Annotated in this window: 48 protein-coding genes and 1 tRNA gene; 25 read left to right on the top strand and 24 right to left on the bottom strand. The window is 74.4% G+C overall.

Features of this window, described 5'->3' with window-relative positions; genetic code table 11:
• The first annotated feature begins 153 nt into the window (after positions 1-153).
• The 3 genes from ACIPYS_RS22805 to ACIPYS_RS22795 are packed head-to-tail and all read left to right on the top strand — an operon-like array spanning position 154 to position 3,865.
• Positions 154-1,641, top strand: coding sequence for a class I adenylate-forming enzyme family protein (locus ACIPYS_RS22805; RefSeq protein WP_400748789.1), 1,488 nt, complete (start codon positions 154-156; stop codon positions 1,639-1,641).
• Positions 1,638-2,945, top strand: a complete 1,308-nt coding sequence (locus ACIPYS_RS22800) for a cytochrome P450 (protein WP_400748787.1) — start codon at positions 1,638-1,640, stop codon at positions 2,943-2,945. The genes ACIPYS_RS22805 and ACIPYS_RS22800 overlap by 4 nt, the downstream gene beginning before the upstream one ends.
• Positions 2,936-3,865 (top strand): NAD-dependent epimerase/dehydratase family protein, encoded by a 930-nt coding sequence (locus tag ACIPYS_RS22795; protein ID WP_400748784.1) that lies wholly within the window; start codon positions 2,936-2,938, stop codon positions 3,863-3,865. The genes ACIPYS_RS22800 and ACIPYS_RS22795 overlap by 10 nt, the downstream gene beginning before the upstream one ends.
• A 58-nt stretch (positions 3,866-3,923) precedes the next feature.
• Here the strand turns inward: ACIPYS_RS22795 and ACIPYS_RS22790 are convergent, their stop codons facing one another.
• The 3 genes from ACIPYS_RS22790 to ACIPYS_RS22780 form a co-directional block, all read right to left on the bottom strand.
• Positions 3,924-4,124, bottom strand: coding sequence for a DUF5326 family protein (locus tag ACIPYS_RS22790; RefSeq protein ID WP_030305494.1), 201 nt, complete (start codon positions 4,122-4,124; stop codon positions 3,924-3,926).
• 307 nt (positions 4,125-4,431) lie between these two features.
• Complete coding sequence (tenA, locus tag ACIPYS_RS22785) at positions 4,432-5,100, bottom strand: thiaminase II (RefSeq protein WP_093861252.1); 669 nt, start codon at positions 5,098-5,100, stop codon at positions 4,432-4,434.
• A 37-nt stretch (positions 5,101-5,137) separates the two neighbouring features.
• Complete coding sequence (locus tag ACIPYS_RS22780; RefSeq protein WP_093861251.1) at positions 5,138-5,455, bottom strand: cupin domain-containing protein; 318 nt, start codon at positions 5,453-5,455, stop codon at positions 5,138-5,140.
• A 102-nt stretch (positions 5,456-5,557) separates the two neighbouring features.
• Between ACIPYS_RS22780 and ACIPYS_RS22775 the strand changes: the two genes are divergently transcribed.
• A complete protein-coding gene (locus tag ACIPYS_RS22775) occupies positions 5,558-5,932 on the top strand; it encodes a phage holin family protein (RefSeq protein WP_093861250.1) in 375 nt (124 codons plus the stop codon).
• A gap of 156 nt (positions 5,933-6,088) precedes the next feature.
• Positions 6,089-6,616: an NUDIX domain-containing protein gene (locus ACIPYS_RS22770; RefSeq protein WP_400748779.1), complete on the top strand. Its 528-nt coding sequence runs from the start codon at positions 6,089-6,091 to the stop codon at positions 6,614-6,616.
• A 68-nt stretch (positions 6,617-6,684) separates the two neighbouring features.
• Here ACIPYS_RS22770 and ACIPYS_RS22765 read toward each other — a convergent pair whose 3' ends face one another.
• The 4 genes from ACIPYS_RS22765 to pdhA all read right to left on the bottom strand — a co-directional run bounded on the left by ACIPYS_RS22765 (position 6,685) and on the right by pdhA (position 12,354).
• Positions 6,685-8,586 carry a globin domain-containing protein gene (locus tag ACIPYS_RS22765; protein ID WP_400748776.1) on the bottom strand — a complete coding sequence of 634 codons (1,902 nt, stop codon included), beginning with the start codon at positions 8,584-8,586 and terminating at the stop codon, positions 6,685-6,687.
• A gap of 230 nt (positions 8,587-8,816) precedes the next feature.
• Positions 8,817-10,193: a dihydrolipoamide acetyltransferase family protein gene (locus ACIPYS_RS22760; RefSeq protein WP_400749069.1), complete on the bottom strand. Its 1,377-nt coding sequence runs from the start codon at positions 10,191-10,193 to the stop codon at positions 8,817-8,819.
• Positions 10,194-10,198: 5 nt separating this feature from the next.
• The gene (locus ACIPYS_RS22755) at positions 10,199-11,218 is read right to left on the bottom strand and encodes an alpha-ketoacid dehydrogenase subunit beta (protein WP_400749066.1); all 1,020 of its coding nucleotides are present in this window, start codon (positions 11,216-11,218) and stop codon (positions 10,199-10,201) included.
• On the bottom strand, positions 11,215-12,354 hold the full coding sequence (pdhA, locus tag ACIPYS_RS22750; protein WP_400748773.1) for a pyruvate dehydrogenase (acetyl-transferring) E1 component subunit alpha: 1,140 nt from the start codon (positions 12,352-12,354) through the stop codon (positions 11,215-11,217). Before pdhA ends, ACIPYS_RS22755 begins: the two co-directional genes overlap by 4 nt.
• A 164-nt stretch (positions 12,355-12,518) precedes the next feature.
• Between pdhA and ACIPYS_RS22745 the strand changes: the two genes are divergently transcribed.
• Complete coding sequence (locus tag ACIPYS_RS22745) at positions 12,519-12,965, top strand: Lrp/AsnC family transcriptional regulator (protein ID WP_078879731.1); 447 nt, start codon at positions 12,519-12,521, stop codon at positions 12,963-12,965.
• 135 nt (positions 12,966-13,100) lie between these two features.
• On the opposite strand, the gene ACIPYS_RS22740 is transcribed toward ACIPYS_RS22745, so the two are convergent.
• On the bottom strand, positions 13,101-13,685 hold the full coding sequence (locus ACIPYS_RS22740) for a TetR/AcrR family transcriptional regulator (RefSeq protein WP_093861246.1): 585 nt from the start codon (positions 13,683-13,685) through the stop codon (positions 13,101-13,103).
• A gap of 125 nt (positions 13,686-13,810) precedes the next feature.
• Here ACIPYS_RS22740 and ACIPYS_RS22735 point away from each other — a divergent pair, with 125 nt between their 5' ends.
• The 3 genes from ACIPYS_RS22735 (at position 13,811) to ACIPYS_RS22725 (ending at position 18,611) form a co-directional block, all read left to right on the top strand.
• On the top strand, positions 13,811-15,079 hold the full coding sequence (locus ACIPYS_RS22735) for a glycosyltransferase family 39 protein (RefSeq protein WP_093861245.1): 1,269 nt from the start codon (positions 13,811-13,813) through the stop codon (positions 15,077-15,079).
• Positions 15,080-15,248: 169 nt separating this feature from the next.
• Entirely contained in the window at positions 15,249-16,949 is a 1,701-nt protein-coding gene (paaN, locus tag ACIPYS_RS22730) for a phenylacetic acid degradation protein PaaN (protein ID WP_400748768.1), read from the top strand.
• A gap of 168 nt (positions 16,950-17,117) precedes the next feature.
• Positions 17,118-18,611: an FAD-dependent monooxygenase gene (locus ACIPYS_RS22725; protein WP_400748765.1), complete on the top strand. Its 1,494-nt coding sequence runs from the start codon at positions 17,118-17,120 to the stop codon at positions 18,609-18,611.
• Between the two features lie 134 nt (positions 18,612-18,745).
• Here the strand turns inward: ACIPYS_RS22725 and ACIPYS_RS22720 are convergent, their stop codons facing one another.
• A complete protein-coding gene (locus tag ACIPYS_RS22720; RefSeq protein WP_093861242.1) occupies positions 18,746-19,312 on the bottom strand; it encodes a CGNR zinc finger domain-containing protein in 567 nt (188 codons plus the stop codon).
• A gap of 325 nt (positions 19,313-19,637) precedes the next feature.
• Between ACIPYS_RS22720 and ACIPYS_RS22715 the strand changes: the two genes are divergently transcribed.
• The 4 genes from ACIPYS_RS22715 (at position 19,638) to ACIPYS_RS22700 (ending at position 24,005) form a co-directional block, all read left to right on the top strand.
• Positions 19,638-20,666: a hypothetical protein gene (locus ACIPYS_RS22715; RefSeq protein WP_093861241.1), complete on the top strand. Its 1,029-nt coding sequence runs from the start codon at positions 19,638-19,640 to the stop codon at positions 20,664-20,666.
• Between the two features lie 200 nt (positions 20,667-20,866).
• Entirely contained in the window at positions 20,867-21,346 is a 480-nt protein-coding gene (locus ACIPYS_RS22710; RefSeq protein ID WP_093861240.1) for a VOC family protein, read from the top strand.
• A gap of 118 nt (positions 21,347-21,464) precedes the next feature.
• A complete protein-coding gene (locus ACIPYS_RS22705; protein ID WP_400748760.1) occupies positions 21,465-22,403 on the top strand; it encodes a pyridoxamine 5'-phosphate oxidase family protein in 939 nt (312 codons plus the stop codon).
• Between the two features lie 273 nt (positions 22,404-22,676).
• The gene (locus tag ACIPYS_RS22700; protein WP_400748757.1) at positions 22,677-24,005 is read left to right on the top strand and encodes a peptidoglycan-binding protein; all 1,329 of its coding nucleotides are present in this window, start codon (positions 22,677-22,679) and stop codon (positions 24,003-24,005) included.
• Positions 24,006-24,041: 36 nt separating this feature from the next.
• Here ACIPYS_RS22700 and ACIPYS_RS22695 read toward each other — a convergent pair whose 3' ends face one another.
• The gene (locus tag ACIPYS_RS22695) at positions 24,042-24,809 is read right to left on the bottom strand and encodes a TrmH family RNA methyltransferase (RefSeq protein WP_400748754.1); all 768 of its coding nucleotides are present in this window, start codon (positions 24,807-24,809) and stop codon (positions 24,042-24,044) included.
• Positions 24,806-25,456: a TetR/AcrR family transcriptional regulator gene (locus ACIPYS_RS22690; RefSeq protein WP_400748751.1), complete on the bottom strand. Its 651-nt coding sequence runs from the start codon at positions 25,454-25,456 to the stop codon at positions 24,806-24,808. The genes ACIPYS_RS22695 and ACIPYS_RS22690 overlap by 4 nt, the downstream gene beginning before the upstream one ends.
• A 102-nt stretch (positions 25,457-25,558) precedes the next feature.
• Between ACIPYS_RS22690 and ACIPYS_RS22685 the strand changes: the two genes are divergently transcribed.
• Positions 25,559-26,215, top strand: a complete 657-nt coding sequence (locus ACIPYS_RS22685; protein WP_400748748.1) for a hypothetical protein — start codon at positions 25,559-25,561, stop codon at positions 26,213-26,215.
• A 36-nt stretch (positions 26,216-26,251) separates the two neighbouring features.
• On the opposite strand, the gene ACIPYS_RS22680 is transcribed toward ACIPYS_RS22685, so the two are convergent.
• From ACIPYS_RS22680 to ACIPYS_RS22665, 4 genes are all read right to left on the bottom strand, one after another.
• Complete coding sequence (locus ACIPYS_RS22680; RefSeq protein WP_093861235.1) at positions 26,252-28,399, bottom strand: FUSC family protein; 2,148 nt, start codon at positions 28,397-28,399, stop codon at positions 26,252-26,254.
• Between the two features lie 5 nt (positions 28,400-28,404).
• Positions 28,405-29,784: an HTTM domain-containing protein gene (locus ACIPYS_RS22675; RefSeq protein WP_400748745.1), complete on the bottom strand. Its 1,380-nt coding sequence runs from the start codon at positions 29,782-29,784 to the stop codon at positions 28,405-28,407.
• The gene (locus tag ACIPYS_RS22670) at positions 29,781-30,440 is read right to left on the bottom strand and encodes a DUF5819 family protein (protein ID WP_093861233.1); all 660 of its coding nucleotides are present in this window, start codon (positions 30,438-30,440) and stop codon (positions 29,781-29,783) included. The genes ACIPYS_RS22675 and ACIPYS_RS22670 overlap by 4 nt, the downstream gene beginning before the upstream one ends.
• Before the next feature lie 224 nt (positions 30,441-30,664).
• Positions 30,665-31,825, bottom strand: coding sequence for a rhodanese-like domain-containing protein (locus tag ACIPYS_RS22665; protein ID WP_400748742.1), 1,161 nt, complete (start codon positions 31,823-31,825; stop codon positions 30,665-30,667).
• A gap of 266 nt (positions 31,826-32,091) precedes the next feature.
• On the opposite strand from ACIPYS_RS22665, the gene ACIPYS_RS22660 reads away from it, so the two are divergent.
• On the top strand, positions 32,092-34,887 hold the full coding sequence (locus ACIPYS_RS22660) for a SpoIIE family protein phosphatase (protein ID WP_400748739.1): 2,796 nt from the start codon (positions 32,092-32,094) through the stop codon (positions 34,885-34,887).
• A 62-nt stretch (positions 34,888-34,949) separates the two neighbouring features.
• On the opposite strand, the gene ACIPYS_RS22655 is transcribed toward ACIPYS_RS22660, so the two are convergent.
• A complete protein-coding gene (locus tag ACIPYS_RS22655) occupies positions 34,950-35,717 on the bottom strand; it encodes a hypothetical protein (protein WP_159424951.1) in 768 nt (255 codons plus the stop codon).
• A gap of 218 nt (positions 35,718-35,935) precedes the next feature.
• Entirely contained in the window at positions 35,936-37,705 is a 1,770-nt protein-coding gene (locus tag ACIPYS_RS22650) for a phosphatidylglycerol lysyltransferase domain-containing protein (RefSeq protein ID WP_400748736.1), read from the bottom strand.
• A gap of 290 nt (positions 37,706-37,995) precedes the next feature.
• Here ACIPYS_RS22650 and ACIPYS_RS22645 point away from each other — a divergent pair, with 290 nt between their 5' ends.
• Positions 37,996-38,709, top strand: coding sequence for a response regulator (locus tag ACIPYS_RS22645; RefSeq protein WP_400748734.1), 714 nt, complete (start codon positions 37,996-37,998; stop codon positions 38,707-38,709).
• Complete coding sequence (locus tag ACIPYS_RS22640; RefSeq protein ID WP_400748731.1) at positions 38,706-39,845, top strand: sensor histidine kinase; 1,140 nt, start codon at positions 38,706-38,708, stop codon at positions 39,843-39,845. Before ACIPYS_RS22645 ends, ACIPYS_RS22640 begins: the two co-directional genes overlap by 4 nt.
• A gap of 112 nt (positions 39,846-39,957) precedes the next feature.
• Here the strand turns inward: ACIPYS_RS22640 and ACIPYS_RS22635 are convergent.
• Positions 39,958-40,041, bottom strand: a tRNA-Leu gene (locus ACIPYS_RS22635).
• Between the two features lie 419 nt (positions 40,042-40,460).
• Between ACIPYS_RS22635 and ACIPYS_RS22630 the strand changes: the two genes are divergently transcribed.
• The 6 genes from ACIPYS_RS22630 to pknB all read left to right on the top strand — a co-directional run bounded on the left by ACIPYS_RS22630 (position 40,461) and on the right by pknB (position 49,107).
• Positions 40,461-41,336: a DUF3662 and FHA domain-containing protein gene (locus ACIPYS_RS22630; protein WP_093861230.1), complete on the top strand. Its 876-nt coding sequence runs from the start codon at positions 40,461-40,463 to the stop codon at positions 41,334-41,336.
• A gap of 13 nt (positions 41,337-41,349) precedes the next feature.
• Entirely contained in the window at positions 41,350-41,880 is a 531-nt protein-coding gene (locus ACIPYS_RS22625) for an FHA domain-containing protein (protein ID WP_093861229.1), read from the top strand.
• Between the two features lie 53 nt (positions 41,881-41,933).
• Positions 41,934-43,604 (top strand): PP2C family protein-serine/threonine phosphatase, encoded by a 1,671-nt coding sequence (locus ACIPYS_RS22620; RefSeq protein ID WP_400748726.1) that lies wholly within the window; start codon positions 41,934-41,936, stop codon positions 43,602-43,604.
• 141 nt (positions 43,605-43,745) lie between these two features.
• Positions 43,746-45,215, top strand: coding sequence for an FtsW/RodA/SpoVE family cell cycle protein (locus tag ACIPYS_RS22615; RefSeq protein ID WP_093861227.1), 1,470 nt, complete (start codon positions 43,746-43,748; stop codon positions 45,213-45,215).
• Entirely contained in the window at positions 45,212-46,669 is a 1,458-nt protein-coding gene (locus tag ACIPYS_RS22610; protein ID WP_093861226.1) for a penicillin-binding protein 2, read from the top strand. Before ACIPYS_RS22615 ends, ACIPYS_RS22610 begins: the two co-directional genes overlap by 4 nt.
• 275 nt (positions 46,670-46,944) lie before the next feature.
• The gene (gene pknB / locus ACIPYS_RS22605) at positions 46,945-49,107 is read left to right on the top strand and encodes a Stk1 family PASTA domain-containing Ser/Thr kinase (protein ID WP_093861225.1); all 2,163 of its coding nucleotides are present in this window, start codon (positions 46,945-46,947) and stop codon (positions 49,105-49,107) included.
• Between the two features lie 380 nt (positions 49,108-49,487).
• Here pknB and ACIPYS_RS22600 read toward each other — a convergent pair whose 3' ends face one another.
• From ACIPYS_RS22600 to ACIPYS_RS22580, 5 genes are all read right to left on the bottom strand, one after another.
• Positions 49,488-50,309, bottom strand: a complete 822-nt coding sequence (locus ACIPYS_RS22600) for a class E sortase (RefSeq protein ID WP_093861224.1) — start codon at positions 50,307-50,309, stop codon at positions 49,488-49,490.
• A gap of 30 nt (positions 50,310-50,339) precedes the next feature.
• Positions 50,340-51,707 carry a class E sortase gene (locus tag ACIPYS_RS22595; protein WP_400748720.1) on the bottom strand — a complete coding sequence of 456 codons (1,368 nt, stop codon included), beginning with the start codon at positions 51,705-51,707 and terminating at the stop codon, positions 50,340-50,342.
• 5 nt (positions 51,708-51,712) lie between these two features.
• The gene (locus ACIPYS_RS22590) at positions 51,713-52,375 is read right to left on the bottom strand and encodes an aminodeoxychorismate/anthranilate synthase component II (RefSeq protein WP_093861223.1); all 663 of its coding nucleotides are present in this window, start codon (positions 52,373-52,375) and stop codon (positions 51,713-51,715) included.
• Positions 52,376-52,432: 57 nt separating this feature from the next.
• Complete coding sequence (locus ACIPYS_RS22585; RefSeq protein ID WP_093861222.1) at positions 52,433-52,612, bottom strand: hypothetical protein; 180 nt, start codon at positions 52,610-52,612, stop codon at positions 52,433-52,435.
• 74 nt (positions 52,613-52,686) lie between these two features.
• Positions 52,687-53,442, bottom strand: a complete 756-nt coding sequence (locus ACIPYS_RS22580) for a DUF881 domain-containing protein (protein WP_093864990.1) — start codon at positions 53,440-53,442, stop codon at positions 52,687-52,689.
• A 120-nt stretch (positions 53,443-53,562) separates the two neighbouring features.
• Here ACIPYS_RS22580 and crgA point away from each other — a divergent pair, with 120 nt between their 5' ends.
• On the top strand, positions 53,563-53,811 hold the full coding sequence (gene crgA / locus ACIPYS_RS22575) for a cell division protein CrgA (RefSeq protein WP_030392407.1): 249 nt from the start codon (positions 53,563-53,565) through the stop codon (positions 53,809-53,811).
• Between the two features lie 362 nt (positions 53,812-54,173).
• Here the strand turns inward: crgA and ACIPYS_RS22570 are convergent, their stop codons facing one another.
• Positions 54,174-55,082 (bottom strand): rhomboid family intramembrane serine protease, encoded by a 909-nt coding sequence (locus ACIPYS_RS22570; RefSeq protein ID WP_093861221.1) that lies wholly within the window; start codon positions 55,080-55,082, stop codon positions 54,174-54,176.
• A 275-nt stretch (positions 55,083-55,357) separates the two neighbouring features.
• On the opposite strand from ACIPYS_RS22570, the gene ACIPYS_RS22565 reads away from it, so the two are divergent.
• Positions 55,358-56,095 (top strand): DUF5324 family protein, encoded by a 738-nt coding sequence (locus ACIPYS_RS22565; protein WP_400748714.1) that lies wholly within the window; start codon positions 55,358-55,360, stop codon positions 56,093-56,095.
• The last annotated feature ends 66 nt before the right edge of the window (positions 56,096-56,161 follow it).

Below are 56,161 nucleotides of genomic sequence, written 5' to 3'. Positions count from 1 at the left end.
GGACTTTGCAAAGTGCTCGGAACCCCCTTGTTCCCGCCCCTGAGCGGACTTTGCAAAGTCTCACCAGACTTTGCAAAGTCCACCGAACCACCCGCCCCACCGAACCACCCGCCCCGCCGAACCACCGGACCCACCGCACCCCGAGGACACCCCGTGCTCGACCGGCTCGCCCACGACCTGCGCACCCGGCACCCGGACCGCCCCGCCGTCCTGGCCCACACCCGGTTCGGCGGCACCCGCGTCCGGATCCGCCGAGGTGAACTCGCCGCCCTCGCCGACACCTACGCCGTCGCCCTGAACGCTCGCGGCCTGGGCGAGGACACCACCCTCGGCCTCGCCCTGCGCCCCGGCCCGCGCGCACTCGCCGTCATGCTCGCCGCGCACCGCCTCGGCCTGCGGATCGCCGTCCTCGACCCGACCGCGGGTCCCGACGTCCTGGCCGCCCGGCTCGCACTGGCCCGCCCGGACCTCGTCCTCGCCGACGCCGCCGCCCAGGCGGTGGCCGGCTGGGCCCGGCCGCTGGCCCGCCGCGCCGACCTCGCCCTGCCACCGCTGGAGGTGCTCGGCCCGGTCGCCACCCTCGGCCGACGCCTGCCCGGCTGCGCGCCCCGGCTGCGGGTCGGACGCTTCGGCGCCTCGGTACCGCGCGTCCCCGGGTCGGACGCACCCGCGCGCGACACGGACGCCGTCATCGTCTTCACCTCCGGCACCACCGCCCGTCCGCGCGCCGTGGTGCACTCCCGGGGCGGTCTGGCCGCCGGCCTGCGCTCCGTCGGCGAACTGGTCGACCCGCGTCCCGGTTCCGTCGTCCTGGGCGGCACCTTCTTCGTGCTCGTCCCCGCGCTGAGCGCCGGGGCCGCGGTCGCGCTGCCCGCCCGCGAACCGGCCGCGCTGGCCCGCCAGCTCTCCCGGCTCACCCCCGCCCACACCTACCTCACCCCGCCGCAGCTGCGCGCCGCGCTCGGCGCCGGGGCCCGGTTCACCGGCCGGGTCTGGACCGGCTCGGCACCCGCCGACGCCACCCTGCTCCGCCGGGTGAAGCAGGCCGGGGCGGAACAGGCCTGGGGCGTCTACGCGCTCACCGAGCTGTTCCCGGCGGCGGCCGTCGAGGAGGCCGAGAAGAGCGCCTTCACCGGGCCCGGCGACCTGGTCGGCGCACCGCTGCCGGGCGTGCGCACCGCACTGGCACCGGACGGCGAACTGCTGCTCGGCGGCCCGGGCGCCCGGCACCGCTACCTCGGCGAGGAGCCCGACCCCTGGGTGCGCACCGGCGATCTCGCCACGCTCGACCCGGACGGCCGGATCGTGCTGGGCGGGCGGCTCAAGGACATGGTGCTGCGCCGCGCCGAGAACATCTATCCCGGTCTCTACGAACCGTCCCTGCACCTGCCGGGCGTCGAACTCGCGGTGCTGGTCGGTGTCCCGGACGGGGACGGCGACGAACGGCTGGTCGCCCTGGTGCAGCCCTCGCCCGGCACCGACCCGCGACGGCTGCGCGCCGCGCTGGCCGGACCGCTGGCGCGGATGGGCTCGGCCCGCCCGGACGCGGTGCTGTTCGGCCGGGTGCCGCTGGCCGGGCGCTCCCGCAAGCCGGACCGCGCGGCGGCGTCCGCCCGGTGCGCCCGGGAGCTCGCCGGATGAGCGGGGACACGTACGTGGGGGAGCGGGCCGGGAGGACGGCGGAGCGCGCGGCGCCGACGCCGGTACCGGCCGCGCACCGGGCCGCCCGCCGCCGGGACCGCCGGGTCTATCTGCGCAGCCACCCCCTGCTGTTCGCGCTGCTCGCCGTCACCCGCCGTCGTCCGGTCGTCCGGCTCGGCCGCACCGTGCTGGTGCACGACGCCGGGGCCTTCCGGACCGCGCTCACCCGGATCCCGCTGGACCGCACCGCGCCCGGCACCACCGGCGGGGCGGCCGCCGAACTCACCTCCGGCGGACTGCTGTTCGACCAGGACGGCGCCGAACACCGGGCCGCCCGGCGCGCTCTGGCGGTCGAGCTGGACGCCTCGGCGGTGGACCGGCTCCGCCCGTCCTGGCAGGCGGTGCTCACCGCGCGGATCCCCGGACTCGCCGACGGTGACCTCGAACTGGTCTCCGTCGCCAAGGAGTTGGCGGGCGTCACGGCCGCCGCGCTGACCGGGGCGGCGGCCTGTCCGGCGAGGCTCGCCGGTGCCGCCGCCGAGGCCGCCGCGGCCGCCGCCCGCGACCACCTGCCCGGCCCCCGCCCGCCCGGCACGGCCCGGACGGCCGCCGCCCGGGCCGCCGGGCTCGCCGCGCTGCTGCCCGACCCCCGGGACGCCATGGTCGCGGTCGCCACCGTCAACACCAGCGTCGCCGCGCTCCCCCGGGCCGCCGCGTGGTGCGCGGACGCCGGACTCTGGGCCTCGGCCGACGCGGCCGGCGCGCCCGCGCTGGCCGCCGAGCTGCTCCGGCTCACCGCGCCCTCGCCGTTGCTCCCCCGGGTGGCCGCCGCCGATGCCGTGCTGGCCGGGCGGCGGGTCCGGGCCGGTGACCGGCTGGTCCTGGTCGCCCGGCACGCCGCCGGGGCGCACCGGCCCGCGCCCTCCCCCGGGCCCGCCGCCGACCAGGCGGTGTTCGGCGCCGGCCCGCACGCCTGCCCCGGTGCCGGGGTGGCCCGCGCCCTGCTCACGGAACTGCTGCTCGCGCTCGCGCCGTACCGGCCGGTGGTCGTCCGGGCCCGGGCCGACCGGCGGGCCGCGCTGCCCGGCTGGGCCGAACTCACCCTGCGCGCCACCCGAATCCCCACCCCGGCCGGACCGCGTCCCACCGCGCCGCACCCGGCCGAGACACACCCGGCCGGACCGCACCCCGCCGAAGCGCACCCGGCCGAGGCACACCCGCCCCGACCGCACCCCGCCGAAGCGCACCCGCCCCGACCGCACCCCGCCGGACCGAGCTGCCCCGAGGAGACCCGATGCGGATAGCCGTCACCGGCGCGAGCGGCTTCTGCGGCTCCCACGTCGTCCGGGCCGCCCTCGCCGCCGGCCACGAGGTGCTCTGCCACGGCCGCCGCCCCGGACCGGCCGGGCGCCACGTGCCCTGGGACGCCACCGCCGGGGAGCCCGACTTCACCGGCGCCGACGTGATCGTGCACTGCGCCGCCGCCGTCGCCGATCTGCCCCGGGGCGCCGGGGCCGAGGCCGAGGCCGCCCAGCACGCCGTCAACGTCGCCGGCACCGAGCGGCTGCTGCGGGCCGCCGGGGACCGCCCGTTGGTCTGGGTCTCCAGCGCCAGCGTCTACGACCCGAGGGCCGACCGCGGCTGCGTCGGGGAGGACCACCCCACCGGGGCCGGCCAGCTCAACGCGTACGGGCGGACCAAGGCCGCCGGGGAGCGGCTCGCCCTCGCCGCGGGCGCCGTGGTGCTGCGCCCGCGCGCGGTGTACGGGCCCGGTGACCCGCATCTGGTGCCCCGGCTGCTGGCGCGGGTCCGGCGGGGACGGCTGCTGCTGCCCGGCGGTGACGTGCGGCTCAGCCTCACCGCGGTGCAGAACCTCGCCGACGCCTGTCTGTCCGCGGTCGGTGCCGGCCGCACCGGCGAGCGCCCGTGGACGCCGGTCGCCTACAACATCGCCGACGCCCGCCCGTACCGCCGCGACGAGGTGGTCCGCGCAGTGCTGGCCGCGCACGGCGTGAGCGCCCGGATCCACCATGTGCCGGCCCCGCTGGCCAGGCTGGCGGCCCGCTCCGGGCGGCTCCCCGGTCTGACCCCGTACGCGGTGGACCAGCTCTCCCGCGACGTCGTGCTGGACCTCACCCGCGCCCGCACCCAGGGCTGGCGGCCGCACCGGGACCTCGACGCCTTCCTCCGCGAGACCGCCACCGGCCCCTCGCCGCGCCCGTGAACGCCCGGCGCCCGCGCCCCCGGGGCGGGGACGCGGGCGCCGGGGCAGGTCCGGGGCGCTAGTTCCTTGCGGCCTTCTTGACCAGGATCACCACGGCAGCGGCTATACCGACCACCACCAGCGCCTTGACGGCGAAGGCCAGCAGCGCGCCGACCACGCCGAAGACGAACATCAGCAGGTTCCACGCCAGGATCAGCACCAGTACCGGAACAACGATGTTCCGCACCCACGAGGGCAGCGACTTCCAGAGCTCAGCCATGTCCGTTCCTTCTCTCCCCTTGGGGTCGGCTGCCGTCCGGTGCCGCATCCCGCTCGCTTTCGTACTTCGATCGTACGGCGGCCCGGGGGACGGATCGAGGGCCAACGGCCCCGAGAGAACCCGGAGATCACCCCGAGCCCGGCCCCCGGGTGAACCCGGCCCCGACCTCGGGGAACGGCCCCGGGGACGACCCCGGCCACGCCCCCGCCACGCCCCCGCCACGCCCCCGCCGTGCCCTTGCCGGCACCGCCGGTCGCGCCCCCGCCGCACCCCCGGTGGCACCCCTGGGAACGCCCCCGCCCCAGCCTCAGACCGGCCAGGACTCCCGGCGCCAGGCGGCGTCCCAGAACATCCACTCGTAGCGGGAGGTCGTGACGAAGTGCTCGACCACCCGGCGCCGCTCCGTGGGGGAGATCTCCTCGCCGAGCCGGTCGGTCAGCGCCAGCACCCGCCGCACCACCGACTGGAACGCCTCGTCGCCGTAGGTGGCGATCCACTTCGCGTAGAGCGGGTCGGGGGAGCCCTCGGCGAGCAGTCGCTCGCCGACCCGGGCGTAGATCCAGTAGCAGGGCAGCACGGCGCCGACCGCCTCGGCGAAGGAGCCGCCGTAGACCGTGGCGAGCAGGTAGCTGGTGTACGCGCGGGTGGTCGGCAGCACCGGCTCGGCGGCCGCGGCCTCGGCGGTGTCGCCGAAGGCGTCCAGGAACTCGGCGTGCATGCCCTGCTCGGCGGCCAGCGCGCCGATCGCGTCGTCGGCGAAGGCGCGCACCTCCTCCTCGCCCGGGGCCCTGGCCGCGCAGACGGCCAGCGCGCGGGCGTAGTCGCGCAGGTAGTGCGAGTCCTGCACGACGAAGTGGCGGAACGCCTCCCGCGGCAGGGTGCCGTCGGTGAGGCCGGCGATGAAGGGGTGGTCGAGGATCTCGGCGTAGACCGGCTCGATCGCCGCCCAGAGTTCTTCGGTCAGGCTCAGGCTCATGACCCGACCCTAACCGGCCGTCCGCCGCGCCCGCGGTTCAGTCCTCGGGCGGGGAGAACACCACCAGCACCCGCAGTTCCTCGGTGATGTGGTGGAACCGGTGCGGGGTGCCGGCCGGCACGTAGACGACGGTGCCCCGGCCGACGGTGGCGGTCTCGTTCCCGACCGTCAGCTCGGCCCGGCCGCTGATCACCTGGTAGATCTCGTCCTGGGCGTGCGCGGTCTGGGTGTCGGTGTCGCCGGGGGCGAGCGCGTAGAGACCGGCCGACATCCGCGGCTCCCGCAGGAAGCGCAGGTACGCGCCGTCGTTGGCGGCGCGCTCGGCGTCCAGTCGGTCCAGTCGGAACAGCTTCATCGGGGAGCACCCTCCTCGTACGGACCTCGAACCACCGGCATTCAACACCACCGCGGCGCCCGGAGCCGCGTCACCCCTTGACCGACCTGGGACGCTGGCCCCATGAAGGGTTTCGTCATCAAGACACTGATCAACGCGGCGGCCATCTGGGTCGCCGCCTGGATCGTCTCCGGGATCACGCTCACCGGGGACGACTGGAAGCACAAGACGCTCACGGTGGTCGCCGTGGCGCTGGTCTTCGGCGTGGTCAACTGGCTGATCAAGCCGGTGGTGCAGCTGTTCTCGCTCCCCCTGTTCATCCTCACGCTGGGCCTGTTCACCTTCGTGGTGAACGCGTTGATGCTCTGGCTCACCTCGTGGGCCTCGGACAAGCTCGACCTCGACTTCCACGTCGACGGCTTCTGGTCCGCGCTGTTCGGCGCGCTGATCATCAGCCTGGTCTCCTGGGGCCTGAGCCTCGCCCTCGACGAGGACTGACCGCGAACGCCGACACCGACGCCCCGCACGTCCCGCCCGCACGTCCCGCCCCGGACGCGCCGTCCCGCCCCGGACGGACGCAACCGGGGCGGGGCGCGTTTCGGCCGGTCCGGGCTGCGGGAGACTCCCGCACAACGCTCCAGCCCCGGAGGTCGCATGCGCACCCCGCCCCGCCCCGTCGTCAAGCGCACCGCCCGGGCGATCGTGCTGGAGACGGATCCGAACGACCCGTACGGACCGGCCTCGCTGGTCCTGATCAGGCGCACCCGCCCCGGTGCACCGCACCCGTACTGGATCACGCCCGGCGGGGGTGTCGAGCGGAGCGACCGCACCGTGCTCGAAGCCCTGCACCGCGAGCTGGACGAGGAACTCGGCGGCAAGGTGGTCGACGTGGTCCACGCCTTCGTGGACACCATCAGCCACACCCACCACGACGACGGCAGCCTGCTCCACCCGCACGGGGTCAAGGTGCAGCACTTCTTCGTCTGCCGGCTCGCCTCGATGGACCTCGACCGTCGGCACGGCCCCGAGGTGGACGAGCCCAACGGCGACTACGAGGTGGTGCGGGTGCCGTTCACCCGCGAGGGCGTGACCTCGGTCAATGTGGTGCCGCCGGCCCTGCGGGCCTATCTGGCCGCCAACATCGAGGGTGTCCGCGCCCTGCTCGCCCCCGACCTCGCCTGACGGCTCACGGCTCACGGCCCACGGCGCGAAGGTCCACGGCGCGAAGGTCCACGGCGCGACCCGACGGCTCACGGCGCGGCCAGGTCACCGACCAGGTCGTGCCGGATCCGCTCGGCCGGCAGCCCGGCCCGCAGCAGTACCCCGCTCGTCCGGCGGACCATCGCGGGCGGGCCGGACAGATAGGCCGTCCGCCCGGTCCAGGGCCCGAACCGGGCCACCGCCTCCGGGAGTTCGCCCGCGAGCAGGCCCGCGGCGGCGGACTCCGCCGTCCCGGCGCCGGGGCCGGACAGCACCGCACGCACGGTCAGCCAGCGGTGCCGTTCCGCCAACTCCCGCAGCGCCGCCAGCTCGTACAGCTCGGCGGAGGTCCGCGCCCCGTGGAACACCTCCACCGAGCGGCCCCCGGAGCCGCGCCCGGCGACCTCCTCGACCAGTGCCCGCAGCGGCGCGATCCCGGTGCCCCCGCCGACCAGCAGCAGGTCGCCGTCGTCGGTGTCGTCCAGGGTCATCCCGCCGACCGCCGGGCCGAGCCGCAGCAGGTCCCCGGGCGCGGCCCGGTGCACCAGGGCGTTGCTCACCCAGCCCGCCTGCACCGCCTTGACGTGGAAGGTCAGCAGCCCGTCGGGGCGGGGCGCGGAGGCGAACGAGAAGTGCCGCCAGACCCGGGGCCACCAGGGCGTCTCCAGACTGGTGTACTGCCCGGCGCGGTACGGGTAGGCCTGGTCCGGGCGGACGGTGAGCACCGCGACGTCCGGGGTCCGGCGCTCGTGCGCCACCACTTCGCCCTGCCACCAGGGCGGTGAGGTGCGGGCGGCTTCCTCGGCGGCCTCGATCATGATCGAGGAGACCAGCCGGTACACCCGGCGCCAGGCCAGTTCGGTCTCGGCGTTCCACCGGCTGCCCGCGTACTTGGCCAGCGCCGCCACCAGGCACTCGCCGACCGGGCCGTAGTGGCCGGTCAGTGTGCCGTAGCGGCGGTGCCCCCGGCCCAGCGCGCCCAGGTGGGCCCGCAGCCCCTCCGGGTCCCCGGCGCTGCGGGCGGCCGTCAGCAGGGCGCGGAACAGCCGGTCGCGCTGGACGTCCATGGCGGCCGGGAAGAGCGCCCTGATCTCGGGGTGGCTGAGGAAGATCAGCGCGTAGAAGTGCGCGGTGGCCCGGTCCGCGACCGGCTCGACCACCGCCAGGCTGGTCCGGATGAGCTCGATGTCCCTGGCGGTGGGCGGCAGTTCGGCGGCGTCGCGGGCCTCCGGCGCGGCGGGCAGCGGGGCCGCCGGCGCGGCCGCGACCGGTGGAGCGGTCGCCGGAGCGGCCGGTGACGCGGCCCCACCGAGGTCGCGCGGCACCCACGCGCGGGACCACTGGTCGCCGGGTCCGGCCCAGTTGAGCCCGGGCGCGCTGGGGAACAGTGGCTCGATCACGGCGCCACCGGGCGCCAGCGCCGCTGCGGGCGGGGCCGGGACGGCGGGCGGGGTCTGAACGGCGGGCGGGGCCGGGACGGCGGGCGGTTCGACGGGCCTGGGCGGGACGACCATCGACGCCGGGAGGGCGGGTGGCGCGGACGGCGGCACCGGGACCACCGGCCGGACGGACTGCACCGGCACCACGGACAGCACGGACTCCAGCGGCAGGACCGGCCCGGTCCTGATCGGCCCGGACGCGATCGGCCCGGGTGCCACGGGCGCAGGCCCGACCGCACCGGACTCCGGCGGCAGGTCGGGCGGAACCGGCGGAACCGGAGGCTCCGCGGCATCGGCCGCCGCACCCGCCGCCGCGTCCACCACGACGCCCACCGCGGCACCGGCACCGACATCCGCACCGGCGTCCGGCGCGACGCCCTGCCCGCCGCCCTGCCCGCCGTCCGGCGCGGCGTCCGGTACGCCGCCCGGCGCGGCCTCCGGCAGCCCGGGAACGGCCGAGGCCGCCGCCGAGCCGTGCCCGGTACGGACCAGGAGTGTCCTGCGGGACTTCACCGCAACGTTTCGAGTACCCAAGAGAATCGTTTCGCCTCCGGCCGGCCTACGCCACCACCTGGCTTGTCTCTGTTGACGCCCAGGAAGCGTGGCATGCCCGAAGTGCTCATCCGACAAATAGCGTGAAGCCCGGACACCCGCCCCCCGGACGCGCTACTCTCCCCGCCGCGCTCGCCCTGGGTGTCGGTTCCACCACCCAGGGCGAACACTTCGCCGAACGGAACCCGGACTCAGAGCCGCCGCAGCAGCACGCCCGGCTGCTCGACACAGTCCGCGACGAACCGCAGGAACCCGCCCGCGGTACCGCCGTCGCAGACCCGGTGGTCGAAGGTGAACGACAGCTGGGTCACCTCGCGAACCGCCAACTCGCCCTGGTGGACCCAGGGTTTGGCGACGATCCGCCCCACCCCGAGCATCGCCGCCTCCGGGTGGTTGAGGATCGGGGTGGAACCGTCCACCCCGAACACCCCGTAGTTGTTCAGGGTGAACGTGCCACCGGTCAGCTCGGCCGGGGCGATCGCCCCGGTCCGCGCTGCCTCGGTCAACCGGGCCAGCTCCGAGCCGAGTTGCTCGGTGGTGAGGCGCTGCGCGTCCCGCACCACCGGGACCACGAGGCCGCGCTCGCCCTGCGCCGCGAAGCCCAGGTGCACCGCCGAGTGCCGCAGGATTCCGGAACCGTCCGCGGTCACACTGGAGTTGAGATCAGGGAAGCGCTCCAGTCCGACCGCGCAGATCCGGGCGAGCAGCGCCAGCACGCTCACCTTCGGCCCCGGCACGGCGTTCAACTGCCTTCGCAGCGACATCAGTTCGGTGGCGTCGGCGTCCACCCAGCAGGTCGCGGCGGGGATCTCCCGGTGACTGCGGCCGAGCTTCTCGGCCACCGCCTTGCGCAGCCCGCGCAGCGGGACGACGGACCCGGCCGCGGCGGGCACCGGCCCGGCCGTCCCCACCGGCTCGACGGCCGGGACGGCGGCGGGGGCGACGGGCGCCACGGCGACCTTGGCCGCGACCGCCCGTTCGACGTCCGCCCGCATGATCAGACCGTCCGGCCCGCTGCCGGCGACCGCCGCCAGCTCCACGCCCTGCTCCCGCGCCAGCCGCCGCACCAGCGGCGAGATGACCGCGGGCACGCCCGGCACCACGGTCGGCGCCGCGGCCACCGGCGCCGGGACCGGTGCGGCCACCACCGGGGCGGCCACCGGAACCGAAGGAGCCACCGGGGCCGACGCCCCGCCGCCCCCGACCCGGCGCCGCCGTCCGCTCCGGGCCGGCTCGGCGACCCCGTACCCGACCAGCGGCCGTTCCACCGCCGCCGCCCGCTCCACCGCCGCCACCGCCGCGAGCGGCCGCTCGCCCTCGCCCGGCGACACCGCGACCGTCACCAGCGGGGCGCCGACCAGGACCTCCTCGCCGACCGCGCCGAACAGCGCGGTCACCACCCCGCCGTAGGGGCAGGGCACCTCGACCACCGCCTTGGCGGTCTCCACCTCCACCACCGGCTGGTCGATCGCGATCACCTCGCCGACCTCGACCAGCCAGCGCACGACCTCCGCCTCGGTGAGTCCCTCACCGAGGTCGGGCAGGGTGAACTCGCGCACGACGGGCATCATCCTCAGTCCTCCCACTGCAGCCGGGCGACCGCGTCCAGGATCCGGTCCACCCCGGGCAGGTGGTGGTGCTCGAGCATCGGCGGCGGGTACGGGATGTCGAAGCCGGTGACCCGCAGCACGGGCGCCGCCAGGTGGTGGAAGCAGCGCTCGGTGACCCGGGCGGCGATCTCCGCGCCGGTGCCGCCGAAGCCGGCCGCCTCGTGCACCACCACGGCCCGGCCGAGCGAGCGCACCACCCGGCAGACCGTCTCGTCGTCGAACGGCACCAGGGTGCGCAGGTCCAGCACCGCGAGGTCCCAGCCCTCGGCCTTCGCCACCTCGGCCGCCTCCAGGCAGACCGGCAGCGAGGGGCCGTAGGTGATCAGCACCGCGGAGGTGCCGGTCCGGCGCAGCGCCGCCCGGCCGATCGGCTCGACCGGGGCGGCCGGGTCGAAGCCGTCCTTGCCCCAGTACATCCGCTTGGGTTCGAGGAAGACCACCGGGTCGTCCGAGGCGATCGAGGCCCGGAGCAGCCCGTACGCGTCGGCCACGGTGGCGGGCGTGACCACGTGCAGACCGGGGGTGGAGGCGTAGTACGCCTCGGAGGCGTCGCTGTGGTGCTCGACGCCGCCGATGCCGCCGCCGTAGGGGATCCGGACGGTGATCGGCATCGGCAGCCGGCCGGAGGTGCGGTTGCGCATCTTGGCGACGTGCGAGAACAGCTGCTCCAGCGCCGGGTAGGCGAAGGCGTCGAACTGCATCTCGACCACCGGCCGCAGTCCGTACATGGCCATGCCGACGGCGGTGCCGAGGATGCCCGCCTCGGCGAGCGGGGTGTCCAGGCAGCGGTCGGGGCCGAACTCGGCGGTCAGGCCGTCGGTGATCCGGAAGACGCCGCCGAGCGCGCCGACGTCCTCGCCGAGCACGTGCACCGCCGGGTCCTCGCGCATGGCGTCGCGCAGCGCCGTGTTGAGCGCCTGCGCCATGCTCGTGGTGCGGGCCCCGGCGGCGGGGGCGGCGGGGGAGACAGCGGTCGTCATCAGGACTGCACCTCGGCCTCGGCGGCCAGTTCCTCGGCCAGCCGCGCCGCCTGCTCGCGCAGCTGCGGGGTCGGCTCGGCGTACACGTGGGCGAACAGGGACATCGGGTCGAGTTCGGGCTCGGCGTGGAACTCGGCGCGCATCCGGGCGGCGAGCGCCTCGGCCTCCTCGGCCGCGTCCCGGACCAGGTCGTCGTCCAGGACCCGGAGCTCGCGCAGCGCGCGCTCCATCAGCAGGATCGGGTCGTGCTCCTGCCAGGCGGCGACCTCGGTCCCGGTCCGGTAGCGGGTGGCGTCGTCGGCGTTGGTGTGCGCCTCGACCCGGTAGGTGAGCGCCTCGACCAGGGTCGGGCCGCCGCCGGTGCGGGCCCGCTCGACCGCCTCGGCCAGTACCGCGTGCACGGCGGGCGCGTCGTTGCCGTCGACCAGCCGGCCGGGCATCCCGTAGCCGACGGCCTTGTGGGCCAGGGTCGGGGCGGCGGACTGCGCGCTGAGCGGGACGGAGATCGCGTACCCGTTGTTCTGGACCAGGAAGACCACCGGTGCCTGCAGCACGGCGGCGAAGTTCAGTGCCTCGTGGAAGTCGCCCTCGCTGGTGCCGCCGTCGCCGAGCATGGCCAGCGCGACCGCCGGTTCGCCGCTCAGCCGGGCGGCGTGCGCCAGCCCGACCGCGTGCGGGCCCTGGGTGCCGAGCGGGGTGCAGAGCGGCGCGGTCCTGGTGGCCCTGGGGTCGTAGCCGGTGTGGGCGTTGCCGCGGAGCAGGGTGAGGGCCTCCAGCGGGTCCACGCCGCGGGAGACCACGGCGAGGGTGTCGCGGTAGCTGGGGAAGAGCCAGTCGCGCTCCTCGAGCACCAGGGCGGCGGCGACCTGGCAGGCCTCCTGCCCGGTCGAGGCGGGGTAGACGGCGAGCCGGCCCTGCTTGGTGAGGGTGGTGGCCTGCTGGTTGTAGCGGCGGCCGACGACCAGGCGTCGGTACAGCTCGCGGAGCAGCTGGGGGTCGTGCTTCTCCAGCGCGGGAGTACCGAGGACGCGGACCGGGGCGGGGTCCGGGAGCAGCGGGGCCGGGTCGGTGCGGGGGGCGGTGGCCCCGGGCAGCCAACCGGGTACGGCCGTGTGGTGTCTGTGGTCGAGAACGGTCATCTCGGGGCACCTCCAGGGGTCGCGGGGGCTCCCTACCGATTGTTCGGTCGTCTGTTCATCTTGACCAGAAGCGTGCGAAGGTGGTGGACAATCGGCCCGGGTGGCGGTCGACTGGTGGCATTGCGTCCAATCGTCGGGGGTGGGGGGTCATGTCGGCTGAACAGATGTCCAGACTCGACCGGGTCGACCGGGCGATCCTGCGGCTCCTGCAGCAGGACGGCCGCGCCTCCATCCGCTCGGTGGCCGAGCGGGTGCACGTGTCCCGGGCGAACGCGTACGCCCGGATCTCCAGGATGGTCGAGGACGGCGTGATTCGCGGCTTCACCGCCAGGGTGGACCACGAACGGGCAGGTCAGGGGGCTTCCGCCTACATCACCCTGAAGATCGTGCAGAACTCCTGGCGGACGGTCCGGGAGCAGCTGCTGGCCCTGCCGGGGGTCGCGCACATCGCCCTGGTCGGCGGTGACTTCGATGTCCTGCTGCTGGTGCACACGGCCGACAACCACGCCCTGCGGGAGCTCGTGCTCAACCGCATCCAGTCGATCCCCCAGGTGCTCGGCACCCGCACCATGCTGGTCTTCGAGGAGACCGACCAGGTGCCGCCGGACTGACGGCGGGACGCGGAGGGGGCCGGCGCAGGGGACCGGAGCGGGGCGAGGCGGCCCGGAACACACGGGACCGCCGCCCGCGGGACCGCCCCCACGGGACCACTGCCTGCGGGCGCGGCGCCCGCCCGCGGAACCGCGCTACCGCGCCCGGAGGCCGTCGAAGGCCAGGTGGACCACCGCGTCGGCGACGCCGTCGGCGGCCTTGAGGCCCGGCCGGTACCACTCCACGATCGAGTTGATCATGCCGAAGAGCAGCCGGGTGGCCAGCCGCGGCTCGACGTCCGCCCGCAGCGCGCCGTCCGCGACGGCGGCCCGCAGCAGCTCGGCCACCTGGTGGTCGAAGTCCCGGCGACGCTCCAGCGCCCACTGCTCGGTGGCCGTGTTGCCGCGCACCCGCAGCAGCAGGGTGACGTAGGGCAGCTCGGCGAGCAGCACCTCGGCGGTCCGCCGCACCACGTGCTCCAGCCGCTCCACCGCCGGCCCCCGGACCGCGCCCGGCTCGGCCAGGATCCCGAACAGACCGTCCAGGGCCCGCCCGACGGCCAGCCGGAGCAGCTCCTCCTTGCCGCGCACGTGGTGGTAGATCGAGGACTTGGAGATCCCGGCCGCGCGCGACAGGTCCTCCATCGAGGTGCCGTCGTACCCGCGCTCGTTGAACACGTCGACGGTCACCGCGAGCAGGGACTCCACGGTGTAGGCGGTGCGCGGGGTGTGATCGGCCATTCCCCGAGTATCCCCGCCCGCCCCGCCCCGACCGCGCCCGGGTGCCCTGGTCCACACCAAAGCCCGGAGCCAGACCCTAGACTCGGCGGACGATCCGTCCATGGCCGAGCAGGTGGGGAAGTCGCATGAGCGCAATACCGGCAGTCGAATCCGATCTGCCCGAACAGCGTAGCGGCGTCACCACGACCGAGCCCGCTTCCGACTGGCGCGAGCGCGCCCGGGAGCTCGTGCTGCGCTTCGGCCCGGCCGTGTGGTGCTACGCCGTCCTGAAGCTGGTCGGCTTCACCGTCTTCATGAAGCTGCTCTCCTTCTCCGGCGACTACCTCGAGAAGCACCCCCGGTTCGGCGGCGGCGCCAACCCCTGGGACGTGCTGGCCAGCTGGGACGGCTGGTGGTACCAGCAGGTCGCCCTGTTCGGCTACCACCCGGCACTGGTGAGCGTGCCCAACGGCGTCCCGGGCTTCACGATCGAGCAGAACTCGGCGGCCTTCTTCCCGCTCTACCCGGGCCTGATGCGGCTGGTCTCCGAGGTGAGCCCGTTCGGCCTGTACGGGGCCGGGATGATCGTCTCGGTGGTCGCCTCGCTGTTCGCCGCGGCCGGCATCTACGCCGTGGTGGACCGGATGGCCGGGCCGCGCGCCGGCGTGATCGCGGCCGGCCTGTGGGCGATCGCCCCGGGGTCGGGCGCCGAGTGGGCGCTCTACTCGGACTCGCTGTTCATCGCGCTGGCCGCCTGGTCCTGCTACTGCGTGATGACCAAGCAGTGGGTGGCGGCCGGGGTGCTCACCCTGGTCGCGGGACTCAACCGGCCCACCTCGGCGGCGCTGATCGGCGCGGTCGGCCTGGCCGCCCTGGTGGAGCTGTACCGGCGGGAGAGCGGGGTGGCGCGCCCGCTGACCGCGATGCTGCTGGCCCCGCTGGGGCTGCTCGGCTACGTCGGCTGGGTGGGCTGGCGGATGGGCGAGTGGGGCGGCTACTTCACCCTCCAGCACGACGCCTGGCTGCACTACTTCGACTGGGGCCAGGGCACCTGGGCCGCGATCCGCGGCGTACTGCTGGGCCGCAACGACTACCCGTTCGCGTACCACACGGCGGACATGCTGGCGACGCTGATCGTGCTGAGCCTGCCGGTGCTGATCGTGCTGCTGGTCCGGCTGCGCCCGCCGCTGGTGCTGACCGCGTACACCCTGGCCACCATCGTCTCGGTGCTCGGCAGCCTGGGCATCTTCGGCAACACCTCGCGCTACCTGCTGCCGGCCTTCCCGCTGCTGATCGCGCTCGCGGTGGCGATGCGGAAGCTGAGCTGGCCGGTGCTGGCGGCGGTGCTGGGCTTCGGGGCGGTCGCCTCCGGCTGGTACGGCGGGTACGTGATCTTCGAGCTGGGCATCCCGTAACCCCTCCGGTCAGCCGGCCCCGGGGGCGCGTCCGCTGCGGACGCGCCCCCGGCGTTTTCGCCCGCCCCCGGTGCGCTGCGGCACTCCGTTCCCGTTCGCCCTCTTGAGCCGACCGATCGTTCGGTTACTCTGTGACGTGTCCCGTCCTCCCCTCTGAGGAGCGCACACCATGTCCGCAGCGGTCACCCACCCCTTCGTCGCCGAACTCGTCGAACGCCACCGGGCCACCCTGGCGGCCGCGGTCGACGCCACCGCCAAGCGCGACTACTGGTCGCCCTACCCCGAGTTCCCGAAGGCGTACGGCGAGAGCGCCGCCGCGGACGGCCGGGCCGCCTTCGAGGCCCTGCTGAACCTGCCGTTCGAGCTCCCCGGCCACCCCGCCGACGGCGACCCGGTGGGCGGTGAGGTCTCCCCGTACGGCCTCGAGCTCGGCATCGGTTACCCGCACGCCGGGCCGGACGCCCTGATCGCCGCGCTGTCCGCCGCCCGCCCGGCCTGGGCCGCCGCCGGCCCGCCCACCCGCGCCGCGGTCTGCCTGGAGATCCTGGCCCGGATCAACGCCCGCTCGCACGAGTTCGCCAACGCGGTCATGCACACCACCGGCCAGGCCTACCCGATGGCCTTCCAGGCCGGCGGCCCGCACGCCCAGGACCGCGGCCTGGAGGCCGTCGCCTACGCGTACGCCGAGCAGACCCGGCTGCCGGAGAGCGCCGGCTGGACCAAGCCGCAGGGCAAGCGGGACCCGCTGGTGATGACCAAGGAGTTCACCGTCGTCCCGCGCGGACTGGCCCTGCTGATCGGCTGCAACACCTTCCCGACCTGGAACGGCTTCCCCGGTCTGTTCGCCTCGCTGGCCACCGGCAACCCGGTGCTGGTCAAGCCGCACCCGCGGGCCGTGCTCCCGCTGGCGCTCACCGTCCGGACCGCCCGCGAGGTGCTGGCCGAGGCCGGCTTCGACCCGAACCTGGTCTGCCTGGCCGCCGAGCACGAGGGCGGCACGGTCGCCCGCACCCTGGCCGTCCGCCCCGAGATCAGGCTGATCGACTACACCGGCTCCACCGCCTTCGGCGACTGGCTGGAGGAGCACGCCAAGCAGGCCGAGGTCTACACCGAGAAGGCCGGCGTGAACACCGTCGTCGTCGACTCCACCGACGACTACAAGGGCATGCTGAACAACCTGGCCTTCTCGCTCTCGCTCTACAGCGGCCAGATGTGCACCACCCCGCAGAACCTGCTGGTCCCGCGCACCGGCATCGACACCGACCAGGGCGCCAAGTCCTACGACGAGGTGGTCCGCGACCTCGCCACCGCCATCGAGGGCCTGCTCTCCGACGACGCCCGCGCCGCGGGCGTGCTCGGCGCCGTGGTCAACCCCGGCGTGCTCCAGCGCTCGGCCGCCGCGGCCGGCGGCGAGTACGGCGAACTCGCCCTCGCCCCGCGGGCCGTGGAGCACCCGGAGTTCCCGGGCGCGACCGTCCGCACCCCGGCGCTGGTCAAGCTGGACGCCGACAAGCCGGACGACCGCACGGTCCTGCGCGGCGAGTGCTTCGGCCCGGTCTCCTTCGCCGTCGCGGTCGAGAACACCGCCGCCGCCGTCGAGCTGCTGCGCGACACCGTCCGCACCCAGGGCGCGATGACCGCCGCCGCCTACACCACCTCCGCCGAGGTCGAGGCCGCCCTGGTCGAGGCCGCCCTCGACGCCGGCGTCTCGCTCTCCCTCAACCTCACCGGCGGGGTGTACGCCAACCAGACCGCCGCCTTCTCCGACCTGCACGGCACCGGCGCCAACCCGGCCGCCAACTCCGCCTACTGCGACGGCGCCTTCGTCGCCAACCGGTTCCGCACCGTGGAGATCCGCCGCCACAGCTGAGCCGCCGCCACCGGGCCGGTACCGCCCTCCCGGTGGCCCCGCCCTCCGGTCCCCGGCCACGCGCCGGGGACCGGAGATTCACAACGCCACTCCCGGGAAGCGATGATGGGGGCCGGGGAAACGCCACGCACGGCGTCCAGCCGCTGTTCGAGCACCGGGAGCTGACACATGACCGAGAAGCAGACCGTCACCGACGTCATCGTGGTCGGCGCCGGGCCGACCGGCCTGCTGCTGGCCGGAGACCTCGCCGCCGCCGGCCTGGGCGTCACCGTGCTGGAGAAGCGCGCCACCGAGTCCAACCTCACCCGGGCGTTCGCCGTGCACGCCCGCACCCTCGAACTCCTCGACGCCCGCGGCCTCGCCGACGACCTCATCGCCACCGGCCGCCCGGTCGAGGCGCTGACGGCCTTCAACCGGGTCCGGATCGACCTCGGCCACCTGCCGACCCGCTTCCCGTTCGTCCTGCTCACGCCGCAGTACAACACCGAACGGCTGCTGCACGACCGGGCCGTGAAGGCCGGCGCGACCGTGCTGCGCGGCGCCGAGGTGACCGGCCTGCGGCAGGACCCCGACGGCGTCACCGTCGAGACGCTCCAGGACGGCGCCACCACCACCCACCGGGCCCGCTACGCGGTCGGCACCGACGGCGTCCGCTCCACCGTCCGCGACCTGCTCGGGCTGCCCTTCCCCGGCGAGTCGGTGGTCGACTCCGTCCTGCTCGCGGACGTCCGCCTGGAGCGCGAGCCCGAGGAGGGCACCGCCGCCGGCGCCGCCGAGACCGGCTTCGCGCTGCTGGTGCCGTTCGGCGACGGCTGGTACCGCGTGCTCGCCCACGACAGCACCGAGAAGGTCCCGGACGGCACCGAGCCCGGACCCGACCTGCTCGCCGACATCACCCGCCGCGCCCTCGGCGAGGACTACGGCCTGCACGACGTCCGCTGGAGCTCCACCTTCCACAGCGACGAGCGGCAGGTCCCCGACTACCGCTCCGGACGGGTCTTCCTGGCCGGCGACGCGGCCCACTGCCACTCCCCGGCCGGCGGCATGGGCATGAACACCGGCCTCCAGGACGCCGCCAACCTCTCCTGGAAGCTCGTCGCCGTCCTGCGCGACGGGGTCGCCGACGAACTGCTCGACAGCTACCAGAGCGAGCGGCACCCCGTCGGCCGGACGGTCCTGCGCGCCTCCGGCGCGATGATCCGGGTCGCGATGGCGCACTCCGCCGCCACCCGGGCGCTGCGCGGGGCACTGGTCCAGGTCGCCGGGCGGGTCGACGCCGTGGTGGACCGGGGCGCCCGCACCGTCTCCGGCCTCGGCATCTCCTACCCCGCGCCCAAGGACGCCCACCCGCTGGTCGGCAAGCGGGTCCCGGACCTGCGGCTGACCGGTCTCGAACCGCCCCGCGAGAACGGCCCGGCCGCCCCGGAGCGGCTCTACGAGGCACTGCGGGCCGGCCGGTTCGTGCTGGTCAGCAATGACGAGGTGGCGGCCGCCGACCCGTGGCGGGAGCGCCTGGTCACGGTCGCCCCGGCCGACCCGCACGGCAAGCTGCGCGACACCGTGCTGCTGATCCGACCGGACGGCTACGCCGCCTGGGCCGCCGTCGACCCGGGCGCCGGCGAGCTGCGCGCCGCCCTCACCGAATGGCTCGGCGAGGCCTGAGCCGCCCGCGCGGGCCCGGGGGAGAGGCGCCCTCCCGGGCCCGCCCGGCACCGGCCCGCCGGCCCGGCACCCGGCCCGCCGGCCCGGTGCCGGGCCACGGGGCTACGGGGCTACGGGGCTACGGGGCTACGGGGCTACGGCCGCACCTTCTCGTAGTGGCGGGCCGCCTTGGCCCGGTTCCCGCACACGGCCATCCGGCACCAGCGGCGCCGGCCGTTCTGCGAGGTGTCGAAGAAGTGCAGGATGCACGCCTCGTGCGCGCACTTCTTGATCCGCGCCGGCCCCTGCGCCAGCAGCCCCAGGAAGTCGTCCACCGCCAGCCAGGCGGCCAGCCACCGCGGCTCGTCCACCTCGACCCGGTCCACCGGCCCGGCCGCCGAGGCCTCCCGCCGGATCCGCCCGTGCCGCAGCACCGCGTCCAGCCCGGCCAGCGACCCGGCCCCGGGCAGCCCGCCCGCGTCCAGCTCCCGGACGGCCGCCCGGAGCGCCTCCCGGGCCTCCCGCAGGGCAGCGAGCCCCGCGTCGTCCGCCGGGCAGCGACCGGCCAGTCCGGCCGTGGAGAGCCAGATCGCGAAGCCGTCCGGCCCGTCGAGCAGATCGTTCACCGGCTCGCCGGCCCACCGCGTGTTCAGCAGGTCGAGCGCGAGCGGCTCGCCGAGCAGCGGGCGCGGGTCCCGCGGGTCTGCTGTCCGCTCGGTCATCGGCGCTCCCTCGCTCCCGGCCGGTTCCCTCGCCCCAGGCCGGTCCCCGAGTCTACGTCGGGCCCCCGCCCCGGGACCCGTGGCCGGAACCTGCCGCCACCGGTCCGGAACGCACCACCCGGCCCGGAGGAGGTCCGTGTGTTTCCGCACTGTTTCAAGATCGCTAACCTGGCGGTGCACCGCCCGTGACCACTGTCATACGCACGACTGATGACGTAGCCTCTCGACCGTGCATAGGGTTCCCCACAGCTCGGCGAGGCCGTTGACGGCGCGTTCCGGCGCCGCTCCGGGTCTGCCGCACCCGCTCGGTGGGGAAGGTAACCACATGGCCTCACAGCATCCCCAGGACGCCCGGCTCAGACTGGTCGGGCCGCACCCTGCCACGGCCGCGCCCGCACCCGGGCCGCCCGCGCCCGCACCCCCGCTGTCGCCCGCGCCGACGCCGGGACGCCCCAGCCCGACCGGCGGCTTCGCCGACACCCTGCACGTCGCGATCGAGGCCAGCGGCCTCAGCCTGGACCGGATCCGCGCCGCCCTGGCCCAACGCGGCGTCAGGGTCAGTGTCACGACGCTGAGTTACTGGCGGCGCGGGCGCAGCCAGCCCGAGCGGGCCAGCTCGCTGCGCGCCGTCCACCTGCTGGAGGAACTCCTCGGCCTGCCGCACTCCACGCTGTCCGCGCTGCTCGGCCCGCCGCGTCCGCGCGGCCGCTGGGCGGCCAGTGCCGGCGCCAGCCACCTGCGGCTGGAGGACGTCTGGCCGGGCGAGCAGCAGATCGCCGACGTCTTCGCCGAACTGGACGCCCCACCGGCCGGCGAGCTGGAGCGGCTCTCGGTCCACGACTCGTACTTCGTGGACGCCGACCGGCGCGGCAACCTGCTGCGGATGCGCCAGGTGGTCCGCGCCACGGTGTCCGGGGTGACCCGCTGCCTGGTGGTGCACAAGGCCGACGAGGAGGCGACCGGCTGTCCGGAGATCACCGGCGTCCGGCACGGCCGGCTCGGCCGGGTGCGCCGCCGCCCGGACACCGGCCTGATCGTCGGCGAGGTGATGCTGGACCGCCCGCTGGGCCTCGGCGACAGCACGGTCTTCGAGTACGAGGTCGAGATCCCCTCCGGCGGCGCCGAGACGACGGAGTACAGCCGCCGCTTCGCCACCCCGGTGCGCGAGTACGTGCTCCAGGTCCACTTCGACCCGGCGACCGTGCCGGTGCACTGCGAGCGCTACGACCGCGACCCGGGCGCCGACGTCGACCGCCGTCGCGAGCAGCTCTGGATCGGCGCCTCGGCCAGTGCCCAGATCCTCGCCCCCGACCAGCAGCCGGGCCACATCGGCGCCCGGTGGGAGTGGGAGTAGCCGCACCCCGGCCCGGCGCCCCCGCGCCCGCTCCTCGGCACCCGGTTCTCCCGTATTTGTCATGGCATAGCCATGCCCGGAATTTCTAACCATTGAAACCACCCGCACCGGTTGACCTCTCTCAAGACTAACCCCTATGGTCGCTAATAACGGTTAGACAGCGGCGCCTCGGGGCGCCCTGGCCACGGGAGTGATCAGGCATGTCCGGCACCAGCACCAGCGCCATCACCAGCACCCTGCAGACCGGCCACGTGGGCCTGAACGTCACCGACCTCGACCGCTCCACCGCCTTCTACCGGCGCGTCCTCGGACTGGAGCCGGTCGCGGAGGGCACCGACCCGGAGCACCGCTACACCTTCCTCGGCCGCGACGGCCGCCCGGTGCTCACCCTCTGGCAGCAGAGCGAGGGCACCTTCGCCACCGCCGCCCCCGGGCTGCACCACCTCTCCTTCCAGGTCGACTCGCTCGACGAGGTCCGCGCCGCCGAGGCCCTGCTGCGCGAGCTGGGCGCCTCCTTCGCCTACGACGGCGTCGTCCCGCACCGCGAGGGGGCCGCCTCCGGCGGGATCTTCTTCACCGACCCCGACGGCATCCGGCTGGAGATCTACACCCCGGCGGGCGTCGACGGAACCGGCGCCGAGGCCCCCACCGCCACCGCCCCGACCTGCGGGTTCTTCTAGAAACTTTGCAAAGTGCCACTTTGCAAAGTCCCCACAGGTGTTTGCAAAGTGCCACTTCGCAAAGAGTTCCGCGAACACCGCCAGGCCGTACCGCCCGATCCCGAGGGAGGCACCCGTCATGACCGGCACCGGCACCGACACCCCCTACCACCCCGGCGAACGGGCCGTGCAGGCCCGGGCCGGCCGCACCGACCGGGCCGACCACTCCGGCCGCGCCGTCGGCAGTACCGTCCCCGCCGTCGCCGCCCGCTTCCTGACCGAGCGGCGGATGCTGGTGGTCGGCGCGGCCGACACCGACGGCCGGCTCTGGGCCACCCAGCTCGGCGGACCGGCCGGCTTCCTGCGGGCCCCCGACGAGCGGACGGTCACGGTGGCCGCCCACCCGGCCGGGGACGACCCGCTGGCCGCCGCCCTGGCCCGCCCCGCCGAGGTCGGCACCGTGGCCCTGGACCCGGCCGCCCGGCGCCGGATGCGGGTCAACGGCCGCTCCGCGCCGGACGGCCGGGGCGGGCTGGTGATCACCGCCGAGCAGGTCTACGCCAACTGCCCGAAGTACATCCAGCGCCGCCACCCGGTGGACCGCCCCGGGGCCGGCGCCCCGCGCCGGGTGGCGGCCGGTCCGTTGCTGAGCACCGCCCAGCAACTGCTGGTGAGCACCGCCGACACCTTCTTCGTCGCCACCGCCGGCCCGGACGGCCGGACGGACGCCTCGCACCGCGGCGGCAACCCGGGTTTCCTGCGGGTCCTCGGTCCGGACCGGCTGCGCTGGCCCGACTACCCGGGCAACAACATGTTCATGACCCTCGGCAACCTGGAGTTCGACCCGCGGGCCGGACTGCTCGTCCCGGACTGGGAGACCGGCGGCGCGCTGCTGATCACCGGCGAAGCCAGGACGGACTGGTCCGGCCCCGCCGCCGCCGGCCTGCCGGGCGCCGAACGGGTGGTCGACCTGACCGTCACCGGCGTCGTCGAACTGGCCGACGCCACCCCGCTGAGCTGGAGCGAACCCGAGTACTCGCCCGCCAATCCGCCCGCCTCCGCACGCCCCGTCAGCTGACGGACAGGCGGACCGACGGACAGCCAACCCGGCCCGCCACGACGCCCGGCGGACCACCGGGCCCGCACCCCGCGCCGACAGCACGCCCTCTCCGCGCCACGCCCGGGATCCCCGGCGACCGTCACCCGCGCGGAGCAGCCCACCGCGCCGACCAGGTGTCAGCTTTGGGACTTTTGTCCGGACGACACCCCGTGTCGCCCTGGAAGAGGACCGTGCTGTCGCGCCGTCAGCGGCCCGACGGACACCTCCCTCCCCAGGAGAAGGAGGCGGAGCATGACCACAACCGGCCGAACGGCCCCGTTGCTCCGGTTCGACGAGGTCGAACCGGACGAGGACTGCATATGCGGGGGCTGCGGCGCCCGCCGGCGCGCCCGGCTGCACGCCGCACCGGTGCACGAGGGCGGCCACGCCGCGGCCCGCAGCGTCCGCCGCCGGGCCGCCGTCCTGCTGGCCGCCGTCGGCACCGCGCTCGGCGGCACGGCCGGGGTCGCCACCGCGGCGCCCGCCCCGGCCCCGACCCCCGGCGGCCCGTCCACCCCCCGCGGCGACACCCCGCAGGGCGAGGTCGGCGGCCTCTACGGTCAGAGCGCCGCCGACGACCGGACCGCCGACGCCCAGCCGGTCACCCGGGCCGCGATCATCGAACGGGCGCAGCGCTGGGTCGACCAGAAGGTCCCGTACAGCATGAGCCGCTACTGGTCGGACGGGTACCGCCAGGACTGTTCCGGCTTCGTCTCGATGGCGTGGGGGCTCGGGAGCAGCCAGACCACCTGGACCCTGACGGACTTCGCCGAGCGGATCACCAAGGCCGAGCTCCAGCCCGGTGACGTCCTGATCCACAACGATCCGGCCAGCCCGCGGAGCGGTTCGCACGTCACCGTCTTCGGCGGCTGGACGGACTCCACCCGCACCCGCTACCTGGCGTACGAGCAGACGTCCCCGGGGGCGACCAGGCGCGCGACCCCGTACGCCTACTGGTCCAACTCGGCCACCTACGTCCCCTACCGCTACAAGGGTCTGACCACGGGCGGGAACAGCAGTGACAGTGCCGGGGCCGCGGCGTTCCCGGGGGCCGACAAGTTCGGGCCGGGAGCGGACAACGCCTATGTCACCAGGCTCGGCGAGATGCTGGTGCGACGCGGCGGGGGCCGGTTCTACACCGAGGGGCCGGGGCCGCGCTGGAGCGAGTCGGACCGGCAGGCCACCGAGGCGTTCCAGCTCGCGCAGGGCTGGCGGGGCGCCGAGGCGGACGGGGTCCCGGGCAAGGACACCTGGGACTACCTGGTGAACGGCAAGGGCCGGAACATCGACGGCGCCGCCCCGCTCCCCCCGCCGCCGCCCGCCTCCTCGCCGGACGGCGTCCCGCCGGCCTTCCCCGGCCTCGGCGCCTTCGGCCCGGGCGCGGTGGGCGAGGAGGTCGAGCGGCTGGGCGCCCGGTTGGTCCGCAGGGGCTTCGGCGACGCCTACGCCGAGGGCCCGGGACCGCGCTGGACGGAGGCCGACCGGAGCGCTGTCCGGGCGTTCCAGGAGTCCCTGGGGTGGAGCGGCGCGGAGGCGGACGGCTACCCCGGGCCGGACACCTGGCGGCTGCTGTTCTCCTGACCCGCCCGGCTCCCGTGCCGGGCGGGGGACGGCCGGTCAGACGCCGCCGGCGCCGGGCGGGCGCCCCGACATCCAGTGGAACAGCCCCATCGCCACGCTGGTCGCCAGGTTGAAGCTGGAGACCCCGGGCCGCATCGGCACCGCGACCAGCCGGTCGGCCCGGGCCCGCAGCTCCGCCGAGACGCCGTGCCGCTCGGTGCCGAAGGCGAGCACCGCGTCGTCCGGGAAGGCCGTCTCCCGGATGTCGGTGCCCTCGGGGTCCAGTACGTGGAGCGGACCGGCCGGCAGTTCCGGCAGGGTCAGCCGCTCGACGGCGGTGGCGAAGTGCAGGCCGGCGCTGCCGCGGAGCACGGCGGGGTGCCACGGGTCGAGTTCGCCGGTGGTGACCACGCCGGCCGCGCCGAAGCCGGCGGCCAGCCGGATGACGGCGCCCACGTTGCCCAGGTTGCGGGGGTTCTCCAGCAGCACGACGGGCGCCGGCCGGGGCCGGACGGCCAGCGCGGCGCGGTTGGCCGCGGTGGTGGGGCGCACGGCCAGGGCGACCACCCCGGTGGGGCTCAGCCGGGGTGCGAGGGTGCGCAGCGCGGCCTCCGGGAGTTCGACGGCCAGCGCGTCCAGCGCGGGGGCGACGTCCGGGGCCAGTTCGGCGGCGAGTGCCAGCAGTGCGGCCCGGTCGGCGGTCAGCACCTGCCGGACGGCGCCGCCGAACCGCAGTGCGTGCTTCAGCGGGTGGAAGCCGTCCAGCAGGACGGCGCCCGGCTCCTCGGCGCCGGTCCGCCAGGCGCGCAGCTGTTCCTCGTTCATCCCGCCCACTCTGCCACCTCGGGTTCGCCCGGCCGGCCGGCGGCGGTGATGACCTGGTCGAAGGTGAGCGGTTCGCCGCTGTCCTCCTCGGGCGCTCCGGGCCGCAGCCCGGCCAGGGCGAGGTCCAGGTGCCGGTGGACGAGTGTGCCGTCGGCGTCGAGTGCGGCCAGACCGCCCGGGAGCGGGCGGGAGACGCGGACGCAGAGCAGCACCAGGTCGCCCGTGCCGACGTCCGCGCGGAGTCGGCCGGCGTCCTGGGCGGCGCGCAGCAGTTCTCCGGCCGCCGTGACCGCGCGGGAGCGGGCGGCGGCCAGTTCCCCGTCGACGACCAGCCGTTCGAGCAGCACGACGATCGCCGCTCCCATCCGCAGGTCGGCGGCGGCGTGCACGAAGCGGCGCAGAGCGCGGTACGGGTCCGGCTCGTCCTCCCGGGCCCGGTCGGCGGCCGCGGCGAGCCGGGTGAGCAGGTCGGTGACGAGGGCCCGGACGAGGGCCTCCCGGTCGGGGAAGCGCCGGTAGAGGGTGCCGGGGCCGACGCCGGCGCGGCGGACCACCGCGTCCAGCGGGGCGTCGGGGCCGCGTTCCAGGAACACTTCGCAGGCCGCGTCCAGGATCCTGCGTCGACTGCGTTCCGCGTCCGCTCTCATCGCCAGCCCTTAACCGGAGGAATTTTCTCCTCCTATGCTACCGTCCAGCGAGACGGAGAAATTCTCTCCGCTTAGCGGGGCACCCCTTCGAGGAGCGACGCCATGACGACCACCTCACCGCCGGCCATCCACATCGACATCGACGGCACCGGGTACGACCGCCCGGCCGTCCTCGCCTGGGAGCTGGACCGTTCCCGGGCCGCCCTGCGACTGCTCAAGCAGCGCCTCGGCGACGACCGCGTCCGCGAGCTGCTCGCCGCCGACACCGCCGCGACCGGCGCCGCGACGGTCGACTGGCTGCGGCTCTCCGGCGGCCGGTGGCGTGCGGCCGTCACCGAGCTGACCGCCACCGGCATCGACGCCGGGACCTTCCTCGCCTGGTGGCAGGGCCGGCTGCGGGCCGGCGACCGGGCCGCCCTGCTGGCCGCCAACCCGGAGCACTACCTGGCCGACTCCACCGGTGGAACGGTCGAGATCATCGAGACGGTGGGCGCCGGGCCGCTCCGCTTCCACCTCCGTTTCCACCCCACCCCGGCGACCCCGGAGTACCCGGTCCGGATCGGTGGCACCGGCCACCTCGCGGACGGCTCCGAGGTGCTGCGGGTGATGCACGAGTTCGCCGACTCCCCCCGGGGGCTGCGGATCCGGCTCACCGTCGAGTTCCCGGCAGCGGCCCCGGTCGAGCTGTCGACCGGTCATCAGTGGCACTTCGCGTGCGAGTTCGCCAACTGGCTGGAGGCGGCGGCAGCAGCCTCCTGACGGCGGGGCGGCGCGAGCCGACGACCGGAACCCGGCCTAACGTCCCGTCGGCTCCGGCTCGCGCCGCCCGGCGGCTCCCGCCGTACCGCCGGCCCGCAGCGCCCGTTCCAGGTCCTTCAGCGCCTGCAGCAGCAGTCTGGTCCCGGCCCTCACCACGTCCCGCTGCACCCCGGGCGGCGCGTCGGAGAGCCGCCGCTCCAGCCGCTCCTGGGCCTCCCGGACGGCGCCGAAGTCCACCGGCTGCCCGGTCAGCAGCGCGCCCGCCGAGAGCGCGGTGGCCAGCCGCAGTTCCTCGGCGAACTCGGCCGCGCCCGGCACCGGCTCGGCGTCGGGCCCGGGCAGGTGGGCCTCCAGCAGGACGGCGACCCGTCCGAGGTGGCCGACCGCCGCCCGGGCCCGGTCTAGCTGGCGGCGGCTGACCCCGGGCAGGCCGGAGGCGTGCCGACCGGGTTCGGCGTCGGCCCGCTGCATCGCCTGGAGCAGTTCCGAGCGCGCCTCCCGGGAGTCCAGCAGCGCCCCGCGCACCTCCCGCCCGCGCGGGGCGGCCGGCCGTTCGTAGACGGCGATCACCTCGGCCGTGTACCGACCGGCGGCGGCCAGCCACTCGGCCAGCCGCTCGCCGAGCCTGGCCGTCTGCCAGGTCGGGAAGAGCGCGTAGACGAACAGGGCCAGCGAGCCGCCGAGCAGCGTGAGGCCGACCCGTTCGACGGCGGTGACCAGCGGGTTCCCCTCCTGGAGTCCGAGCAGGAAGACGGCGTAGGAGGAGATGCAGGCGGTGACCACGGCGTAGCCGGTGCGGAAGGCCAGATAGGCGCCGCCGATCGAGAGCACGGCGAGTGCGGCCAGCACCCACTCGCCGGGCCGCGCCAGCTGCACCACCAGGGTGGAGACCGCGACCCCGACCGCCGTCCCGGCCAGCCGGGCCACGCCCCGGCTGTAGGTCTGGGCGAAGTCCGGGCGCATCACCATGGCGGCGGTCATCGGCGCCCAGTAGCCGTGTTCGAAACCGACCAGCCGGGCCAGCAGATAGGCCGCGGTGACCACTCCGGCCAGCCGGACGGCGTGCTGGAAGACGGCCGAGTGCGGCCGGAACTGCCGCCGCACCGCGCGCAGCGCCGTCGGCAGCATCCGGATCAGCGGCGGTTTGCGCAGCGTCCCGCCGGGCTGGACGACGGGGGTGTCGATGGTGTCCTCGGCGCCCCGGTCGAGCGCGTCGGCGGCGCCGCGGAGCAGCCCGGCCAGCCGGCGCGCGGCGCGGCGGGCGGCGCCGCGCAGTTCCGGTCCCTCGGTCCGGGCGACGAGGGTGAGGGCCGGGGCGGAGGAGGGCAGCCGGAGCGGGTCGCCGGTGCGGATCGCCCGGGCCAGGGCGTCCATCGCCTCGGCGGCGGCCGCCAGGACCTCGCGGGCCCGGTCGCGTTCGGGGCCCTCCGCGGGGGCGCCGACCTTGGGGTCGGCGATGGCCGCCAGGGTGGGCCTGATGCGTTCGGCGAGGCCGCGCAGGCCGCGCAGCTCGGGCGGGCGGTTGCGGTCCTGCCAGGGGGTGAGCGCGGCGGCGTGCCGGGCCGTCATGAACGGTGCCGGGTCGATGTGCGCGGTCGGGTCCTGGCGCAGCCGCCGGGCGTAGTCGGCGAGTTCGGCGTAGGTGTCGGCGAGCGCCTCGCGCTGGGCGGTCCAGCTGCCGATCGGCCAGACGGTGATGACCAGGGCCTGGACGACGCCGCCGAGCGCGCAGACCAGTCCGTGGCCGAGCGCGGTGAGCGGGCTGACGGGCAGCTGGACCACGATCAGCATCACCGAGAGGGTGTTGGCGGCGACGATTCCGGCGGTCGGTCCGACGGCCCAGGCGAGTCCGGCGCCGAAGGCCCAGACGGCGAGCAGGACGGGGAAGGCCCCGGGCACTCCGACCGCGAGGTAGCCGAGGAAGGTGCTGACGCCGAGTCCGGTACCGGCGGCGACGGCGAGGGTGGCGCGGGGGCGGAAGCTGCGCTGGAAGGTCGCGGTGCCGGCGATGAACGCGCCCATCGCCGCCGAGGTGGCGAGGCGGGCGCCGCCGAGGGCCAGGGTCGGGAAGAGCACCAGGGCGACGGCGACCGCCCCGCGCACCGCCCGTTTGGGATCGGTGAGCGCCCGGTCGACGGTCAGTCCGGTCCGCGCGGTGTCTCGAAGTGCGGCGAACCAGGACATAACGGTCAGCTTAGTGCTGCCCTCCGCGGCCGGATCCGCGCGACCCGCGCCCCGACCCAGCACAGCGCCGCCGTCGGCAGGAAGACCGCGTCCGCCGCGATCATCGCCAGCGAGAACACCGGCAGCCCGAGCAGGACGGCGATCCCGACGTGCTCGGCCATCATCACCACCAGCAGCGCGTTCTTGACCCTCCGGTCGACCAGCGTGAACGGGAAGCCGACCTGGAGCAGCACCGTCCCGTAGGAGATCAGGAACACCGGCAGCAGCGCCCCGCCGACCAGCCCCGACAGGCCCGGCCAGGGGGTGAAGTAGTCCAGGTGCAGCGGGTAGTACAGCGCGGTGCCGTCCTGCCAGCGCGAGCCCTGCACCTTGTACCAGCCGGCCGTGGCGTAGATCAGCACCACCTCGACGGCGATCACCAGCATCGCGCAGTTGTGCACCATGGTCGCCAGCGCGTCCAGCACCGCCCGGGTCTCGCCCTCCGGCGCCAGCCGGCCGGCCAGCCACCACAGCCCGGCCACCGCCCACAGCCCCCAGAACAGCGGCGCCCAGCCGACGTACGGGAACCCCGGGGTGGTCCAGGCCAGGCTGGTCCCGGCGAAGCCGCCCAGCTGACAGACCAGCAGCAGCCCGCCGAGCAGCGACCAGAGCGGCACCCCGCCACGCCCGGAGCCGCCCCGGCGGGCGTCCAGCGACCACACCTCGGCGCACCGGGTGAAGACCAGGTAGACCGCCATCAGGTGGACGATGTTGTCGCCGCCGTCGCCCAGGAAGACATTGCGGTTCTGCAGCGACAGCACGGTGACCAGGAACAGCACCGTGCTCGCCCTGGTCCGCCAGCCGAGCAGGACGGCCAGCGCGGCCAGCACCGCCAGGTGGTAGACCAGCTCGAACCAGAGCCGACCGCCGAACCAGGGCAGCACGGTCAGCGCCCCGTTGTCGGCCAGCAGCCGCTGGGCCAGGTCGGCCGACCAGGGCGAGGTGTCGCCGTACAGCAGCCGCCGGTTGGGCCACTCCCGCAGCAGGTACGCCAGCCAGACCAGCCCGAAGCCGATCCGCACCGTCGCCGCCTGGTACCGCCCGAGCACCCGCCCGGTGAACACCGCGACCGCCCGCCCGGCGAGCCCGGCCGGCCCGGCCCGACGGACGCCGGCGGGCGGGCCGGCCGTCTCCGGGCCGGGCTGCCGGGGGATCCCGGCCACCACCGCCGCCGCCACCGCCGCGTCGGCCGCGTCCCCGGCTGCGTCGACCGCCCCGGCCGGACCGACGCCCCCGGCCGTACCGGCCGCGTCGACGACCCCGGCCGTACCGGCCACCTCGACGCCCCCGGCCGGGTCGGTCACGCCGGTCGTGTCGCCCGGTCCGCCGGGCACCGCCGCGCTCACCGGAGCCCCCGCAGGTCCCCGGCCTTCACCGGCCACCAGGGCAGCTCCCGCACCTTCGGCGCGCCGGGCGCCGCCTCCCCGCTCCACGCCGGCGGCGCGACCGTCGTACTGGTCACCCGCAGCTCGACCGCCACCACCGGCCGACCGTCCACGCTCGGGCCGATCCGCTGCACCGCGATCCGCTTCAGGTACTCCTCGGCGAGCGTGCCGCGCGGATTGGTCGCCGACTCGTCCTGGGCGCTGTGCGAACCGTCGTAGAAGTCCCACGCGCGCCGCAGCAGGTTCTGGTCCGCGTGGCTGGGCGCCGGATTGCCCCGGATCGCGGCGATGTCCTGAGCGGTCAGCCCGACCCACTCGTGGATCCGCGCCTCCCCGTCCGGCGATTCGGTCCGCACCCGGGCGTCCACGGCGACGTTCTGCTGCAGCGGATTGGGCGCGAACAGCTTCCAGTTCTGCTCGAACTCCGGATAGATCAGGCCGTCCACCTGCTCCCGGTACTCCCGGGACAGCGAATTGGCGGGTGCCACGTGCAGGAAGACCGCGCCGAGGAAGAGCCCGGTGGCACCGGTCAGCAGGGCTCCGGCCGCGCCCAGGACGACCCGCGCGGGCGCCGACCAGGGCCGGCGGACGGGCGGCGGGTCCGTGCTCTCGGCCATGAACTCCCCCGGGGACGGGTGGGGCCGGCACCGCGCCGGCCCGGTCGCGCGCCCATCCTGCCCTACTCCCCGGGGCGGACGGATCCCCCCGGTCGTCCGTTCCCCGGGCCCCGGCCCGGAACCTGGTCCAAGACATGGTTCAAGGCCTGGTCCGAGGCATGGCCCGGGTCCTGGTCCAGAACCCGGCCCGGGTCGTGGCTCCGGATCGTGCTCCGGGACCTGCCTCAGAGGACGAAGGCGTCCTGCCCGCCGGTGCTCACCATCGGGCGCCCGGCACCGTCCCAGGCGTACATGCCGCCGTCCACGTTGACCGCCTCCCGGCCGTTCTGCACCAGGTACTGGACGACCTGCGCGGAGCGCCCGCCGACCCGGCAGAGCACGTAGAGCTTCTCCTCCGGCAGCTCGCCGAGCCGGGCGACGACCTCGCCGATCGGGATGTGCAGGGCGCCCGCCACGTGTCCGGCGTCCCATTCGTCCTGCTCCCGGACGTCCAGCAGGGCGGCGTCGGCGGGCACGGCGGCGGCGTCGATGGTGGGGATCTGCGCGAACATCGTCTGGTTCTCCTGGGCTTCGGGATCGGCGCCGCCATTCTCCCCCACCGGACGGCCGCCGAGCAGCCCTTCCAGCTCGGCCTGCTGCGCGGCGGCCCTGGCCAGCAGCTGCTCGGCCAGCTCGGCCAGCAGCCCGTCCGGGTCCTGCGGGGCCAGGGCCAGCAGCTCGCCCATCGCGCTGCGCTCCAGCCGGACCTGCTCCGCGGCCAGCTCGCCGATCCGCCCGGTCAGCCACTCCAGCCGGCGGCGCAGCCAGCCGAGCCGCCCGGGGGAGTCGGTCGCGGGCGCAGCCTCGGGCGCGGTGGACCACTCGGCCGACAGCGCCTCCAGGGCGCCGGTGTCGCCGTACGCGTAGGCCTCGTTGACCCGGGCCAGGAACGCCGCCCGGCGCTCCTGCTCGGCCGGGTCGGTGGACAGGTCGGGGTGGGCCCGGCGCACCAGCTCGCGGTAGATCCGCTGGGCGTCCCGGCCGGGACGGACCCGGACCGGCGCGGGCGGCGGCGGGGTGTCCTCCTGGGCCCGGACGCTGTCGAACAGCGCGTCCAGGTCCGGCATGTCGTCCACCCGCTGCCGCGCCTCGTGGGCCCGCCGGAGGTCGTCCGGCAGCCCGGTCCGGGCGGCCACGGCCTCGGCCAGCAGCGCGTCCAGCTCGTCCAGCCGGGCGTAGAGCGGACCGAGCAGCTGGTGGTGGATCAGCGCGAAGTTGTCGATCTCGACGCGCAGTGTCCGCACGTCGACGTCCATGGTCAGCCAGGCGAGTTCGGCGGCCTCGACCCGCTCCTCCAGCTCCCCCTGCTGCGGATCCGTCCAGCGGACGGGGATCTGCGCGGTCACCTCTGGCCTCCGTCTCCTGCTGTCCGGTGCGGGGCCGGCCGGGCCCGTGCTGCGACCCTACCGCCCGGACCCGGCCCGGCCTGCGGGCCGGACGGGGAGTGCGCAGGGGCGCACGGCGTGTGACACGCAACTGATACCGAGGAATCTCCCCGTTTCGCTATCGAGTCCCGGCCGGTCCGTGCTTCGCTGGTATCCGCACAGCATGCCTTCCTCCGGAGAACCGGCCGTCTCCAGGCGTGGCGGCCAGGCGGGAGCAGACCGAATCCATGGTGGACGATCCAAACTCCACACCGCGTCCGACGGGCACCGCTCCGGAGCCCGGCACCGCACCGGGCGACCAGCCGTCGGGGGTGGTCGCCCTGGTCCGGCTCGCCGTCGTGCTGGTCGACCGCGAGGGGCGGATCGCCCAGTGGAGCCGGGCCGCCGAGGAGCTGTTCGGACACCGCGCCGAGGCCGTCCACGACCGGCCGGCCGCCGGCCTGCTGCCCGCCGCCGAGCCGCGCAGCGTGCCGGGCCAGGCCGGGCCCGCCGGCACCGGCCGCCGCCGCGACACCTTCACCACCCTCGCCGAGCTGACCCCGGACGGCACCGCCTGGGCGGGGCAGCTGCCCGTGGTCGACCGCGAGGAGCACCTGCGGGACGTGCTCTGGTGGGCCTACCCGCTGGAGGGCCCGGCCGGCCGGCTGCTGGCCCTGGCCGCCGACGCCCGCCCGCTGCGCACCGCCGGCCCCCGGCTGGCGCTCGGCGAGCGGCTGCTGCCGTTCGCCGCCGCCCCGGGTGCCCTGGGCGGCTTCCACCGGCTCTCCGCCGCGCTGGGCGCCGCCGGCCGGCCGGTCCCCGGAACGCTCGCCGCGGTGCTGCCCGGCGCGGCCGAGCGCCGCGGACCGCTGCTGGCCGCGCTCGCCCGGGGCGGACTGCCCGCCCTGCGGCTGGACCCGAGCACCGTGCTGCCGCTGCACCCGGCCGACCCGGCGGCCGGCACCGCCCACGCGGCGGCCGGGATCGGCCGCCGCTACCCGACCGCCCAGCAGCGCACCGCCCGGCTGGGCCCGCCGGCCCCGCCCGAGCAGTCCGCCCCCGGACGCCGCCCCGCCGCCCCGCCGGCCGCGCCGCTGCCCGCCCAGCGCGAGGCCGCGGCCGCACCGGCCGCCGCGGACCGGGCCGCCCGCTCCGACCGCCCCGGCGGCGAGCTCACGGCCGGCGGCGTCCCGGCCCCGCCGAGAGGAGGCACCACCATCGAGCAGACCACCGTCGGCCCGTCCGCCAACGGACACCGGCTGCACCCGGGCGACCCGGCGCCGCCGACCGCACCGACCCCGCCGACCACCGTCCCCGTCCCCGTCCCCGGCGCCGCCGCGCCCCCGCCCGGACCGCCGGCCGGCCGGTTCGGCCCGTTCCTGACCAACGGCCACGCCGGCGAGCAGCTCGCCCTGCTCAACGAGGTCGGCGGCAAGGTCGGCACCACCCTCGATCTCGGCTTCACCGCCCACGAGCTGTGCCGGGTGCTCGTCCCCCGGGTCGCCGACTTCGCCTGCGTCGACCTCGTGGACGGCCTGATCTCCGACTCCGAGCTGCCCGCGGCCCGCCCCGACGACGACACGATGCTGCGCCGGGTCGCCCTGGCCCGCAACGAGTCCGCCGGCCAGTGGGACCACGTGCTCGCCGAGGGTTCGCTGGTCGCCATGCCCCGGCGCACCCCGCCCGGCATGGCCCTCCAGCTGAACCAGCCGGTCCTGGTCCCGGTGGTCACCCGGGACGTCGCGGTCGAGTACGCCGCCGCGCTCGGCGGCCCCGAGCTCGTCCCGGTGGTGTCCGGCCGCTCGATGCTGGTCGTGCCGCTCTCCGCCCGCGGCACCGTGCTCGGCATCCTCAAACTGCTCCGGCTCCCCGACCGGGCCCCGTTCGACGAGAGCGACGCCGCCACCCTCAAGGAGCTGGCCGCCAGGGCCGCGCTCTCGCTCGACAACGCCCGGCTGCACCGGGCCGAGTCCCGGGTCGCCACCACCCTGCAGCGCTCGATGATCCCGACCCGTCCCCCGCAGATCCCCGGCGTCCAGATCGCCCACCGCTACCTGCCCGGCGACTCCCGGGCCGAGGTCGGCGGCGACTGGTTCGACGCGATCCAGCTCCCCGGCAGCCGGGTCGCGCTGGTGGTCGGCGACGTCATGGGCCACGGCCTCCACTCGGCCGCCGCGATGGGCCGCTTCCGCACCGCGATGCAGACCCTGGCCGCGCTCGACCTGCCGCCCGGCCAGCTGCTGCGCCATCTGGACAACCTGGCCCACAAGCTCGGCGACGACCATCTCGCCACCTGTCTGTACGCGGTCTACGACCCGATCAACCGGACCTGCGAGCTGGCCAGCGCCGGCCACGTGCCCCCGGTCCTGGTCCACCCGGACGGCACCGGCGAGCTGTTGGAGATCCCGGCCGGCGCCCCGATCGGCGTCGGCGGGGTGCCGTTCGTCGCCAAGACCATCGACGTCTCGGACGGCTCGATGCTGGTGCTCTGCACCGACGGCCTGGTCGAGGTCCGGGGCGGTGACATAGGGGCGGGCCTGGCCGCGCTCTGCGGCAATCTGATCGACCCCCGGCAGAGCCCGGAGGAGGCCTGCGACGTGGTGCTGGACCGGCTGCACTCCGACGACCGCAAGGACGACGTGGCGCTGCTGGTGGCCCGCTTCGACGGGGTCGCGCCGAGCGAGGTCGCCACCTGGGACCTCACCGTCGACCAGCGCGAGGTCGGCCGGGCCCGTGCCCTGGTCCGCGAGCAGCTGGCCGCCTGGCACCTGGAGTCGATCGGCGACACCGTCGTCCTGCTGGTCAGCGAGCTGGTCACGAACGCCGTCCGGGTGGCGCGGGACCGGGTCCAGCTCCAGCTGATCCGGGTGGACAAGCTGCTGGTCGAGGTCAGCGACGACAACCACAACCTGCCGTCGCTGGAGCCCGCCGAACAGCTCGGCGAGACCGGCCGCGGCCTCACCCTGGTCACCAAGCTGGCCGAGCGCTGGGGCACCGCCCGCAAGGCGGTCGGCAAGGTCGTCTGGTTCGAACTGCCGCTGTGACGCGGAGGAGCCCGCGGACCGTCCGGTCCGCGGGCTCCCGTGTCCGTCCTGCTCGTCGGCCCCTAGGGCACGGCCGCGCCGGCCGGGGTGCGGCGGCGGACGTCCGCCGCAGCCGCCTCCAGCGAGGCGGTGGCCGTCGCCACCACGGCCGCCGCGCCGACCCCGGCCAGCACCCGCGGCCAGAAGTCCCCGAACACCTCCATCGAGACGGCGATCAGCAGCGCCGCGATCACCGCGACCACGTGCTCCATCCCGGCCAGGTTCGGCAGCACGATCGCCTCGCCGACCATCACCGCCACGACCAGCCCGGCCGTGAACCAGGCCCGGCAGCGGAACGCGATGCAGATCGCCAGCGCCACCACCGCGGCCGAGGGGCCGGTGTCCCGCACGTGGGCGACCCACTTCGGGAAGCCGAAGACGTGGTCCGGTCCGATCGCCACCCCGACCCGGGCGAACAGCGTCCCGGCGAGGGTGCAGGTGTAGGCGACCACCAGGGTCAGCCGCCGGCCGAGCACGATCTCGGCGATGCCGAAGACCACGAAGACCTGTGCCAGCGCCCCCCACACCGGCAGGTCCAGGGCCGGCACGTACAGCGACAGCGGCGTGCGCAGCAGCGAGACGTCCAGCGGCAGCGCCGCCTTGACCACGCCGATCCGGGTGACGAACTGCGCGCCACCCGGAAGGTGCTGGACGATGCTGAACAGCAGGATCAGACAGGTCGCCGCGGTGGCCAGTGGAACGGCCGCGAACTTCTTCCGCGCGACCTGCTCCCGGACCGTCCCGAACAGCGCTCCCCACTCGGCGACAGCGGCCTCTCTGGCAATAGCCACCGGCCCCTTTCGCACGCCCCCCGCGTGGGTCCTCCGCATCACAACCGGTTCTCCGAATCCCCGTTGGCGCAAGCGCCTTCTCGACTACCTCCACATTAGAAGCCGGTTAACGAATCCACATCGGCAATTGTGCGGATCCGAGTCATCCTCTAGGGGGAGAAACAACCATGAGATCCCCCCGGACGGCTGCCCGGCCCCCTCCGCCCCCCGGCGGAGGGCTACCCCTTCCCGTCCTGTGCCGCCGCCGCCACCCGGGGGGCCGTGCCGGACGGCCCCTGGTGCCGGCGACGGAACAGCGCGGGCAGGCTCGGTGCGGTGATGAAGCCCTCGGCCCGGGCACTGGCGATGCCGATCCGCGGAATCTCGCTGCTCTTCTCGAACAGCAGATAGCGCGGCTCCCAGATCGGCCGGTACTTGGCGTTGGCCCGGTAGAGCGATTCGATCTGCCACCAGCGCGAGAAGAAGCCGAGAACGGAACGCCAGAGCCGCAGCACCGGGCCCGCCCCGAGCTTCGAGCCCCGTTCGAAAACGGAACGGAACATGGCGAAGTTCAGCGAGACCCTGGCCAGGTTCACCTCACGGGCGCGCTGCAGGAGTTCGATCACCATGAACTCCATCAGGCCGTTCTCGGTGTCCCTGGCCCGGCGCATGAGGTCCAGCGAGAGCCCGTCCGCGCCCCACGGCACGAAGCTGAGCAGGGCCTTCAGCTCGCCCTCGGCGTCGTGGCACTCCAGCATCACGCAGCGCCCGTCGCCCGGGTCGCCGAGCCGGCCCAGCGCCATCGAGAAGCCGCGCTCGGTCGCGCCGTCGCGCCACTGGTCGGCCTTGGCCACCAGCTCGGCCATCTCGCACTCGGGGATCTCCTCGTGCCGGCGGATCCGCACCGTGTAGCCGGCCCGCTTGACCCGGTTGTACGCCTGGCGCACCACCCGCATCGCCCGGCCGTCCAGCGAGAACTCGTCGAGCTCCACGATCGCCTCGTCGCCCAGCTCCAGCGCGTCCAGCCCGTGCCGGGCGTAGATCACCCCGGCCTCCTCGGAGGCGCCCATCACGGCCGGCGCCCAGGCGTGCTCGCGGGCCTCGGACAGCCAGGCGTCGATCGCCCCGGGCCAGGCCTCGGGGTCGCCGATCGGGTCGCCGGAGGCCAGCGAGACGCCGCCGACCACCCGGTAGGTGACCGCCGCCTTGCCGCTCGGCGAGAACATCACCGCCTTGTCCCGGCGGAGCGCGAAGTAGCCCAGCGAGTCCCGGTCGCCCTGCTTCTCCAGCAGCCCCCGGATCCGCTCCTCGTCCTCGGCGGTGAGCAGCTCGGTGTTCCGCGGGCTGCGGAAGGCCACGTAGAGGACCAGCAGGAAGAGCACCGCGCCCATGGTGTTGATGACCGCGTTCACCCAGGTCGGCGCGTCGATGACGGAGCGCAGGTGCTGGCTCGGGTCGATGGTGATCATCCGGCCGACCGAGTAGCGGAACATGTCCCAGAAGTCGGCGGCGCCGTGCAGGTTGTTGGTGAGGGCGACCAGGGCCGCGCCGACCACCCCGCCGAGGCCCAGGCCGAGCACGAACGTGGCGGCCGCGGTCTTCGGGTTGGAGCTGTCGCCCTTGGAGGTGAACTCCTTCCGCCCGACCAGCAGCGCCAGGACGAAGCCGCAGGTCAGCACGGTGGAGACGTAGTTCAGCGGGTGCTTGGTGAAGCCTCCGCCGGGCAGCGTCATGGCAAGCAGGTAGAGCACCGCGAACAGGCCGGCCAGCGCCGTGTTGAAGATCCACGCGGCCCGCTTGCGGCGCCGCATCGCGATCGCCAGGAAGACCGAGAGCACCGCGCTGCTCAGTCCGGTGGTCATCAGGTAGGGGGTGAAGTACTCGCCCTCGTTGTGCGTCTCGATCTGGTCCCGGAACGGCACCGAGAGAACGGCCACGAGGTTCAGCAGGGCGATCAGCCGCAGGTACCAGACGGTCGCCGCCGCGGCCCGCGGACGCCAGCGCGCCATGAGGGCACCGGACCCGGATCCGGTGGGGGCGGCGGAGGGCTCCGGCTTCACAGTGGACGACACAGCTCAATTCCAAACGATCAGATGGTGGGCCGCATCCGCACGCGGCCCGGCCGGCCACCCACCCCGGCCGCGGACCGACCGAACGGCAGCCGATTCCATGGTTCCCCACGATCGGTGAGAATCGCGTGAACCAGGCAGCGGATTCACACCCCCGCCGTTCGGCGGGGTTGCTCCGGGAGGCCGGGCCCGGCGAAGCCGCCGGTCAGGCCCTACTCTCGATTCCAGTCATGCGGACCGGCCCGGCCCGTCCGCCGAACCGAGGAGGGACCATCACCACCACCCGCGTGCTGATCGTGGACGACGAGATCCTGGTCCGGTCCGGGCTGGGCCTCATCGTCGGCTCCGCCCCCGACCTGGAGGTGGTCGGCGACTGCTCGGGCGCGCAGACCGAGGAGTACGTCCGGCGGCTGCGTCCGCACGTGGTGCTGCTCGACATCCGGATGCCCGACCTGGACGGCATCTCGGTGCTCCGCCGGCTGCGGGCGCTGCCCGATCCGCCGGCCGTGGCGATGCTGACCACCTTCGACACCGAGGAGCACATCGGCACCGCACTGCGGGCCGGCGCCTCCGGCTTCCTCCTCAAGGACACCGCCCCGGACCAGTTGGTGCACGCCGTCCGGGTGCTCGCGGCCGGCGGCAACATCCTCTCCCCGACCGTGACCCGGACCGTGATCGGCGGCTACGTGGACGGCGGCGGCCCGGACGCCGAGGCGGCGGCCCTGGCCCGCACCCTGACCGGCCGGGAGCTGGACGTGCTGGCGCTGCTGGGCGAGGGGCTGTCCAACGCCGAGATCGCCGACCGGCTGTTCCTCGGCACCGGCACCGTGAAGGACCACATCAGCGCGATCCTCGGCAAGCTCGGCGCCGCCAACCGGGTCCAGGCGGCCGTCGTCGCCCACCGGGCCGGACTGGTCCGGCCGAAGCCGAGCGACGGGGCATGAGCGACCCCTCTCCCGCACGACGCCTTCCGGCCGGGCTCACCGCGCCCTGGCTGATGATCCTGCTGCCCGCCGTCTACTCCCTGATGGACGCCGCCCTGGTGGCCCGCGGCGCCCCGCTCTGGCAGACCCTGCTGTCGGTCCTGGCCGCCGTGGCGCTGCTGTGGCGGCGCCGCTACCCGGTCGCCGTGCTGCTGCTGACCATGCCCGGCAGCTACCTCGACGACATCTGGCTCGCCCCGATCACCGCCGTCTACACGGTGGCGGCCGAACGCCCCCACCCCCGGGTGGTGCTCCCCTGCGCCTCGCTCTTCGCCCTGGTGGAGTTCTTCCACTGGCCGCTCTCCGAGCAGTCCTTCGAGCCCAGCCGGGACACCGCGCTGTACGCCATCCAGTCGGTGATGCTCGCGGCGGGCCCGGCCGCCACCGGTCTGCTGTCCCGGACCAGGCGCGAGCTGGCGGGCCGGCTGGACGAGCTCACCCGGGGCCAGGCCCGGGAGAGCCGGCTGCTGGCCGACCGGGTGCTGAGCGAGGAGCGCGGCCGGCTCGCCCGGGAGATGCACGACGTGGTCTCGCACCAGGTCAGTCTGATCAGCATCCAGGCGGGCGCGCTCCAGGTGTCCACCACCGACCCGGCGGCCTCGGGCGCCGCGTCGACCATCCGCGAGCTGTCCGTGCGCACCCTGGAGGAGCTGCGGCAGATGGTCGGTGTACTGCGGGCCGGCGGGCCGAGGACCGGTGCGCCACTGGCCCCGCAGCCCAGGCTGGCCGACCTGCCCCGGCTGATCGAGGAGAGCGGGCTGGCCGCCGACACCGAGCTGGCCCCGGGCGACCGCCCCTGGCCGGAGGCGGTCGAGCGGGCCGCCTACCGGACCGTCCAGGAGGCGCTCACCAACATCACCAAGTACGCGCCGCAGGCCGCGGTGCACGTCCGGATCCGGGCCCGGGGGCGACGGCTGCGGGTGGAGGTGCGCAACGACGCCCCGCCGGTCCGTCCCGACCGGATCCTGCCCGGCGGCGGCCACGGCCTGGTCGGCCTGCGCGAACGCGCCCAGCTGCTCGGCGGCTCGCTGGACGCCGGCCCGACCGCGGACGGCGGCTTCGAGGTCCGCGCCGACCTCCCGGCGCCGTCCTCCTGAGACCGGGAGCGTCCGGCCCGGACCGGGGGCCGTCCTCCCGGGCCGCCGCCGCCCTGCCGGTGCCGGGAAACAAAAAAGCCCCGCAGATCCGAAGATCTGCGGGGCTTCGCTGTGCGCGAGGGGGGAGTTGAACCCCCACGCCCTTTCGGGCACTGGAACCTGAATCCAGCGCGTCTGCCTATTCCGCCACCCGCGCATGGGTGTTTTCACCGCTTGCCGGTCGATCAGCCGATCCGCTCGGTACCATGTGGTCTTCGCGGTTCTTCGATCGGGCCACCCGGTGGGCGCCCCTTCCGACATGCAAAACAGTAGCACGACCTGCGGGTCACCTCCGAATCCGTTCCCGGGGGAGGCGGAGCGCATCCGAACGGATGCCCGGCGAACAGGCGAGCGAGGGATGCCGGGCCCGCCGGGCGGGTACTCCTGGCATGCTGCCGCCCGCATGCGTCACCCTGTGTGTCCGAGCCCACCCCCGGGCACCACATGGTCCGGGAACCGTACGGATGGCCCCGGCGTGGATACGATCAGTACGGAAGTACCGCAATCAGGCGCGACCGGCTCCCCCCGGAAACCGGTCGGCAGGCAGGCGAACGAACCCTTGGAAGGGGGTGCCCCATGGGAGTGCTGAAGAAGTTCGAGCAGCGGCTCGAGGGTCTCGTCAACGGCACCTTCGCCAAGGTGTTCAAGTCCGAGGTCCAGCCCGTGGAGATCGCCGGAGCGCTGCAGCGCGAGTGCGACAACAACGCGAGCATCTGGAACCGCGACCGGACCGTCGTGCCCAACGACTTCATCGTCGAACTCAGCCCGCACGACCACGAGCGGCTGAGCCCCTACTCCGGGCAGCTGGGCAACGAGCTCGCCGGCATGGTCCGCGAGTACGCGGAGGCCCAGCGCTACACCTTCATGGGCCCGCTGCAGGTGAACCTGGAGAAGGCCGACGACCTCGACACCGGCCTGTACCGGGTGCGCAGCCGCACCCTCGCCGCCGAGGAGCCGCAGCAGCAGGCCCCCGCGCAGCCGACCCAGCCCGGCTACGGCCGCCCGCCGGCCGCACCGGCTCCCGGCGCGCCGTGGCAGCAGGGCGGCGCCCAGTACGCCGCGCCCCCGCCGCCACCGGCCGCGCCCCCCGTGACCCCGCCGGCGCCGACCGCGCCGGCCGCCCCCGCCGGCGGCAACGTGCGCCCCTTCCCGGGCGGCGGCCACGGCACCTCGGTGCGCCGCTGGATCGAGGTGAACGGCGCCCGCCACCAGATCTCCGGGAACGGCTGCGTGCTCGGCCGCTCGACCGAGGCGGACGTCCGCATCGACGACCCCGGGGTGTCCCGCAAGCACGCCGAGATCCGCCCCGGCACACCCTCGATGGTGCTGGACCTGGGGTCGACGAACGGCATCGTGGTGGACGGGCAGCACACCCAGCGCGCTACGCTCCGCGACGGCTCTCGAATCGTCGTGGGCTCCACCACCATCGTCTACCGACAGGTCGAAGGGTAGAGCGGGCGCGGTTATGTCAGAACTGACCCTCACGGTCATGCGGCTGGGCTTCCTGGCCGTGCTGTGGCTGTTCGTGATCGTCGCGGTCCAGGTGATCCGCAGCGACCTCTTCGGGACCAGGGTGAACCCCCGGTCCTCCCGCCGGGGCGGCGGCGCCGCGGCGCCCGCGGCCGGTGCGGCCGGGCGGGCCCCGCAGGGCCAGCCGCCGGCCGGCGGTCCGCCGACCCAGGGCGGCGGGCGCCGTCGCGGCGCCCCGACCCAGCTGGTCGTGGTGCAGGGCTCGCTGGCCGGGACCACCGTCGCGCTGCAGGGCCAGACCATCACGCTGGGCCGGGCGCACGACTCCACCATCGTGCTGGACGACGACTACGCGTCCTCCCGGCATGCCAGGATCTATCCCGACCAGACTGGGCAGTGGACGGTGGAGGATCTAGGCTCCACCAACGGCACCTATCTGGACCGTCAGCGCCTGACCGCGCCGACCCCGCTCCAGCCGGGCATGCCGATCCGTATCGGCAGGACCGTCATCGAACTGCGGAAGTAGTAGCGCATGAGGGACAGCATCCCGTCCATGACCCAGAGGGGGGCACAGGTCGCATGACCCTGGTGCTGCGCTTCGCCGCCGGCTCCCACAAGGGACTGATCCGGGAGGGGAACGAGGACTCCGGCTACGCCGGCCCGCGGCTGCTGGCCGTGGCCGACGGCATGGGCGGGGCGGCGGCCGGTGAGGTCGCTTCCTCCGAGGTGCTCGGCTCGATCGTCCGCCTGGACGAGGACGTGCCGGGCGCCGACCTGCTGACCCTGCTCGGCGACGCGGTCCAGGGCGCCAACGACCGGCTCCGGCAGATGGTCGAGGAGGACCCGCAGCTCGAAGGCATGGGCTGCACCCTCACCGCGATGCTCTGGACCGGCCAGCGGATGGGCCTGGTCCACGTCGGAGACTCCCGCGCCTACCTGCTGCGGGACGGCTCGCTGGTGCAGATCACCCAGGACCACACCTGGGTGCAGCGGCTGGTCGACGAGGGCCGGATCACTCCGGAGGAGGCCGAGACCCACCCCCAGCGTTCGCTGCTGATGCGCGCGCTGGACGGCCGGGGCCAGGTCGAACCGGACCTGTCGATCCGCGAGGTGCGGGCCGGCGACCGGTATCTGATCTGCTCCGACGGCCTCTCCGGCCCGGTCAGCCACCAGACCCTCCAGGACACGCTGGGCAGCTACTACTCGCCCGAGCAGACCGTGCAGGAGCTGATCCAGCTCGCGCTGCGCGGCGGCGGCCCGGACAACATCACCTGCATCGTCGCGGACGTCCTCGACGTCGGCGCCACGGACACCCTGAGCGGCCGGTTCAACGACGTGCCGGTGGTGGTCGGCGCGGTCGCCGAGACCCCGCCGTCCTCGACCGCCGCGGACCAGTCGATCCGCGACACCCCGGCCGGCCGCGCGGCCGGGCTCGGCCGCGGCCCGCAGGGCGCCTTCGGCCCCGCCGAGGGCTACGGCGCCGGGGTCCCCGACCCCGGGTTCGGCCCGGCCGGCGGCTACGAGGGCGGTTCCGCCGAGCCCTCGGTGCACGGGACCGAGGACTACGACGACGACGCGCCCCGGCGCCCCAGGCGCAAGAACCGGGCGCTGGCGTTCTCCCTGGTCGGCCTGGTCACCGTGGGCCTGCTGGGCGCGGGCGGCTTCTTCGGCTACCAGTGGACCCAGAGCCAGTACTACGTGGGTGCCGAGGGCGACCACGTCGCGGTCTTCCAGGGCGTGAACCAGAGCCTGGCCGGAGTGAACCTGTCCTCGGTGCACACGCCGTACAAGGACATCGAGCTCAAGTACCTCCCGCAGGACCAGCGCACCCACGTCACCAACACCATCTCGGCGAGCAGCCTGGGCGACGCCGACGACAAGGTGAAGAAGCTGGGCGAGCAGGCCGCGTTCTGCCGCAGGGTCTCCGACGTCCGGGCCACCGCCGGCGGCACGTCCGCCCCGGGCGGCACACCGGCGACCGGCCAGCCGACCCAGCAGGCCGCCGCCGGGACCGTGGCGACGCACGCCGGGTTCGTGACGGCGACCACCGCGCCCAGCCCGTCCGCGACCGGACGCGCCCCGGCGGCCGGCGTCCCCACGACCACCCCGAGTCCGAGCACGCCGAGCACGAGTGCCCCGGCCCCCGTCGTACCCGGCCAGGGTGCCGCGGCCCCGGCGGCCCCGCAGAGCGACCTGCCCGGCCTGAGCGACGAGGAGCGGCAGCGCGCCGACTCCTGCCCGAAGCCGTGACGGACGCGACCCGACATAGGCCCGCCCGGCGCGGGTCCGCCGGCCGTCAGGGAGCGGCTACCACGTGAGAGAGCGAAGCGAACAGGCCGACGAGAGGCGCGTGCGGGCGAACGCCCCTGCCGAGCGGAGCGGGGCGGGAGCATGAGTACCTTCGATGTGAGCAGCGACCCGAACAGCCGGTCCGCCGGCGTTCCGGCCGACCGCGCGTCCTCGCGGCGCCGCCGCAACACCACCATCTCGCCGCAGGCGACGCCGAACCGGCGCAACACCGAGCTGGCGATGCTGGCGTTCGCGGTGCTGCTGCCGGTCCTGGCCTACGCCAACGTGGGCCTGGCGATGGACGACAAGCTGCCCGCCGGGATGCTCGGCTACGGCCTGGGCATGGGTGCGCTCGCCCTGATCGCGCACCTGCTGATGCGCAGGTTCGCCCCGTACGCGGACCCGCTGATGCTGCCGATCGCCACCCTGCTGAACGGGCTCGGCGTGGTGATGATCTGGCGGCTGGACAAGGCCGGGCCGCTGCTGCACAACAACTTCCCGGCCGCCTCCAACCAGCTGATGTGGTCGGGCCTGGGCATCGCGTTCTTCATCGTGGTGATGGTCTTCCTGAAGGACCACCGGGTCCTGCAGCGCTACACCTACATCTCGATGGCGGTGGCCCTGGTGCTGCTCGCCGCCCCGGCGTTCTTCCCGGAGCGCAAGGAGGACCTCGGCGCCAAGATCTGGATCCGGATGGGCGCCTTCTCGATCCAGCCCGGCGAGTTCGCCAAGATCATTCTGACGGTGTTCTTCGCCGGCTACCTGATGGTCAAGCGCGACGCCCTGGCGCTGGCCAGCCGCCGCTTCATGGGCCTGTACCTGCCGCGCGGCCGGGACCTCGGCCCGATCATCGTGATCTGGCTGCTCAGCCTGCTGATCCTGATCTTCGAGAACGACCTCGGCTCGTCCTTCCTGTACTTCGGCCTCTTCGTGGTGATGCTCTACGTCGCCACCGAGCGGACCAGCTGGATCGTGGTCGGCCTGCTGATGTCGATCGGCGGCGCGGTCGCGGTGGCCTCCACCGCCAGCCACGTCAAGACCCGCATCGACGCCTGGCTCGACCCGATGGCCGCCTTCGCCCCGAAGCCGCCGCCGGGGTCCACCGAGCAGATCGGCCAGTCGCTGATGGCGCTCGGCTCGGGCGGGGTGACCGGCTCCGGCCTCGGTCAGGGCCGCTCCTGGCTGATCGACTTCGCCGCCAAGAGCGACTTCATCCTCGGCTCCTTCGGCGAGGAGCTCGGCCTCACCGGCATGATGGCGATCTTCGTGCTCTACGCCCTGCTGATCCAGCGCGGTCTGCGCACCGCGGTCGCCGCCCGCGACCCCTTCGGCAAGCTGTTCGCGGTCGGGCTCTCCTCCGCGATGGCGCTGCAGGTGTTCGTGGTCGCCGGCGGTGTCACCGGCCTGATCCCGCTGACCGGTATGACCATGCCGTTCCTCGCCCAGGGCGGATCCTCGGTGGTCGCCAACTGGGCGCTGGTCGCGATCCTGCTGAAGATCAGCGACAACGCCCGCCGCCCCGGGGTGGAACACACCCCCACACCCGAGATCCAGGGGGTCACCGCCTCGTGAACAAGCCGATCCGCCGGGTCTCGATCTTCTGCCTCGTGCTGATCCTGGCCCTCATGGTGCGCACCAACTGGGTCCAGGGCGTGCAGGCCGACGCCTGGGCGAGCAACAAGTACAACAAGCGGCAGGTCTACGACCGCTACGCCTACCCGCGCGGCAACATCATCGTCGACGGCCAGCCGATCACCCAGTCCACCTTCGTGGACGGCCTGCGCTACAAGTACAAGCGGTCCTGGACCGACCCGCAGATGTACGCCCCGGTCACCGGCTACTCCTCGCAGGCCTTCGGGGCCAGCCAGCTGGAGCAGCTCGAGGACGGCGTCCTCTCCGGCAGCGACGACCGGCTGTTCTTCCGCAACACCCTGGACATGCTGACCGGGGAGCAGAAGCGCGGCGGCGACGTCGTCACCACGATCAACTCCAAGGCCCAGAAGGCGGCCTTCGAGGGGCTCGGCAACAAGAAGGGCGCGGTCGTCGCGCTCGACCCGAAGACCGGCGCGATCCTGGCCCTGGTCTCCACCCCGTCCTACGACCCGGCGAGCTTCGCGGGCAACGAGTCCACCGACTCCAAGGCCTGGACCGACCTCAACGCCGACCCCAACAAGCCGATGCTCAACCGGGCGCTGCGCGAGACCTACCCCCCCGGCTCGACGTTCAAGCTGGTCACGGCCTCGGCGGCGTTCGAGAACGGCCTCTACCAGAACATCGACGACCAGACCGCGACCCCGGACCCGTACACCCTGCCCGGCACCAACTTCGTGCTGAAGAACGAGTCCGACCGGGAGCAGTGCGGCAACGCCACCATCAAGTCCGGCATGGACCAGTCCTGCAACACGGTGTTCGCCAAGATCGGCGCCGACCTCGGCAAGGACAAGATGCGGGTGCAGGCCGAGAAGTTCGGCTTCAACAGCACCGTGGACACCCCGGTCCGGTCCGAGAAGAGCGTCTACCCGTCCAACTCCACCCCGGACGGCACCGCCCAGGACTCGATCGGCCAGCACGACACCCAGGCCACCCCGCTGCAGATGGCGATGGTCTCCGCGGCGATCGCCAACAACGGCTCGCTGATGCAGCCGTACCTGGTCGCCGAGGAGCGCTCCGCCTCGCTGACCACCATCTCCAAGCACAGCGAGAAGCAGTTCTCGCAGCCGATCAGCCCGGCCACCGCGCAGAAGATGCAGGACCTGATGGTCTCGGTGGTCGAGAACGGCACCGGCAAGAACGCCAAGATCCCGGGCGTCACGGTCGGCGGCAAGACCGGCACCGCCCAGCACGGCGAGGGCAACGCGGGTCTGCCGTTCGCCTGGTTCACCTCCTACGCCAAGGCCTCCGACGGCCGCACGGTCGCGGTCGCGGTGGTCGTCGAGGACGGCTCCAACAACCGCGACGGCATCAGCGGCGGCCGGCTGGCCGCCCCGATCGCGAAGTCCGTGATGCAGGCCGTCCTCGGCAAGTGACAGGGGCCACCGGGGGAGCCGGCGGCGGGTGAGGGAAATGTCACGATCGGCACCCCCGGTCCGGATACCGGTCTGATATCGGCCTGCGGCCGACTCGGGTCCGGTACGGTCCGACCGGTAGCGTGTCCGCAGCAGCGGGTGTACCCGTTGCCGTCCGTGCGGTGCCGAACCGGTCCTGACCGCAGAACCATCCGGGGCCCGGACGGCGTCACAGGGAGCGTGCGGGGACACCTACGTCACAACCTCACCGGCGGGTGAGGGAGAGGGTCGCAACTATGGAAGAGCCTCGTCGCCTCGGCGGCAGGTACGAGCTCGGCGGCGTCCTCGGGCGCGGCGGCATGGCCGAGGTGTACCTCGGCCATGACACCAGGCTCGGCCGCTCCGTCGCCGTGAAGACGCTCCGGGCCGACATGGCCCGCGATCCGTCCTTCCAAGCCCGGTTCCGCCGCGAGGCACAGTCCGCGGCGTCGCTGAACCACCCCGCGATCGTCGCCGTGTACGACACCGGCGAGGACTACATCGACGGCATCTCCATCCCGTACATCGTGATGGAGTACGTCGAGGGGTCCACGCTGCGGGAGCTGCTGCACTCCGGCCGCCGGCTGCTGCCGGAGCGCGCGCTGGAGATGACCATCGGCATCCTCCAGGCCCTGGAGTACTCCCACCGGGCCGGCATCGTGCACCGCGACATCAAGCCCGCCAACGTCATGCTCACCCGCCAGGGCAACGTCAAGGTGATGGACTTCGGCATCGCCCGGGCGATGGGCGACGCCGGCATGACGATGACGCAGACCTCCGCCGTCATCGGCACCGCCCAGTACCTCTCCCCGGAGCAGGCCAAGGGCGAGCAGGTGGACGCCCGCTCCGACCTCTACTCCACCGGCTGCCTGCTCTACGAGCTGCTCACGGTGCGCCCGCCGTTCGTCGGCGACTCCCCCGTCGCGGTCGCCTACCAGCACGTCCGGGAAGAGGCGCAGCCGCCGTCCGTCTTCGACCCCGAGGTGCGCCCCGAGGTCGACGCGATCGTGCTCAAGGCGCTCGCCAAGGACCGCGACTACCGCTACCAGAGCGCCGACGAGATGCGCGACGACATCGAGCGCTTCCTCGACGGCCTGCCGGTGGCCGCCGCCCAGCAGGCCGCCGCGTACGGCATGGGCGCGGCCGGGTACGGCTACGACCAGAACGGCTACCCGCAGCACGACCCGTACGGCCAGACCAACCTGCTGCCGCAGCAGGTCCCCGGCGGTCCGACCACCGTCCTGCCGCAGGCCGCTCCGGCCGGCTACGCCGCCCAGCCCCAGCCCGGTTACGACGACGGTTACGGCCAGACCTACGCCGGTGCCCCCGGGGCCGGCGGCAACGACGGCTACGACGACGGCTACGGCCGGGGCGGCCGGCGTGCCGAGGAGCCGCCGAAGAAGAGCAACACCTCCTGGATCGTGCTGGCGGTCGCCGCCGTGCTGGTCCTGGTGGGCACCTTCTTCGTCGCCCAGGCGATGTTCGGCAACAAGAAGGGCGACGAGAAGAAGGAGGCCGTGAAGATCGCGGCTCCGGGCCTCGTCGGCAAGACCCTGGCCGAGGCCAAGGCACTCGTCGCCCAGGCCGGTCCGAAGCTGGTGCTCACCGAGGGCGACAAGATCGCCTGCCCGGACACCAACGTGAAGAAGGACCAGGTCTGCACGCAGAACCCGACGGCCGGCAACCAGGTCGCCGAGGCCGCCACGATCACGGTGCAGCTGTCCTCGGGCCCGGCCAAGAGCGCCGTTCCCAGCGTGGTCGGCAAGTCCAAGGAGCAGGCGGTCAAGGCGCTCGCCGACGCCGGCTTCACCAATGTGACGACCGACTACAAGGACGACGACAACGCCCCGCTGGACCAGGTGCTCTCGCAGGACCCGGCCAGCGGCGGCGCCGACCCGACCGCCCCGGTCAAGCTGACCGTGTCGCAGGGCAAGGCCAAGATCAACGTGCCGAGCGTGGTCGGCCAGCAGAAGGAGGCCGCCGAGGCCGCGCTGACCGGCGCCGGCTTCCAGGTGGACTCCTCGAAGACCCAGACGACCAACGAGCCCGCCAAGGTCAACACGGTCGCCTCGCAGAACCCGGCCGGCGGCAAGCAGCCGGCCAACACCAAGATCACGCTGACCATCTTCAAGGCGCCGGACAAGGTCTCCGTCCCGCCGCTGCAGAACGTCCAGCTCAAGGACGCCATCAAGACCCTCCAGGGGATGGGCCTGCAGTACACCGTCGTCCAGGGCCCGCAGGACCCCAACGCCACGGTGATCGCCTCCAACCCGCAGGCCGGGACCCAGGTGGACCCGAACACCTCGGTCGGGCTGATGACCAAGGCGGTGGATCCGCCCAAAGGGGGCGACACACCGACCCTCCCCGGGATCCCCGGCCTCCCCACCCCCAGCAACACCAAAGGGGGACCCAACAACTAAGCCCTGGTTCCCCTGGTTCTGAGCCCCCCGGGGCCGGACCGACCGGCTGAGTTGTTCCTGGCAGAACGCCCGAGGGCCCGTCGACACCGCGTCGACGGGCCCTCGGGCGTACACCGGGGCCTGCGGCCGCGTTCCGGCCCCCTCGAGGCCCTGGCGGGCTCCGGGCGCGGCTCCCGGGGCCGTACGGGCCCGTACGGGGGCGCCGGAGGGCCGCGGCGGGCCCTGGCGCCCGTCCCCGCCCCCCGGACCGCCGGTGGCCCGCCGCCGGGCCGCCGTGGCCCGCCGCCGGGCCCTCGGCGCCCGCTCCCGGACCCGACCGCGGGTGCCCCGGGACGCGCGAAGGCCCCCGGGGCGCGTCCCCGGGGGCCTTCGCGCGGGCCTCAGCGCTGCCGCAGCTCCGCGGGCGGAGTGCGCGCGGCGTCCATGTCGTCCACCCGCACCAGACTCCCCCAGACCGCCATCCGGTAGCGCGAGGTGTAGACCGGCGTGCAGGTGGTCAGCGTGATGTACCGGCCGGGACCGGTGTAGCCGGAGCCCTTCGGCACCGGGGCGACGATGCCGGTGTCGTACTTCGACGTCTCCGGCAGGGTGCTGTCGACCCGGTAGACGTACCACTTGTCGCGGGTCTCGACCACGATCGCGTCGCCCTTGCCGACGGCGTCGAGATCGTGGAACTTCGCCCCGTGCCCGTCCCGGTGCGCGGCCAGCGCGAAGTTGCCGGACTCGTCCCAGGGCATCGCCGAGCGGTACGGCTGCTCGTACACCCCGGCCACGCCCTCGGCCAGGGTCGCCGTGTCGGTGCCCATCCGGATCATCACCTGGTTGTCCCGGCCCATCGCCGGGACGTGCAGGAAGCCGATCCCGTCACCCGCCGCGTAGACCGGCCCGGTGGCGGCGGCCGCGGCCGGCCCGGCCGACGGGCCACCGGACGGGGGAGCGGCCGGGGCACCGGCCGCCCAGGACTCGCGCAGCTGGTCCGAGGCCGCCGAGGCGGAACGGTCCGCCAGCACGTCGGTCCACCACAGCGAGTAGCTGACGAACAGGCCCAGCACCAGCCCCAGGGTGATCAGCAGCTCGCCGACGACACCCAGCACGGCCAGTGCCCGGCCGCCCCGCCCGCGGCGTCGCCGGGGTCCGCCGCCGGGCCCCGGCTCGGACGACGGAGCGGCCTCCTCGGCCGCGGGCTCGGTCCCCTGGGTCACGTCTCTCCCTCTGTCGTCGCCCGCCCGCGGTCAGCCCCCCGCGAGGGCGGCCGGCTTGCCCTGGCTGCGCGGCCTTTCCTCGATCATCTTGCCAAACACGATCAGGCGCGCCTTGGAGCTGAACTCCGGGGTGCACGTGGTCAGCGTGATGTACCGGCCCGGACCGCTGAACCCGGCGCCGTTCGGGACCGGCCTGATCACGCTCACGTTGGACGGCGGCGTCTCCGGGATGCCCCCGGTGACCTCGTAGGTGTAGTACGCGGTCGCGGTCTCCACCACGATCTTGTCGCCCTTGCCGAGCTGGTTGATCCTGCGGAACGGCTCGCCGTGCGTGTTGCGGTGCGCGGCCAGCGCGAAGTTGCCCGCCTTGTCGGCCGGCATGCCGGTACCGGAGTAGTGCCCGACCAGGCCCTTGTCCAGCACGGGCGCCTTGGCGGTGCCCTCGGCGATCGGGAACTTCTGGCCGAGCTTCGGCAGGTGGATGATCGCGAAGCCCTTGCCGGGCTCGAAGGTCTCCGGCTTGGCCGGGTCCGGTGCCGGCTGTCCGGGCGCCGGGGCGCCCTGGGCCGGTCCCGCGTCGAACTGCTGCTCCAGCTGGTTGCGGGCACCGTCGGCGGCCGCGTCGGCCTGCACGTTGGTCCACCAGAGCTGGTAGGAGACGAAGAGCAGCATCACCAGGCCGAGGGTGATGCACAGCTCCCCGAGGAACCGGGCGAAGACCACCGCCGCCGACTCCTTGACCGGGGGACCGGCCGCGGCCCGGCCGCCCGCGCGGCGCCGGCCGCGGCCCTGCGCGGCACGACGGCGCTCGGCCCGGCCGCCCGGGGCGGGCGGCAGCTGTTCACCGGCCACGGCGGCCATGGTGACCGTCTCCGCAGCGGCGAGCACCGCCCCGGCCGGCTCCGGCTCCTGGGGCACCGCCCCGGCCGGCTCCGGCACGAGGGGCGGCGCGGGCTCGTAGACGCCCCAGCCGTCCTCGGCCCCGGACTGCGCCGGCCAGGCCGGGTCCGCGCCGGCGTTCGCGCCCCGGCCCCGGTGGTCCGGCCCGGCCTGGTACGGGTCGTACGACTGGTACTGGCCCTGCTGGGGCTGCTGCGCGTACTGGCCCTGCTGCACGTACTGGCCCTGCTGGGAGGGCTGGGGCTGCTGCCGGCCGTACTGGCCGTACTGCTCCTGCTGCGGGTGGGCGCCCTGCTGCGGGTACGCGCCCGCACCGGCCTGCGGGTACTGCTGCGGGGCCTGCTGGTACGGGACCCCCTGGAGGTGCTGCCCGTACGGGTCCTGCTGCTGCCCGTACGGCTCGTGCTGCTGCCCGTACTGCCCCCCGGCGCGGTACGCGTCACCGCCCTCCGGGTCCGCCCCCGGCTGGTATCGCCCCTCCGGACGCACCGCGGTCACGCCGCTCAGCCCCGGCCGATCACCGGGGCGAGCCCGGCCGACCGGTCGACGGCCAGGGGGTCACCGCACTCGGCCAGCCAGTTGGCGAGCATCCGGTGACCTCCCTCGGTGAGCACCGACTCCGGGTGGAACTGCACGCCCTCCACCGCGAGGTCCCGGTGGCGCAGCCCCATGACGACACCGCTGCCGGTGCGCGCGGTGACCACCAGTTCGTCCGGCACGGTGGCCGGATCGACCGCCAGCGAGTGGTACCGGGTCGCGGTGAGCGGCGAGGGCAGGCCCGCGAACACGCCGCCGTCCTCGTGCTCGACCAGCGAGGTCTTGCCGTGCAGCAGCTCCGGCGCCCGGCCGACCACCGCGCCGTAGGCCACCGCGATCGACTGGAGCCCCAGGCAGACGCCGAACACCGGCAGACCGGCCCGCGCGCAGTGGTGCACCATCTCGATGCAGACGCCGGCCTCCTCGGGGGCGCCCGGGCCGGGGGAGAGCAGCACCCCGTCGAAGCCCCGGTCGCCGTCGCGGCGCACCGCGTGCTCGACGGTCACCTCGTCGTTGCGGACCACCTCGCAGGTGGCGCCGAGCTGGTAGAGGTACTGGACCAGGTTGAAGACGAAGCTGTCGTAGTTGTCGACGACCAGGATGCGGGGCTGGGTGGGCCGGGAGGTCATGGGCGCGCGTTCTCCGAGGGGTGCGGGGTCCGGAACGGGACGGGGCGGGTCGTCGGGTCAGCCGACGGCGCCGTCGCCGTTCCCGTCCACTGTGACGTCACCGAAGGGGAGCAGCGGTTCCGCCCACGGGAAGACGTAGGTGAAGAGGAGGTAGACCAGTCCCAGCACGAGCAGGACCGAGATCGCGGCCTTGACCAGGACGTTCCCCGGCAGATGACGCCAGATCCAGCCGTACATGGTGCTCCCTCGACGTATTGGACTGGGGTCAAGAGTAGACCCGGCCCACGGGAGCGGTCCGGTGCACCGGACCGCTACTGGCCGGTGGCCGAGCGGAGGTCCGCCGTGCCCGAGTACCCGGGCAGGGCGAGGTCGCCGCTCTCCTGCAGCTTCCAGCCCAGGCCGTAGGCCTGCACGTACTTCTGGTAGGTGCGGATCGAGGGGTCCGCGTCGACGGCGGCGCGCAGCGCGTCGGTCCGCCCGACCGCCCTGACCACGTAGGGCGGGGAGTAGACCCGGCCCTGGAGCAGCAGGGTGTTGCCGACGCAGCGGACGGCGCTGGTGGAGATCAGCCGCTGGTCCATCACCTGGACGCCCTCGGCGCCGCCGCGCCAGAGCGCGTTGACGACGGCCTGGATGTCCTGCTGGTGGATGACCAGGTCGTTGACGTCCGGCTCGCGCACCCCGGGGACGCGCGAGGTCGCGTTCGGCGGGGCGTCGTTGAGGGTGACGGTGAGACCGGGGCCCTGGAGCGGCTCCAGCGCGGCGGCCTGTTCCAGGGCGGTCAGCCGGGCGGCGTCGGCCGGGCTGCCGCCCTGCTGCTCGGTGAGCCGCTGGGAGCGGTCCTGGAGGTCGGCGAGCTGGGCCTGGGACTGCTGGTTCTGGGCGCTGCGCTGACGTATCACGTCGGAGAGGCTGAGCAGCGAGTTGTCGGTGCGCAGATCGGTACCGCGGGCGGTCTGCGCGCTGATGTAGAAGAGCAGTCCGGCGAGCGCGAAGACGGCGCAGGTCAGGGCACGTCCGACAATTCGGGTGCCGGAGGCGCGGGTACGGACGGGCCGAGGGGGAATCGACAAATTAGGCACCGTACCCTTATCTCCTTCGGACCCGCCGAGCCACTACGCTAACGGACGCCGCCACACCACCGTGAACCCCTGCGCGGTCACAGCGCATCGACAGGAGAGCTCCTCGTGCCGAAGTCCCGACTCCGCAAGAAGTCCGACTACACGCCGCCGACCACGGCGACGGTGAAGATCAGTTCGGGCCGCGGCTGGGTTGCCCCCTTGATGCTGGCGCTGTTCCTGATCGGTCTGGTCTGGATCGTCACCTACTACGTGACGAGCGGCAGCTGGCCCGTCGAGAGCTGGCGGAACTGGAACATCCTGGTGGGCTTCGGCTTCATCGCGGCGGGCTTCGGCGTCTCCACCCAGTGGAAATGACGTTCGGGCCCCGGCCCTGAGTTCCTCCACCGCCGCCCCGGTACGGTCCGTCCCCGGGGCGGCTTCGTGGTGCGCCCGAACGGCCGGGCGGAGTTCCGGGATCTACGGTTATCCGCTTGTCGTGTTTATCCACATGGTTATCCACACTGGGGAAAAGTCCCGCAGGCCTGTGGATAACTTGCGCCGGGGGCGCTTTCCACACCGCCGCACGCCCCTCCCCGAATGCCCGATCCCTACAGCGGGACGCGCGTAGAGCAGGCGTTCGCACACATCGACCGGCACCGCCTGTGCACAACCCCGCACCCGCTGTGGACAACCGTCCGCTCCCCGTACCCGCGCGCGCACCGTCCGGCTCGGCCGGATCACCCGCCGTAGGCGGCCATCCCGGCCAGCAGCATCACCAGCACCAGGCCGGCCACCCCCGCCAGCGTCAGCCCCTGCACCAGCCCCCGGCGCTCCCGCGGGGCGTACATCAGGCCGGCCGCGGTCAGCATCCCGGCGACCAGCCCGCCGAGATGGGCCCGCCAGTCGATGCCCTGCACCGAGAAGGTGACGATCAGGTTGAACACCAGCAGCGCGACGATCGGCCCGAGCGGGGCCCGGAGCCGGCGGTAGAGCACCACGGTCGCGCCCAGCAGGCCGAAGACCGCGCCCGATGCGCCCAGCGAGCGCATCGAGCCGCCCGCCACCAGGAACGCGAAGGCGCTGCCGGCCAGCCCGGAGAGCAGGTAGAGCGCGAGGAACCGGATCCGCCCCAGGGCGGCCTCCAGCTGCGGACCCAGCACCCAGAGCACCAGCATGTTGGTGGCGATGTGCCAGGGCGCGGTGTGCAGGAACACGGCGGTCAGCAGCCGGTACCACTGGCCCGGCCCCTCGGCGACGCCGTTGGTGAAGGGGTACGACGGGTCGGGGGCGAAGCTGCGCAGCTCGAGGTCGTAGGCCAGCCACGGCGTGAGCACGTAGGCGGCCAGGACGAACACCACCAGGTTGATGCCGATCAGCGCCTTGGTGACCAGGGGGTCACCGCCCGCCGGGCGCCCGCCGAAGCGGGTGGTCGCCCGCCTGACCTGCCGGCCGCCCTCCTGGACGCACTCGGGGCAGTGGAAGCCCACCGAGGCGTTCACCATGCACTGCGGGCAGATCGGCCGGCCGCACCGCGAACAGCCGACGCCGGTCTCCTGCTCGGGGTGCCGGTAACAACGGGCCGGCCCGTGCCCGCCCCCGGGCCCCGGAGTCGGGTCGATCGGCGGCCTGGGCTCGTCCGGGAGCATCGGCTATCCCCTTCTGCCACGACTTGCTGCGACGACACGTACGCGCTCCCGACGGGAACCCGCCGGAACCGCCAGCCTACTGCGGCCCTGCCCGCGCCCGACCGGCCCACGCACCCCCGGCCCCGCACGGCGCCCGCGTCCGCGGCACGCGCGGGCCGGCCGCACCGGCGCCCCGCGTACGGCCCACTCCGGCATGCCGTCGGACAAATACGGATGCATGATCAGCATTCAGGTGGATAAGTGCATATAGGACGCCACCAGGAGGAGAGACTCTCGTGACCCGTTTGGACTCGGCCCGTGAGACGGCCGGCAACTTCGCGGACAACGCCCGGCAGCAGGCCTCCCAGGCCGCCCACACGGCGCGCGTCCAGTACGACCGGCACATCGCCCCCCAGGTCGGTCACGCCTTCGCCAGCCTGCCACCGGAAGCCCAGCAGAACGCCCTCAAGGCGCTGCACCGGGCCCAGGAGAAGGCGCTGGCCGCCCGCCTGTCCGCCGCCCGGGCCGCCGACCAGGCCCGCTCCACCGTCGCCCCCAAGGTCGTGCACGCCGTCGAGGAGGCCCGCGCCGCCGTCGTCCCGGTGGCGCAGGAGGCCCAGATGCGCGGCGCGGCCGCCCTGACGGCGATGCGCGGCAACGTCACCTCGGCCGAGATCGGCGACCTCGCGGCCCGCAACGCCCGGCGGTCCTGCCGGAGCGGCTGGGCCACCGGCCTGGCCGTGGCCGGCGTGGTCGCGATCGGCAGCGGCCTGGTCGCCTGGCAGTGGTGGCGGCACCGCAGCAACCCGGAATGGCTGGTCGAGCCGCCGGGAAGCACCGCCACCGGTCCGGTCGGCGCGCACGCCTCGGGCACCGGCGGCAGCACCGTGAACGGCTCCGCGGACACCCCGGCCGGGGCCGCCGCGGTGGAGGACCGGCCGGGGCCGCCCCCGGCCCAGGACCACCCCCGGCCCGCCGCGGCCCCCGGCGACGACGACCGCCCCAAGCCGCACGATCCGCGCAAACCGCACTGAAAAAAGCCCGGCGGGGGCGGCCCCGGGTGAGGGGGGGGGGGGGGCCGGGGGGGGCAGCCGGGGGGA

This window comes from Kitasatospora sp. NPDC089913 (assembly GCF_044748625.1).
GTDB lineage: Bacteria > Actinomycetota > Actinomycetes > Streptomycetales > Streptomycetaceae > Kitasatospora.
Note: the sequence above shows the minus strand (reverse complement) of the source record. Positions and strands in the feature narration are given on the sequence as shown.

What these genes read in the sequence shown, in the direction of transcription:
- ACIPYS_RS22800 (WP_400748787.1), top strand. Translation starts at nt 1,638, where the DNA reads ATGAGCGGGGACACGTACGTGGGGGAGCGGGCCGGGAGGACGGCGGAG.
- ACIPYS_RS22795 (WP_400748784.1), top strand. Translation starts at nt 2,936, where the DNA reads ATGCGGATAGCCGTCACCGGCGCGAGCGGCTTCTGCGGCTCCCACGTC.
- ACIPYS_RS22790 (WP_030305494.1), bottom strand. Translation starts at nt 4,124, where the DNA reads ATGGCTGAGCTCTGGAAGTCGCTGCCCTCGTGGGTGCGGAACATCGTT.
- tenA (WP_093861252.1), bottom strand. Translation starts at nt 5,100, where the DNA reads ATGAGCCTGAGCCTGACCGAAGAACTCTGGGCGGCGATCGAGCCGGTC.
- ACIPYS_RS22780 (WP_093861251.1), bottom strand. Translation starts at nt 5,455, where the DNA reads ATGAAGCTGTTCCGACTGGACCGACTGGACGCCGAGCGCGCCGCCAAC.
- ACIPYS_RS22775 (WP_093861250.1), top strand. Translation starts at nt 5,558, where the DNA reads ATGAAGGGTTTCGTCATCAAGACACTGATCAACGCGGCGGCCATCTGG.
- ACIPYS_RS22770 (WP_400748779.1), top strand. Translation starts at nt 6,089, where the DNA reads ATGCGCACCCCGCCCCGCCCCGTCGTCAAGCGCACCGCCCGGGCGATC.
- ACIPYS_RS22760 (WP_400749069.1), bottom strand. Translation starts at nt 10,193, where the DNA reads ATGCCCGTCGTGCGCGAGTTCACCCTGCCCGACCTCGGTGAGGGACTC.
- pdhA (WP_400748773.1), bottom strand. Translation starts at nt 12,354, where the DNA reads ATGACCGTTCTCGACCACAGACACCACACGGCCGTACCCGGTTGGCTG.
- ACIPYS_RS22745 (WP_078879731.1), top strand. Translation starts at nt 12,519, where the DNA reads ATGTCCAGACTCGACCGGGTCGACCGGGCGATCCTGCGGCTCCTGCAG.
- ACIPYS_RS22740 (WP_093861246.1), bottom strand. Translation starts at nt 13,685, where the DNA reads ATGGCCGATCACACCCCGCGCACCGCCTACACCGTGGAGTCCCTGCTC.
- ACIPYS_RS22735 (WP_093861245.1), top strand. Translation starts at nt 13,811, where the DNA reads ATGAGCGCAATACCGGCAGTCGAATCCGATCTGCCCGAACAGCGTAGC.
- paaN (WP_400748768.1), top strand. Translation starts at nt 15,249, where the DNA reads ATGTCCGCAGCGGTCACCCACCCCTTCGTCGCCGAACTCGTCGAACGC.
- ACIPYS_RS22725 (WP_400748765.1), top strand. Translation starts at nt 17,118, where the DNA reads ATGACCGAGAAGCAGACCGTCACCGACGTCATCGTGGTCGGCGCCGGG.
- ACIPYS_RS22720 (WP_093861242.1), bottom strand. Translation starts at nt 19,312, where the DNA reads ATGACCGAGCGGACAGCAGACCCGCGGGACCCGCGCCCGCTGCTCGGC.
- ACIPYS_RS22715 (WP_093861241.1), top strand. Translation starts at nt 19,638, where the DNA reads ATGGCCTCACAGCATCCCCAGGACGCCCGGCTCAGACTGGTCGGGCCG.
- ACIPYS_RS22710 (WP_093861240.1), top strand. Translation starts at nt 20,867, where the DNA reads ATGTCCGGCACCAGCACCAGCGCCATCACCAGCACCCTGCAGACCGGC.
- ACIPYS_RS22705 (WP_400748760.1), top strand. Translation starts at nt 21,465, where the DNA reads ATGACCGGCACCGGCACCGACACCCCCTACCACCCCGGCGAACGGGCC.
- ACIPYS_RS22700 (WP_400748757.1), top strand. Translation starts at nt 22,677, where the DNA reads ATGACCACAACCGGCCGAACGGCCCCGTTGCTCCGGTTCGACGAGGTC.
- ACIPYS_RS22695 (WP_400748754.1), bottom strand. Translation starts at nt 24,809, where the DNA reads ATGAACGAGGAACAGCTGCGCGCCTGGCGGACCGGCGCCGAGGAGCCG.
- ACIPYS_RS22690 (WP_400748751.1), bottom strand. Translation starts at nt 25,456, where the DNA reads ATGAGAGCGGACGCGGAACGCAGTCGACGCAGGATCCTGGACGCGGCC.
- ACIPYS_RS22685 (WP_400748748.1), top strand. Translation starts at nt 25,559, where the DNA reads ATGACGACCACCTCACCGCCGGCCATCCACATCGACATCGACGGCACC.
- ACIPYS_RS22680 (WP_093861235.1), bottom strand. Translation starts at nt 28,399, where the DNA reads ATGTCCTGGTTCGCCGCACTTCGAGACACCGCGCGGACCGGACTGACC.
- ACIPYS_RS22670 (WP_093861233.1), bottom strand. Translation starts at nt 30,440, where the DNA reads ATGGCCGAGAGCACGGACCCGCCGCCCGTCCGCCGGCCCTGGTCGGCG.
- ACIPYS_RS22660 (WP_400748739.1), top strand. Translation starts at nt 32,092, where the DNA reads ATGGTGGACGATCCAAACTCCACACCGCGTCCGACGGGCACCGCTCCG.
- ACIPYS_RS22650 (WP_400748736.1), bottom strand. Translation starts at nt 37,705, where the DNA reads ATGGCGCGCTGGCGTCCGCGGGCCGCGGCGGCGACCGTCTGGTACCTG.
- ACIPYS_RS22645 (WP_400748734.1), top strand. Translation starts at nt 37,996, where the DNA reads ATGCGGACCGGCCCGGCCCGTCCGCCGAACCGAGGAGGGACCATCACC.
- ACIPYS_RS22640 (WP_400748731.1), top strand. Translation starts at nt 38,706, where the DNA reads ATGAGCGACCCCTCTCCCGCACGACGCCTTCCGGCCGGGCTCACCGCG.
- ACIPYS_RS22630 (WP_093861230.1), top strand. Translation starts at nt 40,461, where the DNA reads ATGGGAGTGCTGAAGAAGTTCGAGCAGCGGCTCGAGGGTCTCGTCAAC.
- ACIPYS_RS22625 (WP_093861229.1), top strand. Translation starts at nt 41,350, where the DNA reads ATGTCAGAACTGACCCTCACGGTCATGCGGCTGGGCTTCCTGGCCGTG.
- ACIPYS_RS22620 (WP_400748726.1), top strand. Translation starts at nt 41,934, where the DNA reads ATGACCCTGGTGCTGCGCTTCGCCGCCGGCTCCCACAAGGGACTGATC.
- ACIPYS_RS22615 (WP_093861227.1), top strand. Translation starts at nt 43,746, where the DNA reads ATGAGTACCTTCGATGTGAGCAGCGACCCGAACAGCCGGTCCGCCGGC.
- pknB (WP_093861225.1), top strand. Translation starts at nt 46,945, where the DNA reads ATGGAAGAGCCTCGTCGCCTCGGCGGCAGGTACGAGCTCGGCGGCGTC.
- ACIPYS_RS22590 (WP_093861223.1), bottom strand. Translation starts at nt 52,375, where the DNA reads ATGACCTCCCGGCCCACCCAGCCCCGCATCCTGGTCGTCGACAACTAC.
- ACIPYS_RS22585 (WP_093861222.1), bottom strand. Translation starts at nt 52,612, where the DNA reads ATGTACGGCTGGATCTGGCGTCATCTGCCGGGGAACGTCCTGGTCAAG.
- ACIPYS_RS22570 (WP_093861221.1), bottom strand. Translation starts at nt 55,082, where the DNA reads ATGCTCCCGGACGAGCCCAGGCCGCCGATCGACCCGACTCCGGGGCCC.